49 protein-coding genes and 1 other annotated feature (2 of these 50 cut by a window edge) are annotated in these 57,671 nt (G+C 36.5%); of the genes, 36 read left to right on the plus strand and 13 right to left on the minus strand.

Annotated elements, in window-relative coordinates:
• The 4 genes from AAFN87_RS00350 to AAFN87_RS00365 all read left to right on the plus strand — a co-directional run.
• Nucleotides 1-931: the 3' portion of a DHHW family protein gene (locus AAFN87_RS00350; protein WP_347789004.1), read on the plus strand. Its footprint begins 239 nt before the window's first position; the window shows 931 of its 1,170 coding nt (coding positions 240-1,170); its start codon lies beyond the left edge, outside the window; its stop codon occupies nucleotides 929-931.
• Between the two features lie 223 nt (nucleotides 932-1,154).
• Nucleotides 1,155-1,580 carry an SRPBCC family protein gene (locus AAFN87_RS00355; RefSeq protein ID WP_347789005.1) on the plus strand — a complete coding sequence of 142 codons (426 nt, stop codon included), beginning with the start codon at nucleotides 1,155-1,157 and terminating at the stop codon, nucleotides 1,578-1,580.
• A complete protein-coding gene (locus AAFN87_RS00360; protein ID WP_347789006.1) occupies nucleotides 1,577-1,900 on the plus strand; it encodes an ArsR/SmtB family transcription factor in 324 nt (107 codons plus the stop codon). Before AAFN87_RS00355 ends, AAFN87_RS00360 begins: the two co-directional genes overlap by 4 nt.
• A gap of 331 nt (nucleotides 1,901-2,231) precedes the next feature.
• Nucleotides 2,232-3,047, plus strand: coding sequence for an SDR family NAD(P)-dependent oxidoreductase (locus AAFN87_RS00365; protein ID WP_347789007.1), 816 nt, complete (start codon nucleotides 2,232-2,234; stop codon nucleotides 3,045-3,047).
• 814 nt (nucleotides 3,048-3,861) lie between these two features.
• Here the strand turns inward: AAFN87_RS00365 and AAFN87_RS00370 are convergent.
• The gene (locus tag AAFN87_RS00370) at nucleotides 3,862-5,127 is read right to left on the minus strand and encodes a BaiN/RdsA family NAD(P)/FAD-dependent oxidoreductase (RefSeq protein ID WP_347789008.1); all 1,266 of its coding nucleotides are present in this window, start codon (nucleotides 5,125-5,127) and stop codon (nucleotides 3,862-3,864) included.
• A gap of 266 nt (nucleotides 5,128-5,393) precedes the next feature.
• Between AAFN87_RS00370 and AAFN87_RS00375 the strand changes: the two genes are divergently transcribed.
• The 4 genes from AAFN87_RS00375 (at nucleotide 5,394) to AAFN87_RS00390 (ending at nucleotide 10,093) form a co-directional block, all read left to right on the plus strand.
• Nucleotides 5,394-7,004, plus strand: a complete 1,611-nt coding sequence (locus AAFN87_RS00375; protein WP_347789009.1) for a putative polysaccharide biosynthesis protein — start codon at nucleotides 5,394-5,396, stop codon at nucleotides 7,002-7,004.
• Nucleotides 7,005-7,013: 9 nt separating this feature from the next.
• A complete protein-coding gene (locus AAFN87_RS00380) occupies nucleotides 7,014-7,721 on the plus strand; it encodes a pseudouridine synthase (protein WP_347789010.1) in 708 nt (235 codons plus the stop codon).
• 148 nt (nucleotides 7,722-7,869) lie between these two features.
• A complete protein-coding gene (locus tag AAFN87_RS00385; protein ID WP_347789929.1) occupies nucleotides 7,870-9,396 on the plus strand; it encodes a GGDEF domain-containing protein in 1,527 nt (508 codons plus the stop codon).
• Nucleotides 9,397-9,664: 268 nt separating this feature from the next.
• Nucleotides 9,665-10,093 carry a membrane lipoprotein lipid attachment site-containing protein gene (locus AAFN87_RS00390; protein WP_347789011.1) on the plus strand — a complete coding sequence of 143 codons (429 nt, stop codon included), beginning with the start codon at nucleotides 9,665-9,667 and terminating at the stop codon, nucleotides 10,091-10,093.
• Nucleotides 10,094-10,381: 288 nt separating this feature from the next.
• On the opposite strand, the gene AAFN87_RS00395 is transcribed toward AAFN87_RS00390, so the two are convergent.
• Nucleotides 10,382-10,603: a DeoR family transcriptional regulator gene (locus AAFN87_RS00395; protein WP_347789012.1), complete on the minus strand. Its 222-nt coding sequence runs from the start codon at nucleotides 10,601-10,603 to the stop codon at nucleotides 10,382-10,384.
• Nucleotides 10,604-10,931: 328 nt separating this feature from the next.
• On the opposite strand from AAFN87_RS00395, the gene pepV reads away from it, so the two are divergent.
• The 6 genes from pepV to AAFN87_RS00425 all read left to right on the plus strand — a co-directional run bounded on the left by pepV (nucleotide 10,932) and on the right by AAFN87_RS00425 (nucleotide 16,791).
• Entirely contained in the window at nucleotides 10,932-12,317 is a 1,386-nt protein-coding gene (gene pepV / locus AAFN87_RS00400; RefSeq protein ID WP_347789013.1) for a dipeptidase PepV, read from the plus strand.
• Nucleotides 12,318-12,338: 21 nt separating this feature from the next.
• Complete coding sequence (gene dat, locus AAFN87_RS00405; RefSeq protein WP_347789014.1) at nucleotides 12,339-13,190, plus strand: D-amino-acid transaminase; 852 nt, start codon at nucleotides 12,339-12,341, stop codon at nucleotides 13,188-13,190.
• A gap of 99 nt (nucleotides 13,191-13,289) precedes the next feature.
• Nucleotides 13,290-14,279 carry an NERD domain-containing protein gene (locus AAFN87_RS00410; RefSeq protein WP_347789015.1) on the plus strand — a complete coding sequence of 330 codons (990 nt, stop codon included), beginning with the start codon at nucleotides 13,290-13,292 and terminating at the stop codon, nucleotides 14,277-14,279.
• On the plus strand, nucleotides 14,279-15,193 hold the full coding sequence (locus AAFN87_RS00415; RefSeq protein ID WP_347789016.1) for a diacylglycerol/lipid kinase family protein: 915 nt from the start codon (nucleotides 14,279-14,281) through the stop codon (nucleotides 15,191-15,193). The genes AAFN87_RS00410 and AAFN87_RS00415 overlap by 1 nt, the downstream gene beginning before the upstream one ends.
• 69 nt (nucleotides 15,194-15,262) lie before the next feature.
• Nucleotides 15,263-15,910: a tRNA (guanosine(46)-N7)-methyltransferase TrmB gene (gene trmB / locus AAFN87_RS00420; protein WP_347789017.1), complete on the plus strand. Its 648-nt coding sequence runs from the start codon at nucleotides 15,263-15,265 to the stop codon at nucleotides 15,908-15,910.
• Between the two features lie 17 nt (nucleotides 15,911-15,927).
• The gene (locus AAFN87_RS00425; RefSeq protein ID WP_347789018.1) at nucleotides 15,928-16,791 is read left to right on the plus strand and encodes a YtnP family quorum-quenching lactonase; all 864 of its coding nucleotides are present in this window, start codon (nucleotides 15,928-15,930) and stop codon (nucleotides 16,789-16,791) included.
• Nucleotides 16,792-17,888: 1,097 nt separating this feature from the next.
• Here the strand turns inward: AAFN87_RS00425 and AAFN87_RS00430 are convergent.
• Entirely contained in the window at nucleotides 17,889-18,203 is a 315-nt protein-coding gene (locus AAFN87_RS00430) for a hypothetical protein (protein ID WP_347789019.1), read from the minus strand.
• A 133-nt stretch (nucleotides 18,204-18,336) separates the two neighbouring features.
• On the opposite strand from AAFN87_RS00430, the gene AAFN87_RS00435 reads away from it, so the two are divergent.
• The 9 genes from AAFN87_RS00435 to AAFN87_RS00475 all read left to right on the plus strand — a co-directional run bounded on the left by AAFN87_RS00435 (nucleotide 18,337) and on the right by AAFN87_RS00475 (nucleotide 28,251).
• Nucleotides 18,337-19,413, plus strand: coding sequence for a M42 family metallopeptidase (locus AAFN87_RS00435; protein WP_347789020.1), 1,077 nt, complete (start codon nucleotides 18,337-18,339; stop codon nucleotides 19,411-19,413).
• Between the two features lie 267 nt (nucleotides 19,414-19,680).
• Nucleotides 19,681-20,202 (plus strand): DUF84 family protein, encoded by a 522-nt coding sequence (locus AAFN87_RS00440; RefSeq protein ID WP_347789021.1) that lies wholly within the window; start codon nucleotides 19,681-19,683, stop codon nucleotides 20,200-20,202.
• A gap of 106 nt (nucleotides 20,203-20,308) precedes the next feature.
• Nucleotides 20,309-20,830 carry a hypothetical protein gene (locus tag AAFN87_RS00445; protein WP_347789022.1) on the plus strand — a complete coding sequence of 174 codons (522 nt, stop codon included), beginning with the start codon at nucleotides 20,309-20,311 and terminating at the stop codon, nucleotides 20,828-20,830.
• A gap of 127 nt (nucleotides 20,831-20,957) precedes the next feature.
• Nucleotides 20,958-21,773: a DUF1444 domain-containing protein gene (locus tag AAFN87_RS00450; protein WP_347789930.1), complete on the plus strand. Its 816-nt coding sequence runs from the start codon at nucleotides 20,958-20,960 to the stop codon at nucleotides 21,771-21,773.
• Nucleotides 21,770-22,384 (plus strand): YtpR family tRNA-binding protein, encoded by a 615-nt coding sequence (gene ytpR / locus AAFN87_RS00455; protein WP_347789023.1) that lies wholly within the window; start codon nucleotides 21,770-21,772, stop codon nucleotides 22,382-22,384. The genes AAFN87_RS00450 and ytpR overlap by 4 nt, the downstream gene beginning before the upstream one ends.
• Before the next feature lie 268 nt (nucleotides 22,385-22,652).
• The gene (locus AAFN87_RS00460; RefSeq protein WP_347789024.1) at nucleotides 22,653-25,598 is read left to right on the plus strand and encodes a DNA translocase FtsK; all 2,946 of its coding nucleotides are present in this window, start codon (nucleotides 22,653-22,655) and stop codon (nucleotides 25,596-25,598) included.
• A gap of 245 nt (nucleotides 25,599-25,843) precedes the next feature.
• Nucleotides 25,844-27,148, plus strand: a complete 1,305-nt coding sequence (gene murC, locus AAFN87_RS00465; protein WP_347789025.1) for a UDP-N-acetylmuramate--L-alanine ligase — start codon at nucleotides 25,844-25,846, stop codon at nucleotides 27,146-27,148.
• 161 nt (nucleotides 27,149-27,309) lie between these two features.
• The gene (locus tag AAFN87_RS00470; protein WP_347789026.1) at nucleotides 27,310-27,783 is read left to right on the plus strand and encodes a DUF948 domain-containing protein; all 474 of its coding nucleotides are present in this window, start codon (nucleotides 27,310-27,312) and stop codon (nucleotides 27,781-27,783) included.
• Between the two features lie 21 nt (nucleotides 27,784-27,804).
• The gene (locus AAFN87_RS00475) at nucleotides 27,805-28,251 is read left to right on the plus strand and encodes a YtxH domain-containing protein (RefSeq protein WP_347789027.1); all 447 of its coding nucleotides are present in this window, start codon (nucleotides 27,805-27,807) and stop codon (nucleotides 28,249-28,251) included.
• A 201-nt stretch (nucleotides 28,252-28,452) separates the two neighbouring features.
• Here the strand turns inward: AAFN87_RS00475 and pilM are convergent, their stop codons facing one another.
• Entirely contained in the window at nucleotides 28,453-30,609 is a 2,157-nt protein-coding gene (gene pilM / locus AAFN87_RS00480) for a pilus assembly protein PilM (protein WP_347789028.1), read from the minus strand.
• A gap of 174 nt (nucleotides 30,610-30,783) precedes the next feature.
• On the opposite strand from pilM, the gene AAFN87_RS00485 reads away from it, so the two are divergent.
• From AAFN87_RS00485 to AAFN87_RS00495, 3 genes are all read left to right on the plus strand, one after another.
• Nucleotides 30,784-31,869: a bifunctional 3-deoxy-7-phosphoheptulonate synthase/chorismate mutase gene (locus AAFN87_RS00485; protein WP_347789029.1), complete on the plus strand. Its 1,086-nt coding sequence runs from the start codon at nucleotides 30,784-30,786 to the stop codon at nucleotides 31,867-31,869.
• Nucleotides 31,870-32,012: 143 nt separating this feature from the next.
• Complete coding sequence (gene ccpA, locus AAFN87_RS00490) at nucleotides 32,013-33,014, plus strand: catabolite control protein A (protein WP_347789030.1); 1,002 nt, start codon at nucleotides 32,013-32,015, stop codon at nucleotides 33,012-33,014.
• A gap of 547 nt (nucleotides 33,015-33,561) precedes the next feature.
• Complete coding sequence (locus AAFN87_RS00495; protein ID WP_347789031.1) at nucleotides 33,562-34,335, plus strand: GNAT family N-acetyltransferase; 774 nt, start codon at nucleotides 33,562-33,564, stop codon at nucleotides 34,333-34,335.
• A gap of 190 nt (nucleotides 34,336-34,525) precedes the next feature.
• Here the strand turns inward: AAFN87_RS00495 and AAFN87_RS00500 are convergent, their stop codons facing one another.
• Genes AAFN87_RS00500 through AAFN87_RS00510 form a run of 3 tightly spaced genes read right to left on the minus strand, consistent with a single transcriptional unit; the run spans nucleotide 34,526 to nucleotide 36,991 of the window.
• Nucleotides 34,526-35,686, minus strand: coding sequence for an acetoin utilization protein AcuC (locus tag AAFN87_RS00500; RefSeq protein ID WP_347789032.1), 1,161 nt, complete (start codon nucleotides 35,684-35,686; stop codon nucleotides 34,526-34,528).
• On the minus strand, nucleotides 35,683-36,330 hold the full coding sequence (locus AAFN87_RS00505; RefSeq protein WP_347789033.1) for an acetoin utilization AcuB family protein: 648 nt from the start codon (nucleotides 36,328-36,330) through the stop codon (nucleotides 35,683-35,685). Before AAFN87_RS00505 ends, AAFN87_RS00500 begins: the two co-directional genes overlap by 4 nt.
• 28 nt (nucleotides 36,331-36,358) lie before the next feature.
• On the minus strand, nucleotides 36,359-36,991 hold the full coding sequence (locus AAFN87_RS00510) for a GNAT family N-acetyltransferase (protein ID WP_347789034.1): 633 nt from the start codon (nucleotides 36,989-36,991) through the stop codon (nucleotides 36,359-36,361).
• 163 nt (nucleotides 36,992-37,154) lie between these two features.
• Here AAFN87_RS00510 and acsA point away from each other — a divergent pair, with 163 nt between their 5' ends.
• The 5 genes from acsA to AAFN87_RS00535 all read left to right on the plus strand — a co-directional run bounded on the left by acsA (nucleotide 37,155) and on the right by AAFN87_RS00535 (nucleotide 43,268).
• The gene (acsA, locus tag AAFN87_RS00515; protein ID WP_481886425.1) at nucleotides 37,155-38,882 is read left to right on the plus strand and encodes an acetate--CoA ligase; all 1,728 of its coding nucleotides are present in this window, start codon (nucleotides 37,155-37,157) and stop codon (nucleotides 38,880-38,882) included.
• A 243-nt stretch (nucleotides 38,883-39,125) separates the two neighbouring features.
• Nucleotides 39,126-40,160, plus strand: coding sequence for an N-acetyl-gamma-glutamyl-phosphate reductase (gene argC, locus AAFN87_RS00520; RefSeq protein WP_347789035.1), 1,035 nt, complete (start codon nucleotides 39,126-39,128; stop codon nucleotides 40,158-40,160).
• 12 nt (nucleotides 40,161-40,172) lie between these two features.
• Entirely contained in the window at nucleotides 40,173-41,396 is a 1,224-nt protein-coding gene (gene argJ / locus AAFN87_RS00525) for a bifunctional ornithine acetyltransferase/N-acetylglutamate synthase (RefSeq protein ID WP_347789036.1), read from the plus strand.
• Complete coding sequence (gene argB / locus AAFN87_RS00530; RefSeq protein WP_347789037.1) at nucleotides 41,359-42,135, plus strand: acetylglutamate kinase; 777 nt, start codon at nucleotides 41,359-41,361, stop codon at nucleotides 42,133-42,135. The genes argJ and argB overlap by 38 nt, the downstream gene beginning before the upstream one ends.
• The gene (locus AAFN87_RS00535; RefSeq protein ID WP_347789038.1) at nucleotides 42,132-43,268 is read left to right on the plus strand and encodes an acetylornithine transaminase; all 1,137 of its coding nucleotides are present in this window, start codon (nucleotides 42,132-42,134) and stop codon (nucleotides 43,266-43,268) included. The genes argB and AAFN87_RS00535 overlap by 4 nt, the downstream gene beginning before the upstream one ends.
• Before the next feature lie 49 nt (nucleotides 43,269-43,317).
• Here AAFN87_RS00535 and AAFN87_RS00540 read toward each other — a convergent pair whose 3' ends face one another.
• A complete protein-coding gene (locus AAFN87_RS00540) occupies nucleotides 43,318-46,146 on the minus strand; it encodes a transglycosylase domain-containing protein (RefSeq protein WP_347789039.1) in 2,829 nt (942 codons plus the stop codon).
• A 102-nt stretch (nucleotides 46,147-46,248) separates the two neighbouring features.
• Nucleotides 46,249-46,450: a binding site (T-box leader), on the plus strand.
• A gap of 99 nt (nucleotides 46,451-46,549) precedes the next feature.
• On the opposite strand from AAFN87_RS00540, the gene tyrS reads away from it, so the two are divergent.
• The 3 genes from tyrS (at nucleotide 46,550) to AAFN87_RS00555 (ending at nucleotide 49,815) form a co-directional block, all read left to right on the plus strand.
• Complete coding sequence (gene tyrS, locus AAFN87_RS00545) at nucleotides 46,550-47,821, plus strand: tyrosine--tRNA ligase (RefSeq protein WP_347789040.1); 1,272 nt, start codon at nucleotides 46,550-46,552, stop codon at nucleotides 47,819-47,821.
• 140 nt (nucleotides 47,822-47,961) lie between these two features.
• Nucleotides 47,962-49,119 carry a PstS family phosphate ABC transporter substrate-binding protein gene (locus AAFN87_RS00550; protein ID WP_347789041.1) on the plus strand — a complete coding sequence of 386 codons (1,158 nt, stop codon included), beginning with the start codon at nucleotides 47,962-47,964 and terminating at the stop codon, nucleotides 49,117-49,119.
• 78 nt (nucleotides 49,120-49,197) lie between these two features.
• Complete coding sequence (locus AAFN87_RS00555) at nucleotides 49,198-49,815, plus strand: YIP1 family protein (protein ID WP_347789042.1); 618 nt, start codon at nucleotides 49,198-49,200, stop codon at nucleotides 49,813-49,815.
• Nucleotides 49,816-49,953: 138 nt separating this feature from the next.
• On the opposite strand, the gene AAFN87_RS00560 is transcribed toward AAFN87_RS00555, so the two are convergent.
• The 3 genes from AAFN87_RS00560 to rpsD all read right to left on the minus strand — a co-directional run bounded on the left by AAFN87_RS00560 (nucleotide 49,954) and on the right by rpsD (nucleotide 52,422).
• Nucleotides 49,954-50,646: a DUF421 domain-containing protein gene (locus tag AAFN87_RS00560; protein ID WP_347789043.1), complete on the minus strand. Its 693-nt coding sequence runs from the start codon at nucleotides 50,644-50,646 to the stop codon at nucleotides 49,954-49,956.
• A 308-nt stretch (nucleotides 50,647-50,954) separates the two neighbouring features.
• Complete coding sequence (locus tag AAFN87_RS00565) at nucleotides 50,955-51,293, minus strand: ATPase (RefSeq protein WP_347789044.1); 339 nt, start codon at nucleotides 51,291-51,293, stop codon at nucleotides 50,955-50,957.
• Between the two features lie 526 nt (nucleotides 51,294-51,819).
• Nucleotides 51,820-52,422: a 30S ribosomal protein S4 gene (rpsD, locus tag AAFN87_RS00570; protein WP_347789045.1), complete on the minus strand. Its 603-nt coding sequence runs from the start codon at nucleotides 52,420-52,422 to the stop codon at nucleotides 51,820-51,822.
• A 474-nt stretch (nucleotides 52,423-52,896) separates the two neighbouring features.
• On the opposite strand from rpsD, the gene AAFN87_RS00575 reads away from it, so the two are divergent.
• Nucleotides 52,897-54,774: a sensor domain-containing diguanylate cyclase gene (locus AAFN87_RS00575; protein WP_347789046.1), complete on the plus strand. Its 1,878-nt coding sequence runs from the start codon at nucleotides 52,897-52,899 to the stop codon at nucleotides 54,772-54,774.
• A 60-nt stretch (nucleotides 54,775-54,834) separates the two neighbouring features.
• Here AAFN87_RS00575 and AAFN87_RS00580 read toward each other — a convergent pair whose 3' ends face one another.
• Nucleotides 54,835-55,314 (minus strand): GAF domain-containing protein, encoded by a 480-nt coding sequence (locus tag AAFN87_RS00580; RefSeq protein ID WP_347789047.1) that lies wholly within the window; start codon nucleotides 55,312-55,314, stop codon nucleotides 54,835-54,837.
• A 27-nt stretch (nucleotides 55,315-55,341) separates the two neighbouring features.
• Nucleotides 55,342-56,133: a histidinol-phosphatase HisJ gene (gene hisJ / locus AAFN87_RS00585; RefSeq protein ID WP_347789048.1), complete on the minus strand. Its 792-nt coding sequence runs from the start codon at nucleotides 56,131-56,133 to the stop codon at nucleotides 55,342-55,344.
• A gap of 136 nt (nucleotides 56,134-56,269) precedes the next feature.
• On the opposite strand from hisJ, the gene ezrA reads away from it, so the two are divergent.
• Nucleotides 56,270-57,671, plus strand: partial view of a septation ring formation regulator EzrA gene (ezrA, locus tag AAFN87_RS00590; RefSeq protein ID WP_347789049.1) — the 5' portion only. It continues 302 nt past the right edge of the window; 1,402 of the gene's 1,704 nt are visible here — the first part of the coding sequence; the start codon lies at nucleotides 56,270-56,272; its stop codon lies beyond the right edge, outside the window.

Consider the following 57,671-nt stretch of genomic DNA (forward strand, 5'->3'; position numbering starts at 1 on the left):
TTCTGAAAAATACCGCTTGCAACAAGAAAATAACGGCATTTATTACGGCAAAGATGGCTATTTATTTGAAAAATTTTTGGAGCCGGATTATACAAAGGTTCAGCAATATATAGATTCTGTAAATCGATTCGCAAGTAATCATCCAGAAGTAAATATGACTTTCATGCTGGCACCCACATCGATCGGACTTTATCCGGAGCGGTTACCATGGTTAGCGCCGTCGTATCCTCAAAAGAAGGTAAATCAATTTATCGGGGATCATATGCACAATGATATAAACTTTATGAATGGCTTTGATTTCTTAGAGCCTCATGCAACTGAACCCATTTATTATCGGACGGATCATCATTGGACAACATATGGAGCTTATTTGGCGTATGTTGCTTTTGCAGAGCAGCAGGGATGGAAACCATATTCACAGGAAGATTTTCTAATTGAAACAGTAAGTAATTCATTTTTAGGGAGCTATCATACAAGAAGTCAGTTTACTAATTTAACACCGGATACAATCAAAGCTTACATACCGAGTGATGCTGTGTTTACTGAGATGTATATCTCGGATGTAGATCAAACAATGACAAGTATGTATGATGAGAGCTATCTTACTAAGAAGGATCAATATTCCTATTTCCTAGGTGGGGTCCATGCGTTGATGAAGCTTACTACTAAGCTTGACACTAAGCAGATTGAACAAGATAAGATTCTTGTCATTAAAGACTCGTACGCTCATAATTTTATTCCATTCCTTACAAGACATGTGTCAGAAATTCATGTCATTGACCTTCGCTATTACAACGGTAGCATTACTAGTTATTTAACCGAGAATAATATTAAAGACGTGTTGTTTTTATTTAACACAGCTACTTTAGTTGACGATACCTCGCTGTTGAAACTAAATACTCAAACTTCACACAGTGAAATTGGCAAATAAATTTTAAAATAACTAAAAGCAGATAGTCCGTTAATGAACACTTCGATGTCGCATGCATCTCATAAATTAGAGTGTGCAATCTGTGCTGAATAACGCTATCCAAAGTTACTCATTGTTCTTACTGTGATATTTTGTTAGTAAAAATTCACAGTGACATATAACCATAAGGTGTTATATATTTATAACACCTTATGGTTATACTTTTATTAAAAGGAGTTTTTTTATGACTGAGCAATTACAAGATATCGTAAAGACAATTACATTAAATGCATCGATTGAAAAGGTGTGGGAAAGAGTAACGGATGCAGAGCAACTTGCTGGGTGGTTTATGCCGAATAATTTTAAGCCTATAGTAGGGCATGAATTTACAGTGCAATCACCATTTGGACCATCACCTTGTAAAGTTGAACAAATTGATGCTCCTTATTTTGTGCGATTTGCTTGGGACACAGATGGTTGGTTTGTGACATTTGAGCTAAAAGAGATAGGTGAGCAAACCGAGTTTACATTAACACATGGTGGCTGGAAGGAAGCTTCACATATTGTACCGAAAGCAAAAATAGCCTCTGAAGCTGTTCATAAAAATATGGACGGTGGATGGACTATGATTGTCGGGCGAAAACTAAAAGAGGCTGTGGAGGCAGAGTGAGTCAATCGGCTGAAAAGTACGATATTTTCCTAGCAATAGCTGATCCGACAAGACGACATGTGCTACAGCTTCTTACTGTGAGCAATAAATCAATCGCAGCAATTTCGCAGCATTTTCCCATTAGCCGAACAGCTATCGTAAAGCATCTGAAAGTTTTAGAACAAGTTGAACTCATATCCGCACAAAAAAGTGGTCGCGAGAAAATTTACACATTGCACGCAGAGAGACTAAAAGAACTCGAAGACTGGTTACAATACTTTGACTTGTTTTGGCATAATAAATTAGGGCAGCTACAAAAGATGGGCGAGAAGGTCCTATAAATGACTATACATGCATAAAAAGCTGTCAATATGGCTTGTATTAAAGCTTTATCTCTACAAAGGCATGTATAACGCATATACTAATTCACCTGTTGATGAAAATACTGAAAGTGAAATTTCACCCATAAAATGTCAATAATTGTTTTCTTGAAAATTGCGGGAACCTATAATTATGATAAAAATAACTTTTTTTAGTGCTTTATAGTTTTAAAATTGATAGATTAGTGATAATCTATAACTGCAAAGAAAATAAGGTAATAATGAATTCTGTATGATAAATTTTGTCATTACATAATCCATGTTACTCGTATTAATATTGGAGGCATTTTTTATGAAACGTGTAGAAAATAAAGTAGCTTTAGTTACAGGTGGCGCATCAGGTATTGGTTTATCTGCTGCTACGTTATTAGCAAAAGAAGGCGCAAAAGTTGTAATTGCCGACTATAATTTAGAAGGTGCAAAAGAAGTTGCAGAATCTTTAGTAAAAGAAGGTTACGAAGCTTCAGCAGTATTCCTTGATGCAACCGATGCAAAGACAATCGAGGCAGCTGTTGATTTTACTGTTGAACAATATGGCACTATAACAGTTCTATATAATAACGTTGGTGGAACAAATATTCATAAAGATTTAGATGTTGTAAATATGGATTTAGATGAATGGGATAAACTGGTGAATATGAACTTAAAATCAGTATTACTTGGTAGCCGTTATGCTATTCCACATATGCAAAAAGCTGGCGGTGGTTCAATTATTAACACTGCTTCAATGGCTGCATTTGCAAGTGACCAAATCCGTACTGCTTATGGTACAACAAAAGCAGGTGTTGTTCAATTAACGAAATATATTGCAACTCAATACGGTAAAGATAATATCCGTTGTAATGCAATTGCACCAGGTCTTATTTTAACACCAGCTGCAAAAAATAATATTCCACAAACAATGATTGATATCTTTACAAAATTTAACGCTCTTCGTTACCACGGTGAAGCGGACGATATCGGTTATGCGGTAGTTTATTTAGCTTCTGATGAATCTAAATTCATGACTGGTCAAACACTTCAAATTGAAGGCGGCCATTACCTAGCTAACCCAACAATTGCTGATACAAATATTTGGGCAGAATCTCAAAAAAATAAAGAAGCTTAATTTTTTGTTTCAACATAAAAAGAGTCATAAAGGCTATAGTGCCTTTACGACTCTTTTTTATATACTCGAATTGACTAGAAGTAAATAATGAAAAGGTGAATTGTCGAGGGCATTAAAAAATCCATATAGTTTCACATTTGGAGCTATTCTAGAATTAATCTCCGAATAACTCATTTTAAAAATGTAGTTCTCCAGTTGTTTTCCGAAGCTTACCGCTCGCTTTCCGCGGGCGTAGGATTTAGCCTCCTCGCCGCAAGCTCCTGCGGGGTCTAAATTTCTCCGCTATCCCGCAGGAGTCGAGCGGACGCTTCTCCAAACAAGACAAAGTGTCGCAAAATCCCTCTCCTCTCCGCTAAAATAATATGCAGATGGTGCTCATGGTGATTTCAAATCAAGAAACACTCAAATTAAGCCAGTTAATGGATATAAAAAAGTCAACTTGAATACTTCTAAAGTCATCAAAAGAAATGCCTATGGTTTTTGAAAGTATGAACATTTTAAAGAGAAGATATTAATGAATTATGTATATAAAAATGTAGGAGCGCATCTTGGTTATAAAGATTACGTTGATTGGAGCTCCGGGTAGCCGACTTCTGCGGGAACAGCACGGGCGGAAAATCCATTTTTTCGGGATTCATTCCGAAAAAATTAGTTGGAGCCGTGCCCGCGAAAAGCGCGCTGCCCGGAGCGGAAATCAACATCTTTCGCAAGAAAGAATGCAGTGAAATTATTCACTACACCCCAACATTTGAATTTGAACCGTTTTTTTATATTGGAGTTTAGCTGATTAGTCTATTGTAGTCGCCGATAACTACTAAAACTCGGCAGAAAAACTCCCAGCACTCATCCCAGCAATTCGACCTGTTACTAATGCGGATGTAATATTATAACCACCTGTATAACCATGAATGTCTAGTATTTCACCGCAGAAATAAAGACCTTGTTTTTTCTTAGAAGCCATAGTCTTTGGTTCAATTTCTTTGACCGACACGCCGCCACCTGTGACAAATGCTTTTTCGAGTGACTGTGTACCGTGAACATCCATTGTGAAGCTTACTAATTCACGCGCAAAGCTACGAATTTTCTCTTGTGACAATTCAATTCCTGTAAGTGAAGCATCAATGTCAGCACGTTGTAGTAAAAATAATAGCCAGCGTTCTGGGACTAATGACTTCCATAAGTTTTTCACTGCTTTTTTCGGCTCAGCTTTAATTGTTTTATTTAACATTTGTAAGCAAGTTTCTTCATTGTAATCCGTCAGTGATTGGATTCGAACTTGTACAGGTGCACCGCCGTTTTTCTTACGCTCCTTCACAATAAACTGGCTGCAGCGTAGTATAGCAGGACCACTTAAGCCGAAATGCGTAAAGAGCATATCCATTTGATGTGTTACGAGCGGCTTCCCTTTTTTATTGAGTACTGAAACTGCTACGTTACGTAATGCCAGTCCTTGTAGCTCGCGTGATTGGATAAAAGGCTCCTTTGAAGTGACGGGTACTTCAGTTGGATATAGCTCTGTCACGGTATGCCCTGCACGTTCAGCCCATGGATAGCCATCACCTGTTGAACCTGTTTGTGGCACAGCTTTTCCTCCTACAGCAACAACAACTGCTTTTGCGCGGATTTCAGTCCCGTCTTGTAGGCGTACGCCGTAAATTTTTTCATCATCTATTAATAGTTTGTTAACAGCTGTGTGAAGTCTTACTTCTACATGCAATTTTTTTAGTTGTTTTTCGAGTGCATCTACTACGTCTTGTGCGCGGTTCGATACAGGGAACATACGCCCGTGATCCTCTTCTTTTAAAGCAACACCTAAGCCTTCAAAAAAGGAGATAATATCCTCATTGTTGTAAACTGTAAACGGACTAAATAAAAAACGACCATTACCAGGGATATGCTTGACTATTTCTTCTACAGGTAGACGATTTGTTACGTTACAACGACCACCACCGGAAATGGCAAGTTTTTTTCCTAGCTTTCCGCCTTTTTCAATTAATAATACTTTTTTATGTTGTTCTGCAGCGGCAATTGCGGCCATTAAACCTGAAGGCCCACCACCAATTACGATAACATCGATCATATATCTTTACTCACTTTCTCTTACTTAAAATTAGCGTACTATATTTTTTTCATAAGTTCTATTATACACAAATAGAAGAAACTATTTGAGTTAATGGACTTACACATGTAAACTAACAATTAGAATTAATTTATTGAAACGCTCTTGATGCAAAAACGTCGACTATTAAGGTCGGCTTATTTGTTGTGAGGCTGTGTTAAGCATATATTTCAGTTATATTGCTATAACTGTTTGCATGTTATTTTCTTATAGATTGGAATGTTTTTATGTCTTCATTAATGAAAGGGACTGCGATTTTAACAATCGGGTTATTTTTATCAAAGTTATTAGGTCTAATTTATATTTTCCCGTTCTATGCTATTGTTGGTGAGGAAAATATTGGTCTTTATCAGTATGCCTATATACCATATTCAATCATGTTATCGATTGCACTTTCAGGATTACCACTAGCTGTTTCAAAATTTGTATCGAAGTATAATGCAATAGGGGATTATGAGGCTGGTCGAAAATTAGTCAGAACAGGTACATTAGTGATGATAGCTACAGGGCTTTTATCGTTTATAGCGCTGAATTTACTAGCAGAACCTATTGCACATACTGTGATTAAAGATGATGAACAAATGTATAGTGTGGAACAAATTGCATCTGTTATCCACTGGGTAAGTTATGCATTACTAGTTGTGCCTTTTATGAGCTTAATACGTGGGTTTTTCCAAGGATACGGTCACTATATGCCGACTTCAGTATCACAATTAGTCGAACAAATAGCACGTATTGTTGTCTTGCTTGGTGGATCGTTTGTCGTTGTTGTTTTACTTGACGGCCTTCCTGAAACTGCTATTAAGTTTTCGGTGTTTGCTGCATTTATTGGGGCACTTGGTGGTTTAGTTGTTCTTTATTATTACTGGAAAAAACTCAAACCAGAGTTTAATGAGTTGCGAATGCAATCAACAACTACACAAAATTTATCGTATTCGGCGATTTATAAAGAGATTATTACGTATTCGATTCCTATCGTCTTTGTAGGTGTTGCGAATCCATTATTCCAGCTTGTCGATATGCTCACATTTAATGGTGCGATGAGCTCAATAGGATTAGCGAGTGTAACAGATACTTATTTTTCGATGCTCAACTTTTTAACGCATAAAGTTGTTATTATTCCGGTAATGCTAGCGACAGGTTTTTCTATGGCGCTTATTCCGACGATTACAAAATACTATACTCTTGGAGAGTTTAATGCGCTGCGCGGTGCGATGGATAAAACATATCAAGTATTATTATTTATCACGATTCCTGCCGTTGTAGGGATTATGATATTAGCTCCAGATATTTACCACGTGCTATATTCAGAAAGTGAAATGGGCGCAACAGTACTTGCACATTATGCTCCAGTAGCGATCTTGTTTGCGATGTTCTCCATTACCGCTTCTTTATTACAAGGGATCAACTATCAAAAATGGATTGTTTTTAGCTTATTAACAGGTTTATTAGTAAAGCTAGTATTAAACATTCCACTTATTAAACTAATGGAAGTAGACGGAGCTATTTTAGCGACTGCACTTGGTTATATTGTGACATGTACGATTAATATCGTTGTTATTCATAAAACATTGAACTACAATGCAAAAGTGGCAATGCGTAGAATAATATTAATTTGTATTTTGTCTATTTTTATGGCAATTGCTGTACTTTTAGTTTATTTCTTATTAACTAAAATAGCGCCAGCAGAATCTAAAGTATTAGCACTTGTGTACGTAATCATTTGTTCTGGGGTAGGAGCGAGTGTTTATGGTTACTTATCACTTCGATTAGGGCTAGCGCAAAAATTACTCGGTGCGCGCATAACAAAAATCGCGAAAAAATTAGGATTTGAATAGGAGAAACAAATGCGTTTAGATAAATTACTAGCTAATATGGGCTATGGATCGAGAAAAGAGGTAAAGCAGCTACTGAAGCAAAAAGCTGTTACAATAGATGGGGTTGAAGTAAAGGATCCAGCAATGAAGGTTGACCCAGAAAAACAAAATGTCTCGGTTTTCGGTGAGCGAGTTGAATATGTAGAATTTATTTATTTAATGATGAATAAACCTCAAGGCGTTATTTCTGCTACAGAGGATAAGTACGATAAAACGGTTATTGACTTATTAGACCCACTAGCGCAGCATTTTAAACCGTTCCCTGTAGGCCGTTTAGATAAGGATACAGAAGGACTGCTCCTTATTACGAATGATGGCAACTTAGCACATAATTTATTATCACCAAAAAAACATGTACCTAAAGTGTATTATGCACTTATTGACGGTGTTGTGACGCAATCAGATATTGATGCCTTTGCACAAGGTGTTGAGCTAGAAGATGGCTACATGACAATGCCAGGACACTTAGTTATTTTGAAATCTGCTGAACAATCTGAAATTGAATTAACTATTCAAGAAGGTAAATTCCATCAAGTGAAACGTATGTTTGAAGCGGTAGACAAAAAGGTGACATATTTAAAAAGGCTATCAATGGGGAGCTTAAAGCTTGATAAGGTGCTAGAACTAGGCGATTATCGAGAATTAACAGAACAAGAACTCGCTTTATTATTTAATTAAAAATAACTAAAAAGCCGTTACAAAGTATTGTATAATACTATGTAACGGCTTTTTTGTAATAATTAGTAAAATTTTCGATACAAGTTTATTTTAAAGTATTCATAGCATTGTAATATCTAATAAACTCATAGGGGAAAAAGTGTTGCAAATGAAAAATTTACGCTTTAAATTATTAGTATCTTTGACTGTGTTTGCAGTTGTTTTAGTTACAGTAGTGGCTTTTACAAATCGAGGATTATTACGTAAAGATATTCAAACACAAGCTCAAAATACATGGGGGCTTATAGAAAATCATATATTGGCAGATATGCAAACTGTCGATTATGCACATTATTATTTAGAATCTGAACTATCGAAGCAATTAGAGGCTGAGCTTCAGAAAATGTATGATTTGTATGAAGAAAATCCAAATGTTCTGTCATGGGATTTAGAAGCATTTAAGCAAAATCAAAATATGGAATACTACATATTAGATGATGAAAACACAGTAATACATACGACCTTTACTAAGGATTTAGGCTTGAATTTTAATGATTGCTGTAAGAAATTCGCCAACTTACTAGATGAAAGAAGAATGAGTGGAGAATTTTTTAATGATGGTATTGATATTTCGACTCAGACAGGGCAACTGTGGAAGTATAGCTATTTAGCTACACCCGATAAGAAATATTTAATGGAAATTGGAGTTAACGCTACAGACATACTCTTGTTTGAAAAATTTAATTTCTTTGATACAGCAATAAATTTAGTTAGTAAGTATGATGATTTACTCGAAGTGAAAATTATTAATAGTGGCGGTTTCTTTTTAGATGATCAGTGGGATGTGAATGATAATATAAAAGAAAAATCACCTGAATTCCAAGCTGCATTTAAACAGGCACGTCAAACATCTAAAGCAGTGGAATATAAAATTAAGCTAGAAGATGGCTATGTTGAAACATATCGTTTTATTCCTTATAACTCAATGCAAGAGCGCGGATTCTCAACAAAGCGTGTAATTTTCGCGAAATATGGTAATGGTACAGAATTAGCGCTTTTAAAGAAAAATACACAACAGTTTTGGATTATTTTATTTGTATCAGTCATAACATCGTTTATTTTATTAGTTGTTATTAGTCGACTTTTAACAGGTACAATAAAGCTCGCTACATTTGATCCGCTTACAGGTGTAAATAATCGAACATCATATTTATCGTATATTGAAGGGTTGTTGAAACGTAAGAAGAATGGCTATGTCGGGTTACTAGTATTAGATTTAGATAATTTTAAACAAGTAAATGATCAGTATGGCCATATAAAAGGTGATGAAATTCTCGTTGAAATGGCGAATATTTTAATGGATACGGTAAAAAAAGAAGGCTTTGTCGTTCGATTTGGTGGCGATGAATTTGCAATAGTTGTTGAAAATGCAACAGTTGAAAAGATGAAAGAAATATCGAATGAAGTAATTGCAAGTGTTCATCATAAAAAGAATAGTGAAAATGTTATTTGGGGTTTTTTAACTGTTAGTATTGGTTGTGCTATTCAAGAGGAAGAAAGAGAAACAGAAGTTAGCCTATTCATGAGGGCGGATAAAGCGTTATATAAATCGAAAAATTCAGGTAAAGATCGTTACTCGTTTTTTAAGTGTGAGGAGCAACTAGGGAAAGTATCGGCAGTAACTATTCAACAATAAATAGTTCTCTGTAAAATGTGGGGGTGTGCTAATTTTGAGTATTCAAAATTTAGTGCATCCTTTTTGCATGGAAGGCGTTGATTTCCATTCCGGGGCGGAGGATGGATGTTTGTGTATTTGTAATTCTGTTAGGGTTAGAATAGAGATTGTGAAAAAAATGTTCTTAAGCTAAAATAGTCAACGATATTTCTTTGGCTGTACTTATTATTCATATGGTAGGTTAAGTGAAAGAAGAAGCGGATTACATATAATTTAGAGGGAGTGTAAAATGAAAAGAATATTAGTATACTTAAGTCTTATGTTTATTCTTGTTGGTTGTTCAAATGAGAATGGAGACAACTCAACAAAAGAAGTGGATATTACAAAAGCGTTTGTAGAAGAAAATGCAGAGGTTGGGTTAACGTATAGTGAAGTAAGAGAGAGATTTGGAACAGAGTTACTTGCTGATGTAGTTGATAATACGGAAACGTGGCTATACGATTCAACTCAATATAGCGGTTTCGAGTACGATAAAAGTTTGGAAGTTGTATCTTTTGATGAAATTAAATCTGGAAATCTTGAATATCAATTATACATAAACTTTATTGAAGAAGAAGCTTTTATGTACTCTTACTTTTATTTAGGGGAAGACGGAAAAGTATGGCAATATCAAATAATACCTAATAGTGATCCGCTAAATATTCCTGTAAGTCTTTAGTTGAAGATTAGCAATCTAGAATAAGTGATTTTTTTCAATAGTACATATTTCTCAACAAAAATTATAGAACCAATAATAAAAGAATGCCCTCTATGAAAGAGGGCATTCTCATTCTTTCTTTTGAACTTGCAAATGGAACAAACATCGACGAGCGTGAAATACTTTTACAATCTAGCAATCACGTTATACTCTCGAGTTCGCTTCAGAAATGCTCTTCGTGTGAGATTACACTACCCAGTATTTCTTCCAGCGCATAATAGGAATAAACGAGAGTGATTTACTTTATATCTAAGAAGTCATTTTTACTTTTTTCTTCGTCGTTGTCCATTTACCACGACTTGGACTTACGACCAAATCGTTGAAGGCTAACACATTCAAATCTCTTTGAATGGTGCGAGGAGTGATGTTGAACTCTTCGACTAAATCCTGTGTAGACACTACCCCTTTATCAAGAATAAACATGTACACGTCTTTAATACGATTAAGCATTCTATCAGTAGTTGGTTTCATAAATGAACCACTCCTTCGATCTTAATTCTCATGGCAAAGACTAGCGGACGACAATATGTGCAGAGTGCTACATTAGGCTTTGAATTTCTGCCTTAGACAGCCCCTTTTCAATTTTTTTTGTCAGAACAAATATTCTGATAATGAAATTATAGCGCAAAATCAATGAAATTACTATAATAGACAACTATTTATTAAAAATTTACAATATATTTATGCATAATAAGCAAAATCTTTAATAAGCATTTTAAAAATTGACATTGTATATATTTTTGTTGTTATTTAATAAAGAGGCGTACAATATACGATATTAGAGAACGAGGTGTAGCAAATGGAATGGTTAAAAATTGCGAAAGATAGACAAAATGAGCTGTTAACAGAACTACAGCAGCTGATTCAAATTGAAAGTATTTTAGATGAAGAAAATGGAACGGCTGAAGCACCATTCGGGCAAGGCCCATTACAAGCGTTAAACTTTATGTTAGATAAAGGTTTGGCCGCTAATATGAACGTGAAAAATGTAGATAATGTAGCAGGTCATATCGAATTGGGCGAAGGAGAAGATTTACTAGGTATATTATGTCATGTGGATGTTGTACCTGTTGGTGATGGATGGACGTACCCACCATTTGAAGGGCGTATTGTTGATGGTAAATTATTTGGCCGTGGCGCGATTGATGATAAAGGACCAACGATGGCAGCATGGCTTGCAATGAAAATGGTGAAAGATAGCGGAATTAAGCTTAATAAACGTGTACGTATGATTATTGGTACAGATGAAGAAAGTGGCTTCAGATGTGTTGATCATTATTTTAAAAAAGAACAAATGCCGACAATTGGCTTTGCACCAGACGCGGATTTTCCTTTAATTAACGCAGAAAAAGGGATTGCACATATTGTTTTCTCGCAAAAAAATAAACGTACAGCAAATGATGAGCTACTATCCTTTACAGCAGGAAAACGTACGAATATGGTTCCGGATACTGCTACAGCTGTATTAGCTAAGGTGTCCGATCATTCCAACTCGAATTTTCAGAAATTTTTGTCGGAAAATGAGGTAGAAGGGTCTTTCACAAAAGAGGGTGACCGCTATATAATAACTGTTAAAGGAAAATCCGCTCATGCAATGGAACCCGAAAAAGGACGTAATGCGGCTGTATTATTGGCGAAGTTTTTAACGACTGAGTTAACAGGTGCAGGTGCGGAATTCGTACAGTTTATTGTATGCGTGTTTGATGGGAATCATTTTGGTACGGCATTGAATTTAAATTACCGTGATGATATGTCAGGGGAAACAACGTTAAATCCAGGAATCGTATCATTTGGTGAGAATGGTGGCGTGATTGAAGTAAGTATGCGTTATTCTGTCACATACTCTTTTGAAGAAAAAATTACAGCAGCGCAAAAAATACTTGAAAACAAGCCGTTTGTTTTAGATGTTGTGGGCAATTCAGCTCCGCACTATGTACCGGAAGATGATGAATTAGTAAAAACATTAGTAAGTGTATATCAAAAGTACACAAATGATTTTTCTAAAGTTTTATCAACTGGTGGTGGCACATACGCACGCGTTATGAAAAAAGGGGTAGCGTTTGGGATGTTATTTCCGGGTGAGCCAGATGTTGCGCACCAAAAGGATGAATTTGTAATAGTAGAAAATTTAATTACTGCAGCTGCAATATATGCAGAGGCTATTGTAAAGTTAGCTAGTAAATAAAAAGAGAAGAGGTTTAAGGAAATGGGTTATAGTTTATGGAATGACCGCATCGTAGCGGACAATGAGGTAGTAATAGATAAAGAAGACCGTGGTTACCAATTTGGTGATGGGATTTATGAAGTAGTAAAAGTATATAACGGACAATTATTTACAGCAGAGGAGCACGTAGATCGTTTTTATTCAAGTGCTGAAAAAATTCGTCTAACAATTCCATATACAAAAGATAAGTTACATCAATTATTACACCAATTAGTAGAAGCAAATGAAATTAATACAGGCCATATTTACTTCCAAATAACACGCGGTGCTACACCACGTAATCACATTTTCCCTGGAGATGACGTACTTCCAGTATTAACAGGTAATGCAAAGGAAAATCCTCGCCCAGTAGCAAACTTTGAAAATGGTGTAAAAGCAACATTTGTTGAAGATGTTCGTTGGTTACGTTGTGATATTAAATCATTAAATTTACTAGGTGCAGTACTAGCAAAACAGGAAGCACACGAAAAAGGCTGCTATGAAGCAATTTTACATCGCGGGGACATCATTACTGAAGGCTCTTCTTCAAATATTTATGGTGTAAAAGATGGAGTGTTGTATACACATCCAGCAAATAACTTAATTTTAAACGGAATTACACGCCAAGTAATTTTAAAATGTGCGGCTGAAATCGGCATGCCTGTTAAAGAAGAAGCGATGACGAAAGAACAATTACTTGCTATGGACGAAATTATCGTATCATCAACAACTTCAGAAATAACACCAATCATCGATGTTGACGGTCAAGCGATTAATGGTGGACAAGTTGGTGAATGGACTCGTAAATTACAAGCGCAATTTGAAACAAAAATCCCAGCACCGATAAATGCATAATTTTCTATGGATAAAGTTGAATTTCACTTTATCCATATTTTTTTTGCAATCACTCATGTAAAATATTAAACAGTGAAAGAAAAATGGGGTGAAGTTCAAATGGCACAATTAGTAAAAGTACAAGATTATATTTCACGCTATCAAATTGATTTAGCTCGCTATCCAACCCAATTTGTTCGTCTAAAAAAAGGGCAATGGGAGCGCGTAAAGCATCAATGGGAGACAGGTGAAGATTTTAATAAAAACTGGGAACACATTGACGCAGAAGAAGAACAGCAAGTTGAAAAAACAAAGTTTTCTTTTTTGAAAAAATTTTTCCCGTCAAAAAAAGCAGCAGAAGATATTGAGGAAATAGTTGTTTCTACTGAAATAATCGATGAGGATGCAATTCCAGAAGAAGAAACGACTTTATTTTTTGAGCCAAACATCGTGTATAATCCGCAAACTTTAGATGAATTAAAACGCATGTTTATGGATCAATTTTTCCACTTCCAAATGAAATGGGCTAGCTCAACATTGCGTGAAAAATCATATGTAGACCCAAAATATATGCGCGATACATTACTACGTACATTACTTCAAACATTACCAGATAATTATTTAGTATTTTACTATCCAATTTTGCGAGTCAAAAAAGCACCAATTGAATTAGAAATTATTATAATAACACCGGTTGAATGTTTATGTATTTCCGTTTTGGAAGAAGAAGATCAAGCTGTTTATATAGGAAGTAGCGAACGTTTCTGGGTGAAGAAGATTAGTAAATACGAAAAGAAAACATTAAATCCATTAATTCGCTTGAATCGTATGGAAACACTAGTTAAGCAATTATTTGAACAAGAAGGAATTGAAATGCCAATCCGCAAAGTGCTATTGTCTCGTAATGGATATATTGATTACCCAACTTCTGTGTATGGTTGTCAAATTGTTGATAAGCGTAAGTATACTGAATGGATACAGCAATTAAAACGTACTGCCTCACCACTAAAGCATATGCAAATACGTGCCGCACAATCCTTGTTGAAAACAGTCCAAACAACATCATTTAATCGCGATATTTGGAATGTGGAGAAAAAGGAAGAAAATTAATGCAGCTACATATTATTTTAAATACACGTGCTGGTAGAGGGAAAAGTGAGGAGTTATGGCAGGATTGGCAACAGCAACTTTCGGTAGTGCACATATTACATCTCACACAATACGAGGGACATGCGATTGAAATAGCGAAAAAGATTGCACAAGATGCACAAAAGCAGCAGCAACCAACTTGTATAGTAGCAATTGGTGGAGACGGAACAATTCATGAAGTAATTAACGGTGTTATTGGATTTGATTTTGTAACAGTAGGTGCGATTAAAGCGGGTTCTGGTAATGATTTTGCACGTGCATATCGTGTGTTTGGTAGTCCAGGCGAGTTAGAATTATTTTTGCTCAATCCAGGAAGAGAGCCGCATGATTGTGGTATTGTACACCTTCAACAGCCGCGTGCATTTATGAATAGCTGTGGTATAGGTTTTGATGCTTTCGTCACAGTGCTAACGAATGGATCGAAGGTGAAAAAGAGACTAAACCAAATGGGGCTTGGTAAGCTAAGTTACTTGTATTATGTTGTACGCGGGCTAATTACGTTCAAACCATTTGAATTAGTTGTAATACATAACGGAGAAGAACGAATTATTAAAGACGTTTGGTTTGCGACGATTTGCAATCAACCTTATTTTGGAGGGGGAATGAAAATTTCACCGTATTCCAAAACTGATGATGGAGAACTAGAGCTAACAGTCGTTCATAAGCTCTCTCGTATTAAGCTTCTCTTTATATTTAGTACTGTTTATTTCGGCAAACATCTTTTATTTAAAGAAGTGACTCAAATGAGTGGGGAGGATTTCCAGCTTCACTATAATGCTGAATTATTTTGTCATACAGATGGAGAAATAGTAGAAGTAGCAAATCATTCGTTATCATTCTATGTGAAAAAACATAGTTGGTATTTGACAAAATAATAGGTATTACAAAGCGCAATAAGTTATAATAAATGTGAAATCATGTATTAAGAAATGAGGAACTAGCAAGTGAGATTAAGAAATAAACCTTGGGCGGAAGAATATATTAACTCACATCCAGATGTTATTATTCAAAATCCAGAGCAATATAAAGGTAATTGGTCAGCCGTTTTTGGCAATAACAACCCGATCCATATTGAAGTTGGGACAGGGAAAGGGCAATTCGTATTAGGAATGGCTCGTCAAAATCCACACATCAATTATATCGGTATTGAACTATTTGATAGCGTCATTGTTTGTGCGTTAGAGCGTATAGTTGAAGCTGAAAAGCCAACAAACCTACGTCTGTTAAAAGTAAACGGGGCTAAATTAGAAGAGTATTTTGCAAAAGGCGATGTTAGTCGCGTGTACTTAAATTTCTCGGATCCTTGGCCAAAAACACGTCATGCAAAGCGACGTTTAACGCATGAAGGTTTCCTGAAATTATATGAAAATGTGCTAATCGATAATGGCGAAATCCACTTTAAAACGGATAACCGCGGATTATTTGAATATTCATTAATGAGCATGAACGCTTATGGCATGAGCTTGAATTTTGTTTCGTTAGATTTACATGCAAATATGCCAGAAGATAATATTATGACAGAATATGAAGAGAAGTTTTCTGCAAAGGGGCAGCCAATTTATCGTTTAGAGTGTCAATTTAAAACTAAATAATATTGGGGGAAAAAGGGATGGATCAATTTATATTTCACAACATGAAATTATCGTGGTTAAACGGTGGTGTAACGGCATTAGATGGGGGAGCAATGTTTGGTGTAGTGCCGAAAGCATTATGGTCTCGTAAATATCCAGTTAATGATTTAAATCAAATCGAACTAGCGTGTGAGCCGATTTTAATCCAGTATGAAGGCAAAAATTATTTAATCGACACAGGTGTAGGTGCCGGGAAGTTAAATGAAAAACAGCTTAGAAATTACGGGGTATCTGAGGAATCCACTATTGCGAATAGTTTGGCGGAACTCGACATGAAGCCAGAAGATATAGATGTTATTTTAATGACACATTTACATTTCGATCATGCAGGTGGCTTAACACGTTGGGAAGGCGATACGCTTGTACCAGTATTCCCGAATGCAAGCATTTATGTGACGCAAATTGAATGGGATGAAATGCGTAACCCGAATATTCGTTCACGCAACACATATTGGAAGGAAAATTGGGAGCCTGTACAACATTTAGTGAAGCCATATGAAGGTGAATTAGAAGTGGTACCAGGTATTAAAATGATTCATACGGGCGGTCATAGTAATGGACATGCGATTATTCGTCTAGAGCAAAATGGTGAAGTGGCATTACATATGGCAGATATTATGCCAACACATGCACATCAAAATCCACTATGGGTCCTAGCGTATGACGACTACCCAATGACTAGTGTCTTTGCCAAAGATAAAATTATGAAAGAGGCTTTAGCGAATGGCTACAAGTTTATTTTCTACCATGATGCTTATTATCGTATGATTCAGTGGGACGCGACTGGAAAAGAAATTGTAGATAGCTTAAGACGTAGCAATGAAGCGGTAATTCAGTTTTAAATATTTTTAGTGGCGACATTTCTATTTATATCGAAGGGCTAGAGCCGGTCTTGCTATTGCTCTAAAATTGAATGGGAATTTAAAAGCAGGTGCTAAAAAAATAAGAGCACTGAAAAAGTTCATAAATCATTAGCGAGTACGTGGACGAAAATTGTCCACGTATTCGCTTTTTCTTTGAAGCCGTTGATTTTCATTCCAGCGGGCGTTTTGTGGGGGCACGGCTCCATCTAATATGTTCGCTGCGGGCAGTAAAAAAATTGACCTTCTTCTCGTTCTGTTCCCGCAGAAGTCGCCGCCCCCATTCCAATCAACTCGTTTTATTCGTTGACGAAATCACAAAAAGACAATATGCTTCGCCAAATCAAACGAATAGCGAGTAAAAGCCTTCTGAAAGCGAGTAAATCGTATGGAAGAGCGAGTAAAATCAATGGGATAGCTAATAAAGCAACGAGTAGCGAGTAAAAGCCTTCTGAAAGCGAGTAAATCGCATGGAAGAGCAAGTAAAGCCATTGGGACAGCGAGTAAAGCAACGAGTAGCAAGTAAAAGCCTTCTGAAAGCGAGTAAATCACATGAAAGAGCGAGTAAAGCCATAGAGACAGCGAATAAACCCGTCCTGACAGCGAGTAAAGCAGCGAGTAGCGAGTAAAAGCCTTCTGAAAGCGAGTAAATACCATGGAAGAGCAAGTAAAGCCATTGGGACAGCGAGTAAACCCGTCCTGACAGCGAGTAAAGCAACGAGTAGCGAGTAAAAGCCTTCTGAAAGCGAGTAAATCGCATGGAAGAGCAAGTAAAGCCAATGGGACAGCGAGTAAACCCATCCTGGCAGCGAGTAAAGTAGCGAGTAGCGAGTAAAAGCCCTCTGACAGCGAGTAAATCCCATGGAAGAGGCGTTCGTTGATTTTTCAATTATCCTAGGCGAAAAATAGAAAAGGAGAAAGAAATAAGGCACCTCTTGTTCAATTTTGAACAAAAAGTGCCTTACTTTTATTTTGAAAAACAGATTCGTCATATAAACGAGGGGTTTTTCAGTGCCCTCAAAAAAACAAATCGTTTTTTTTCACCTGCTTTATATAATAAGCACAACCCGTTAATAATGTTAAACTTTATTTATTTCTAGTATGAACCCTGTACGAGCGTCTGCTGCAAATTCAAATGTTTCCATTTCACCGTTCATTATTCGTGAAATGCCCCCGCGATATACTGGTGCTTGCGTGAAGCCATTGTTGTAATCCTCGGTTTTCATAAAAATCCATGAACCATCAATAGGAGATTCCTTTTTAAATTCATTTTTAATATTCGTTAATACTTCATTTGATGACATATAAGGATCGACCCGTTCACTTACTTCTTTAATAATAACAGCTGCCGCTAGCCCCGTGACAACACCCATCGCAAAATCTCGTAATTTCATTGATTTCCCCTCCTAGTCCGATATTTTTTACTTTATCATACAAATGTCATGAAGTAAAAAATAGAAAGTTCGAATGGCGAAATAATATATGGTATAATTAAGTTGTATTTCACTTAAGGGAGCGTGTGTGCAATTGAATCAAGAAACATTGCAACTATTTAAAACGTTAACAGAATTACCTGGTGCACCAGGAAACGAGCATGCAGTACGTACATTTATGCGTAGTGAGCTTGAAAAATATTCAGATGAAATTATTCAAGACAATTTAGGCGGCATTTTTGGTGTGCGCAAATCAGATGATGAAAACGCACCTAAAATATTAGTAGCCGGCCATATGGATGAAGTTGCGTTTATGGTTACTTCGATAACTGATAACGGAATGATCCGATTCCAAACACTTGGAGGCTGGTGGAATCAAGTAATGCTTGCACAGCGTGTGACAGTGTATGCAAAAGATCGTGAAATTCCAGGTGTCATCGCATCAATTCCTCCACATCTTTTAACAGATGCAGAGCGAGCAAAACCGATGGATATGAAAAACATGTTAATCGATATTGGTGCGGATTCAAAAGAAGATGCGCAGTCAATGGGAGTTCGACCAGGTCAATCAATTATTCCGATTTGTCCATTCACACCTATGGCCAACCCGAACAAAATTATGGCAAAGGCTTGGGATAACCGATACGGCTGTGGTTTAGCAATCGAATTGTTAAAAGAATTAAAAGATGAAAAACTAGTGAACCATTTATATTCTGGCGCAAACGTAATGGAAGAAGTAGGATTACGTGGCGCAGGTGTTTCTGCCAACATGATTAAGCCCGATTTATTCTTCGCATTAGATGCATCACCAGCAAATGATACTTCAGGCGATAAAAATCAATTTGGGCAGCTAGGTAAAGGACCGCTATTACGTATTTTCGATCGTACAATGGTAACGCACCGTGGTATGCGTGAATTTATTTTAGATACTGCGGAATCAAATAATATTCCGTATCAATATTTCGTTTCACCAGGTGGTACAGATGCAGGAAAAGTGCATACTCAAAATGACGGTATTCCTTCAGCTGTAATCGGTATTTGTTCACGCTATATCCACACATCTGCATCAATCATCCATATAGATGATTATGCGGCTGCAAAAGAATTACTAGTGAAATTAGTAAAATCAGCAGACCGTACAACATTAGAATCAATTCGTGCAAATGTGTAAAAATATTCTAATAAATTAATACAAAGCAAGGGACTGTCTTTTAATGAGACAGTCCTATTTTTTACAAAAAAAGTGCAAAAATCTTAGAGTATGTAGCTTGATTATAAAGTGTAAAGCTATGAGGAATCGTCAATAATCATCCTTACAGCAACTATTTTTCAACACTAGTAGAAAATGGTTACAATTTCTTGTAAAACTTTTGTTCTATTCACATACGTTACTTATGACTTATAATAGAGTGTGTAGACTATAATGGAGTTGAGTGATTTGATAGTAGCCATTGGAACGTTAAATAAAGCAAAGACTAGAGCCGTGGAGCAAGTAATTCGCAAGTATTATGAAGACGTTGAGTTTGTTCATATTGACGTACCTTCAGGGGTGTCTCAGCAGCCTTTTTCCGATATTGAAACGAGACAAGGTGCAATTAATCGAGCTATGAATACACTAAACCGTGCGAACGCTGATTTGAATTTTGGCTTAGAAGGTGGTGTACATGAAATTGATGGGCAAATGTACTGCTGCAACTGGGGTGCAGTTGCATTAAAAAATGGCACTATTATTAGTGGTGCAGGTGCACAATTTATTTTGCCTGAAGAAATCGCTCGTGAACTGCGTAGTGGTTTAGAGCTTGGTCCTGTCATGGATGCATTTACAAATACGAAGAATATTCGTCATAGTGCAGGGGCAATAGGTATTTTTACGAATAAATTAATTGACCGTACCGAAATGTTCGAGCATATTGTCAAACTACTAATTGGACAAGTAATGTATCAAAATAAGTACAATTGATGAAGTAGAATTTTGTAAAAAAAACCGCTTTTCATAAGCAGGTCATTTGCGACATAGTTTTATCTTATTTTACAATAGACAGTATTATAGAAAGCGAGGGAAGACGATGAATCGGAAATGGATTCAAAGTATTGCAATTTTAATATTAGCTTTAAGTCTTGCTGGGTGTGGTAAATCTATAGAGGAGCAAATTGAAGTAGGTGTAGCGAATGCACAATCGACTTTTAAGGAAGCTGCCCAAACGCCTAATACAACGATTGGTAATATACAATTATTTATTCCAAAAGGTTATACTGTCGAGCAAGGTGTTGATGAGATGAATTATATTTTAAAGAAAGATAAAGATTCTTTCCTATTATTTGTCAATGCTATTGAAACTGAAGACAGTAAACTGCATTACGAAAATTTATTAGCAGATAAAACAAAAGATGTTGTGAAATCTCAAGACTTTGAAACAGCTGGAGCATTTGGCTTTTCTGCTGTAGTGAAGCATAGTGAAGATGAGTATGAGCTTATCGTAGGTAGCGGTGGTATTAAGATGACAACTATTTCACAAAATAAAAAAATTGAAAATAAGCTTAGCGAAATGATGCAAATTGTGCGCTCTGTGCAAATTTCTAAAAAATAGTAGCGGAATTATATAATTTAAGCGTTCAGTAAAGCGAGTGAATGCTTTTTTTGATATACTAATAATACTTAGAACGGTTCACAAAATGTGAGCCGTTTATTTATGTGTATGAATAGGAGTGACAATGTTGAAATCACCACAACTCGTTCAAGAACTAAAAAAACGTCTCGGTGAGGAGCTTTTTGAATGGTCATTCGATAAAGAAAAAGACAAAGTACGCCTTGAACACAAAGTTTTACAGCGCGGCATGGATATTTCATTATCTGAAATACTTGCAAAATATACAACAAAAAAAGAATCGGCAATTGATGAAGTTGTGTACACAATCGAGCAAACATTTTTAGCTATGACGCAAGAACAACAACAAGGTTTTACGGATTTATCGGACATTTACCCAGTTATAAGATCTACATCATTTCCGCAGCAGTCTAATGAAGGACATGCTTTTGTAACGACAGAGCATACAGCGGAGACTCGTATTTTTTATGCGCTTGATCTTGGGACAACATATCGTTTGCTAGATGAATCATTGTTAGAACAACTAGGGGTTACTGCAGAAAAAGTTCGTGAAGTAGCACGTTTTTCAGTTAAAAAATTACCGACAACGACGACGCGAGATGAAGTAGCGGGAAATGTGTTTTATTTCTTAAATCATAATGATGGCTATGATGCCAGCCGTATTTTAAATGAAGCTTTTTTAAAGGATATGGCTGCACAAGTAGAAGGCGATATGACAGTATCTGTACCGCATCAAGATGTATTAATTATTGGTGATATTCGCAACGAAGTAGGGTATGATGTATTAGCACAGATGGCTATGCATTTCTTTACTGTCGGAGCTGTGCCAATTACGTCGCTTTCATTCGTATATGAAAATGGCGAATTAGAACCTATATTTATACTAGCAAAAAACAAAGTGAAAAGGGAGCAAAATGAACAATGAATGTAGCATACAATAAAGAGCATGTTGGTGACGTGCTATTAGTACAATTAGCATCAGAAAAAATTATTAAAACGGTTATGGAGCGTATCGGTGACGTCGCCATTTTAAAAGAAGAAGCGACAGGTGAAGTAAAAGCTTTTAATCTATTCAACGCAAGCAAATACATGGAGTTAAATGTAGCCGGCAATGTTGAAGTAACACCTGAGTTTGTTGAAAAATTAGAAGCAGCTATTACTGCAAATAATGTAGAAGTTTCTTTAGATGTTGACTTCTCTCCAAAATTTGTTGTTGGTCATGTTGAAGAGAAAGAAAAGCATCCAAATGCTGATAAATTAAGCATTTGTAAAGTAAACGTTGGCGATGAAACATTACAAATCGTTTGTGGCGCTCCGAATGTAGAAGCGGGCCAAAAAGTTGTAGTAGCAAAAATAGGTGCTGTAATGCCTTCAGGATTATTAATAAAAGAAGGTAATTTACGCGGAGTTGATTCATTCGGTATGCTCTGCTCTGCACGCGAGTTAGCAATTCCAGGAGCACCAGAAGTAAAAGGTATTTTAGTATTAGAAGCAGATGCTGAGGTAGGTACTGCATTCGCTATTCCAACTCGATAAAAATGAAGCTAGCATCGGAGAATTCCGGTGCTAGTTTTTTTAATTTTCCCCTTGTTATTACTGCATTTACAGCGGTAAATATGATATGCTTTTCATGAAATAATAAATTATAGTCGAAATCGGCTGTTATTAGAAAAAAATGTTTATTTTATATGATTATTGTTGTGCATAAATGGATAGAAATTTAAGTAGAATTTATTTTAAAGCGCTTATGTGTAGCATATTATCATATAATAGAAGGGTTATCGATGAAGAAAAGAGTGATACGATGAATTGGTTTAAAAAACAAATTAATAAATTATTATATATAGATGAAGAAGAGCAAGAAGAACAATTTGAAGCTTTTGAAACGGAAGAGGAGGAGCGAGTAGAAATACATAAGCAAACTCAACAATCATCTTTCCGTTTCCCGTTAATTAGTGACGAAGAAGTCGTGCCACAGCCACAAGCTCAGCCTAAACAATCGGCTATTGTCTCGGAAAATAGCGATAGCTTTGAATTACCGAAATATTTGCAGAAATCTAACGCGAATGTATACGATGTGGAAGTGTCGGGTATCCGTGATTTATTGGAGCGTCGAAAAAAAGGAAGGGGTTATTCGCAAGTCATTCGCAGTAGTGGTACAGAGCGCCGACCGGAAATGAAGAAAGATGAAACCGAATTATTATCAAAAAAACCTATACGGTCTCAAAAGGAAGTAAATGAAGAGTTTGTTAATCCTTTGCAAAAGCGTAAACGTTTCGTGCCAACAAATGTACCATCGCCAGTATATGGTTTTGCTAAACCGAAGCCAATTGAAGAGCTACTACCAAAGAAGGAAGAGCTAAAACAAGAAATGGAAGAAACTGCTGTTGAACCATTTGCTGAAACATCTGTTTTACTACAAGAAGTGGTTGAGATTCCAGTTATTCTTGAACAACCAATAGTTGAGGAAGAGGTACCTTTGCCACAAGTGATGAAAGAAACTGTGCAGGAAAAGGTAGCAACAATTGAACTGTTTGAGCAAGAACAAGCACCTAAACCGGTTGACGTGAATAAATCTTATTATGAGAATACTAAACAGCCGCCTACTTTTGTGGAAGACCTAAATGACAGTGGACAGTTAAGTGAAGTAACAGTAGAGCATTTAACTATTGAAAATTCAACGATCCATATCGGGCATTTAAATGTCGACCAAGCACAGCAAAATGAGATGTTTCAAATAAAAAGTGAAGAAACTGCGGCAACTCAATCAGTAATGCCAAGTGGAGAAAATTCTACAGGAAGTAGATTGCCATTTAATGTGTTAATGTTAAAATCGGATAAGCAAAAGCTAATTGCAAAACAAATGGTAAAGGACCTATTTACTAAGCAAGTAGCTGAAAAAAAGTTAGTGGATGATGAGTTACAAGTACATGCTGAAGTGACGAATGAAACGATAGAGTATCACGATGACAAACCTGATATTAATGAGCAATCTACACACACTATTGATATCCCTTCTTTAACAATCTCTCAGCAGCCACAACCCTTTACGGTAGTAGAAAAGGCTGATGCTGTAGAAGATCTAGAGCTTATAAAAGATGAAAGTGACGAACTTCCAGAAAATGAAGTAATCGAACAGCTAGCTACTTTTGCAAAAGAAAGTAACGGAGATGGAGAGCTTTTAGAAGTCCATCGGGAGCGTATTGCACAAGTAGATGACGAAACTGTACAAGAAGAAAAAGCAAATGAACAGACAAGTACGGATTCTCGACAATCATCTACGTTTTATGAGAAAAATGAAGCCGAACATGTGCAACAATTAGTACAAAAAGAAATAAAACAATATGATAAGCCATCGATGTCTTTTTTATCACCACCTGAAGAGAAAATAGCAGACCTTGACTGGATGGAAGAGCAAGCGGAAGCACTAGTTGAAGCGCTTTCGTATCATCAAGTGACAGCACAAATAGAGTCGATTATGCAAGGACCTGCTGTTACGCAATTTGAGATTACAATTGGCCATGGTACTAAGGTAAGTAAAATTCGTAATTTATCGGATGATTTAAAGCTTGCTTTAGCTGCAAAAGATATTCGAATTCAAGCGCCTATTCCAGGGAAACGTACGATTGGAATAGAAATACCAAACTTAACTTCTCGTGCAGTGCGTTTATCAGAAGTAACGGATAGCGCGGCATTTTTAGAGTCCGATTCGCCAATGGAAGCAGCATTAGGTTTAGATTTAACAGGGAAACCAGTAACAATCGATTTACGTAAAATGCCACACGGACTTATTGCGGGTGCAACGGGTTCAGGAAAGTCAGTTTGTATTAACTCGATTTTGGTAAGCTTATTATATAAAGCAGATCCACATGAATTAAAATTGATGCTAATCGACCCGAAAATGGTTGAATTAGCACCATTTAACCATATCCCGCATCTAGTAAGCCCAGTTATTACAGATGTGAAAGCTGCAGCGGCGGCATTAAAATGGGCAGTAGAAGAGATGGAAAGACGTTATCAGCTGTTTATGCATGCAGAAGTCCGTGACATTACACGCTTTAATGCAATTGCTGAAGCAAATGGTCAATATGCACAAAAGCTACCATATCTATTAATTGTTATTGATGAATTAGCTGATCTAATGATGATGGCACCAGCAGATGTGGAAGATGCTATTTGTCGTATTGCACAAAAGGCACGTGCATGCGGAATTCACTTAATTGTCGCAACACAACGACCTTCTGTAGATGTTATTACGGGTTTGATTAAAGCGAATATTCCAACACGTATTGCCTTTTCTGTGTCATCACAAATAGATTCACGTACCATTTTAGATATCCAAGGGGCAGAGCGTTTGCTAGGTCGCGGGGATATGCTGTATTTAGGAAATGGTATGTCAGCGCCTCAACGTATTCAAGGAACTTTTGTCACAGATGATGAAATCGAAAACATTATATCGTATGTACGCAGTCAAGGTGAGCCAGATTATATTTTTGAACAAGAAGAACTGTTAAAAAAAGTTGAGATGGTAGAAGAGCAGGATGAATTATTCGAGGAAGTATGTCGTTTCGTTTATGAGCAAGGTACGGCTTCTACTTCATCGATTCAACGTAAATATCATATTGGTTATAACCGTGCAGCAAGACTAGTCGATATGTTAGAAAAGCACGGTTTCGTATCAGAGCAGCGTGGGAGTAAACCTCGTGAATCTTTTATAACAGAATCTGACTTAGTATCGATGTTTGAATAAAATAGTAGGCAAGTACATTCATGACACTTTAAAAATTACATTTTATTAAAGTCTATTTTGAAATACTTAAAGAGGTAGTGGAATTTACTACCTCTTCATGTAATACAGAAAAATTTGAAAAGTCGTTCATTTATTGTTCTACATATTTAGTGCTATAATGAATTAGTCTTTTTAATAAGAATGAGCTTTTTAATATAGCTCATAAATATTCAAGCGGGATCATATGTATCCTAGGAGGTTTCAAAATGACACGTTATCATTTTACAGGCATTAAAGGTTCGGGGATGAGTCCACTTGCCCAAATCCTTTTTGATTCAGGTGAACTAGTACAAGGCTCAGACGTAGAAACGTATTACTTCACTGAACAGCCATTACGCGATAGAAATATAACAATTTTACCATTTGACGCAAATAATATAGAGCCAGGCTTAACGGTTATTGCAGGGAATGCTTTTTCTGACGATCATCCAGAATTAGTACGCGCACGTGAACTAGGTGTGGAAGTCATTCGTTATCATAAATTTTTAGGGGATTATAGCAATCGCTACACATCTATCGCCATTACAGGTGCACATGGAAAAACATCGACAACGGGCTTAATGAGTCATGTTGTAGGTGGATATATGCCGACTTCTTATTTAATTGGTGACGGTACAGGTGCAGGGACAGAAAATGCACAGTATTTCGTAATGGAGGCATGTGAATATCGTCGTCACTTTTTAGCATATCATCCAGATTATGCAATAATGACTAATATTGATTTCGACCATCCAGACTATTTTGCCAATATAGAAGATGTATATAGCGCATTCCAATCTCTTGCAATGCAAGTGAAAAAAGCGATTATCGCATGTGGTGATGATGAGCAATTACAACGTATTCAAGCGCAAGTACCAGTTGTTTATTATGGCTTCGGTGTTGAAAATGATTTTGCAGCGCGTAATATTGTAAAAACAACAGAAGGAACTGAGTTTGAAGTTTATGTACGCAACGAATTTTATGCGAAATTCTTTATTCCATTATTCGGTGATCATACGATTTTAAATTCTTTAGCGGTTATTTCTTTATGCCATTATGAAGGAATTCCAGCTGAATTAATTCAAGAACGTTTACAAACTTATTCTGGTGTAAAAAGACGTTTTACTGAAACAATATTAGGGAATAATGTATTGGTAGATGATTATGCTCATCATCCGACGGAAATAGCAGCAACACTTCAGTCGGCACGTCAAAAATATCCGAATCGACAAATTATAGCAATTTTCCAACCTCATACTTTTACTAGGACACAAGCTTTCCTGCAACAATTTGCGGATAGTTTAAGTCAAGCAGATGCAGTTTATTTATGTGATATCTTTGGATCTGCACGTGAACAGAAAGGGGCTTTATCTATTGCCGACTTAGCTACTTTAATCGAAGGAAGCAAAGTATTAGATATAGATTCGATTGCTCAATTACAGCAACATACAGACGCCGTGTTCTTATTTATGGGAGCAGGAGATGTGCATAAATTCCAAGATGCTTTTGAAAATATTTTACAAGCAAAGTAATTTGTCGCGTGAAAACTAATCAAAGTTTTGCGGGGTAACATCGATTAGTCGACAAAAACAGCTTATTCCGTTCATGGATAAGCTGTTTTTTCATAAATTAGGAAGGGTTTCCGAAATATTTGTCGAAATAAAAATATAACTAGTCACAGGAGGTAATCAAAATGGAAGTCGTACTTTACATCGCTGCACTAATTGCAGCAATTGGTTTTTTAGTACTATGTGTCAGCATCGGTATGACATTGTTCTCATTAAAAAACACATTAAATAATATTGCTGGTACAGTTGCAGGTATTGAAGGGCAAATGGAAGGAATTACGCGTGAAACAACGTCGCTACTAACAAAAACAAATACATTAGCGGACGATATTACACAAAAATCTGAACAGCTTAATTCAGTAGTGCTAGCTGTAAAAGGTATCGGCGATTCAGTTAATGGGTTAAATGAGTCCGTCCAACGTATTACTTCTTCGATTAATAATGAAGTAGGCAAGAATGAAGAAAAAATCGCACAAGTTGTACAGTGGAGTAATGTAGCGATGGGGATTGCTGATAAATGGAGACAACGTAAGGCCATTAACCCAAACGACGTAACTGTTTATACAGTTGACGACGTACAAGCTAAGAATAATAAATAAACAAGTAAAGGGGACGGGAGAATGATGGCGGAAGACAAAGTAACACATTTACCACAAATGTATATTGCAAAAAATAATGATATTTATGGTGAGGAGACGGTGAATATGAAAGATTTTGTAATAGGTGCGTTAGTTGGGGGAATTGTTGGTGCTGCCGCAGGATTATTACTTGCACCAAAAGCAGGTAGAGATTTACGAGAGGACGTAGCAATACAAGCTGTTTCATTAAAAGATAAAAGTGTAGAATTTTCTTCGACGGCGAAGGAAAAGACAGCCCAATTATCAACACAATTTGTTGATAAAGTTAAAGGGAAAACAGCAAAAGCACCTACTGTATTTGATGATGGTACAGTATCATCAGAAGGAGAAGAGCCTCTTGATGCTGTTGCTGATGTAACATCTAGCGAGGTAGCAAGCGAAACAACAAATGAAGACGTGTCTGAAATTTCGCAACCTTCTTCCATTTAAATAAAATACCGGCTAGCACAAACATAGTGCTAGTCGGTTTTTTTAGTTCTGTCATATCTATGTACACAATTTAGTTGGAGAAGTGTCCCAGGAAAGCGCCCGCCTTAGAATGGAAATCCACGCCCCCATTCAAAAAGGGTGCACTAAATTTTGATTCCTCAAAATTAGTACACCCCAACATTGGACGGAGAACATATTTTTTTAGCTCATAATAGGTTGTTCAGTGAATTTAATTTCCAATGTATCGCCACCGAATATTTCAGCGTCAAAAGCAGCAGGTGTGCCATTTCTTAAAATGGTAAATGAGCCTTTCATTTGTGTTGGGAGCTGCCATTTCGAAAAGCGGAACACATCCTGGAATATCCATGGACTGCTATCTTTTTCATTCACTTGTATCGTAGCGCCGTTTTCCACTAAAGCGGTTGGTTGCATGACTGCCCCGTTCACTTGAATTTCACGCACGACTTTTACAAGCTCTACTTGCTCCTCTTGGAAAGTGACAGTAATCCTATCCTCCAATAATAAATTCAAATGATTTGCAAGCGTTTGTACAGTTGGTAATGTACTTTCAGAAAATGTTAAAACATCACCATTATGTACGGGATATTGAATTTTACAAGGCTTACCATTAATAAATAATTCAGCAGAAAACTCCGGTAAATAGAGTGGTTTGCCATCAATTTGCACAAAATAAGAACGGAATTTATGTAGTAATGCAGTATTATTAGTATGCTTAAAAATTTCTTCAGCCGTGGCAATTGTTTCGACTGTAATAACATCACGATCATTTAACATTTGATCGAAGCTTGCTGTTTCTTTGTTGATGTAAATTTTCGGCTCGATTATATACATCGTACCTTGAATCGATACAGTTTTAACTAAAGCATCATCGACAATATCACGTACATTTACTATTGCCGCTGCACCGTCTTTTCCTTCAATCAGTTCGATTTTATCACCATTTTTAATTAGTGATTTTGTAGATGCTTCTTCACCATTTAGTAAAATACGCGCAGGCTGACCATGTTCACCTGGGATGAAAATATCTTGTCCGTTAACTGTTACAGATAAACCATGACCAGGTTTACCATACAGCTGCTTTGCACGAATATTCGCAGCTAAAAAAGCATCTGAAATCGTCATCTCTTTTAACTCAAATAAGCGAACAACTTGTTCATTCACAGTTAACGACATATACTGTACAGGCGTTCTTTTTGCAGCAATTGCAATGCCTATAGGTGTTACAAGTTCTGGTGTAACAGGAATAGAGTCTTCCTTCGTTAAGTTTTGAATAGCATCAATACCGCGAACTGCTACGCGATTTGCAGGTAACGATAATACTTTACAAAGCTCGGTAGTTAAGTTTGGTGTTAAACTACCTCCACCAACAAGCATAACCGCTTTCGGTGCTTTATTATTATTTAGGCGTAATATTTCTTTCCCTATGGCATGTGCGAGTCCTTCGATAGCAGACGAAATAGCTTGCAATACTTCATCGCGCGGGAAGTATTGATCAAAGCCTAAAATATCCTGTATTAATATTTCGTCAGCTGTATGCATTTGTCTTTTAGCCACTTCAGCAACAGGGAAATCGAGTAAGTAATGATCACTAAGTGCTTCTGTTATTTCATCACCAGCAGTTGGTACCATGCCGTATGCAACAATTGTTCCTTTATCAGTAATCGCAATATCGGAAGTACCTGCTCCAATATCTACAAGGGCGACATTTAATCGGCGCATTGTTGATGGGATTAACACATTTATCGCGGCAATTGGTTCAAGTGTTAAAGCTTCCATTTCTAAGTTTGCGCGTTTTAGTGCAGCAAGAAGCGATTCGACAACGACTCGTGGTAAAAATGTGGCGATAACTTCTATTGTCGCCTCATCACCTTGCTGGTCAAGTAAACTTCCAATTTCTTCATTATCTAAACGGTAATACAGTACAGAGTAGCCAACACAATAGTAATGGCTAGTTTTTACGTCCTCTTTATGCTGTAGTAGCTGTTGCTGTGCTTGTTGTACCGCTTGTAATTCAAGGCGGTTAATATCTTCTTCAGAGAAAATTGGACGGTTTTTTATATTCACAGTAATACTTGCTTGCTCAGTTTTTAATGCACGTCCAGCTGCAGCGACACTTACTTTTGTTAAAGGACCATGTTTAACTTCGAGTTCAGCTTTAATTTCGTTAATAAGTTCAGCAACATAAAGGACATTATGTATTTGCCCATCAACCATCGCACGTTCTTTATGTTCTTTTATTAAAATATCTGCAACGTGAAAATGATCGTTCTGTTCTTCTAGTATAATGCCAACTACAGAACGAGTTCCGATATCTAATGCGAATAGCTTTGAAGACATTTGTAATCGCTTCCTTTCAAAAAATTACAGTAGTATACTTTAACGAGTTGAATCGCTAAATTAAAAACACGTGACATTCTTAGACTTCTTGTCTATAATGATGTTATTATTTAAAAATGTATCATACATTTCAGCGTTCTGAAAGGGCAGGGTACACGGAAAGGGGAAACAGTAATGAGTCAACACGATTTAGAAAGTTTACGTAGTCAAATTGATCACTTAAACTTAGAAATTTTGCGCTTAATTAATGAGCGTGCTGAAGTAGTAAATGAAATTGGTAAAATTAAAGAGAAGCAAGGTGTTAATCGTTACGATCCTTTACGCGAGCGCCATATGCTTGATTTAATTAAAAAAAATAATAACGGTCCATTAAATCAAATGACAGTGGATTACATTTTTAAACAAATTTTCAAAACGGCATTAAAGCAATTAGAAGCAGAAAAGAAAAAAGAATTACTTGTTTCACGTAAAGAAAAGTCAGAAGATACTGTCATTAATGTGAATAACGAATTAATCGGTGCGGGTGCGCCTTCATTCGTCTTCGGTCCATGTGCAGTAGAATCTTACGAACAAGTAGCACAAGTAGCAGCTTCGATTAAAGATAAAGGTTTAAAATTAATACGTGGTGGTGCATACAAGCCGCGTACTTCACCATATGATTTCCAAGGTCTTGGTTTAGAAGGCTTACAAATTCTAAAAGAGGTTTCGAAAGAATACGGTTTAGGAGTTATTACTGAAATCGTTACACCTTCTGATTTAGATGTAGCACTTGAATATATTGATGTTATTCAAATCGGTGCACGAAATATGCAAAACTTTGAATTATTAAAAGCAGCTGGTGCAACAAATAAACCAGTCCTTTTAAAACGTGGTTTAGCAGCTACAATTGATGAGTTCATTCATGCTGCAGAGTACATTATGTCGAAAGGTAATGAAAATATTATTTTATGTGAGCGTGGTATTCGCACATATGAAAAAGCGACGCGCAATACATTAGATATTTCAGCCGTACCAATTTTAAAACAAGAAACACATTTACCTGTTATGGTTGATGTAACGCATTCTACAGGGCGTCGTGATTTATTATTACCATGTGCGAAGGCGGCAATTGCAATCGGTGCAGACGGAGTTATGGCTGAGGTTCACCCAGATCCATCTATCGCCCTATCTGACCAACAACAACAAATGGACATTCCAACATTCAACGCTTTCTACGATGAAATTTTAAAATTCATGAAGCAATACGAATTAAAAGCATAATAAGAATGCCTCAAAAGTTTGTTCTAACATCTTTTGAGGCATTTTTTTTACTTATAAGTAGAAAACATTTACTAATTATTGAAAATGGAAATGAAAGTATTATATGATTGTCTTTAAGATATAAAAAAAGGAGGCGAGTTATTGTGACGGTTACAATTTATGATGTCGCAAGAGAAGCAAATGTTTCGATGGCGACAGTATCACGTGTTGTTAATGGCAATCAAAATGTAAAGCCAGCAACACGCAAAAAAGTATTAGATGTAATAGAAAGACTTGAATATAGACCAAATGCGGTAGCACGTGGTTTAGCTAGTAAAAAAACAACAACAGTGGGCGTTATCATTCCTGATATTTCAAATAATTTGTACGCAGAGTTAGCACGTGGAATTGAGGATATTGCTACGATGTATCGGTACAATATTATTTTATCAAACTCAGACCAAAATGAAGAGAAAGAGCTCGCTCTTCTTGATACGATGCTTGGTAAACAAGTGGATGGCATTGTTATGATGAGTGACAAAGTAACATCAAAAATTCATCAAACTATTATGCAGTCACCTGTTCCGATTGTATTGGCAGGCTCTGTTGATGAAGAAGATGAAGTGCCATCTGTAAATATTGACTATTTTCAGGCTGCTTATGAAGCAGTACAGCTATTGCTGAAAAATGGTCATACACGTATCGCATTTGTTTCTGGCCCTTTACAATATACAATTAATGGCGGATATAAATTAACAGCATATAAAAAAGCTTTACAAGATGCAGGCATTACTGTTGATGAAAGTTTAATCGTAGCAGATGAAGACTCTTATGATGATGGTATATCTGCTTGTGAGGCTTTAATGATATTAGATAACCCACCAACAGCATATTTTGCTGGTAGTGATGAATTAGCGATTGGTGTAATTCACGCAGCCCAAGATGCAAATAAAAATGTTCCTGATGACCTTGAAGTGATTAGTTTTGAAAATTCAAAATTAGCACGAATGGTTCGCCCTCAATTAACGAGTGTTGTGTTGCCGCTTTATGATATTGGTGCAGTTGCTATGCGCTTACTAACGAAATTGATGAATAAAGAAAACGTGGAAGAACAAGTAGTTATTTTACCGCATCATATGGAAATACGTCAGTCAGTAAAGGCGTAAAATAAATGGCCCGTCTCAAAAATCATTTGAGACGGGTTTTTGCACGAAAGCGAAACGATAACTGTAAAAGCGTAGACAAAGCTAACATGGACTTTGTTAAGTAATTCAGTTTTGGAGTACAAAACATCAAAAAGCAAAATAATTTAAACATCATTATTGATAGCAAAAGTACATATTAAACTATACAGTAACGTGTGTGTTGATTATACAAATATTGGTAGATGAAAAGCGTGATTTCTCTAGTAGAATAATTGATAAAAAAACTTTCTAGTTGATTGGAGCGGAGGTGACTCGACTCCTGCAGAAAAAGCACGAGCTGAAAATCCATTTATTTCGGCACTTTCGAAATAAATTAGTTGAAGCCGTGCCTGCGGAAAGCGAGTCAGCCGCAGCGGAAATCAACGTATTCTATAGTGCAATATAACAATAAAAGGTAAATCAACACGCTTGATACAGTAATATATTGTTTGGGAAAATTTTTCTATTTTATGGTATTATATATAATTAATGGTTGAAAACTTTAGTATTATAAGAAAGAAGGAATTGAATGATTTTTGAAGCAGATATTAATGCAAGGAAAAAATTAGTCCCTATGTTTGAAGAAATAGATAACACTATTGTACTTTCATATCTTCAAGGGCATATGGGAACTGCTTGGGTGGACGATCTTGAAAATCCAACTGTTGCTCAAATAACTGTAGGGATTTTTGTGTTTTTTGCGGGGAATCCCAATACAAAGGAAGCCAAAGAATTACTTTATAACCTACCAGATTTTACTCTTGCAATTGTTGAGTCCGAAGAGTGGAAAAATCTTATAGAGACAGTTCATAATGGTGCAACAGAGAAGTTTCAACGACACAGATTTAAAAAGAACCCAGAGCATTTGGATAGAAAACATATACAAAACTTACTATCTTTATTACCAGAAGGCTACGAAATTAAGAGAATAGATAGAAATATAGCAAAATCGCCATCTTTCCACGAACTTTCTGAAGACTTTATAAGTCAATTTGATTCTATTGATGATTTTATCAATAGAGGGGTAGGTTATGCTATTTTAAATGAAGGACAAGTAGTTTCTGCAGCAACATCGTTTAGTATATATGATGATGGAATCGAAGTTGAAGTTGCTAGTCACCCTAGCCATAGAAGGAAAGGCTTAGCAACAGTAGTAGCCTCCGCATTAATATTAGATTGTCTGGATAGAGGAAAGTACCCTAGTTGGGATGGTGCTAACTCCGAATTTGTTGAATTAGCGCAAAAGTTAGGGTACATTTTTAAAGAATCATACGATACATATTTTATAGATTATATAAAGTGAAATATTTTATCGCAGATTGCGGGCAGTAAGACTCTCACTTCAAGAAGTTGAGGGGAAATAAATTAAAAAGAGCTTAAATTCTAAGCTCTTTTTTAGTGCAAATTTTTATAAATAAATGATAGCGCCCTAAATGAATTGTGGTTGAAAATTTACAGTGGCGTTCCCCAATATTTGATGTAAAACTATATTATTACGAACGTTTTTCGTTACGAATCATGTGCAAAGCTTTTTTTAACATTTGTGCATTTTTTTCTTCGATTTCTGCTTTACGAGGAATGGCTTCATATAAGGGATTCGGGTCTTCCCATGTTGGAATAAATGGTACTGGTGATTCACCTTGCCACCTTTCAAGCCATTGTTGTGGTAGAGGACCCGTTGGACAAGGTAAATCATTCATTTCTGTCCAAATCATTGACCATGCTCTAGGTACGACCCGCCAAATGTCATAGCCCCCTCCGCCAACCGCAATCCAGCGCCCTTCACAATATTCATGGGCGAGCTTATGTGCAAGCTTTGGTATTTCCTTATAAATATTCATCGAACCATATAAATGAGTTAAAGGATCGAAATAATGGGCATCCGCACCGTTTTGTGTTAATACAACATCAGGCTTGAAAAACTCGAAAACTTCGCGCATTGCTTGTTCGTAAATCTCTAAAAAGCTGTCATCTTCTGTAAAAGCATCTATTGGGAAATTAAACGATGTGCCGTAGCCTTGTCCATTTCCGCGTTCCGTAATATTCCCCGTACCTGGGAATAAATAGCGACCAGTTTCGTGAATCGATAATGTGCATACGTTAGGATCATCGTAAAAGGCCCATTGAACGCCGTCTCCATGATGCGCATCAGTATCGACATAAAGTACACGTAACCCGTATTTTTCTTGTATGTAACGTATCGCGACACTACTGTCATTGTAAATACAAAAACCAGATGCGCGTCCGCGGAAGCCATGATGCAAGCCCCCGCCTAAATTTAGAGCATGGCGTGATTTTCCTTGTAATACATAGTCAACTGCTTGTAGTGTTCCGCCAACGAGTAGTGCACTCGCTTCATGCATATTTTGGAACATCGGCGTATCTTCAGTTCCAATACCAAAATTTTCTCCTTGTTGCGATGTTAATTCGCCGCGACCAGCTTTTTTGACAATTTCGATATATTGATGATCATGAGCAAGTGCAATTTCCTCATCTGTTGCCGTGCGTGCTGGAACAATATCGTCATCTGATAAAGCGCCGATGTTTTTAAGTAAATCCATTGTAAGTGTCAACCGTTTATGATTAAACGGGTGTGAGTCTGAAAATTTGTATCCGAGTTGATCTGGTGAATAAATAAAGACCGCATTTTTCATGAACGAATTCCTGGAACATTTGGCCACAATACATCGAAGCCTTCTTTTCGTAAATCTTCAATAATAGCTAATGGATTAATTACTTGTAAACGGATACTTAAAATACGATTTTTGTCATTTTCAGAATCTGGATAAACGAGTACACTTAAAACATTTACTTTATATTTGCTAAATACTTTAGTTATATCATGTAAAATACCTACTTTATCAGTTACACGAATATCAATTTTTGAACCAGGCTTATGTGCACCTGTTAATTCAATATACGTATAGAGTAAATCTGTTGTTGTAACGATACCAACGAGTTCTCCACCCGAGACAATTGGCAAGCAGCTAATTTTAGAGTCGTAAAAAGTGAGTGCTACTTCTTCAACAAAGTCGAGTGGATGACCGATAATTGGGTTATTAACCATAATATTTTCGATTGGTATATCAAAATAATCTGAATTAGACTTTTCAAGTAGGGTAGAAGATGATGCATTTTTTATATCATGCTCCGTAACAATCCCTACGACTTCATTAGTGTTGTTAACAATCGGTATATGGCGAATGTTTTTTTCTCGCATTAAACGCACAGCATCACCTATCGTATTAGTTAGCTCTAATGTGTATACTTGCGTATTCATTATTTGTTCTACGATCATATATTGACTCCCCTTTGTGATATAAAAATTAATACATGAATCTACTTCTAAAGCGAAGTCGGTCGAAACGTTCTAAAGTGTCAGGCTGCACTCTTTTCCCGATACGAGCCATTAAGCAGTTAGCTGGATGCGATGTAATTTCGGGGTCATCCGTTGCGAAGTACTCAAAACCAGCTGAACTCATCATTCGCTCCATCATTTTGCGGTAATCCCATACATTGAGACCAGTCCCCTTTAAATCCCAATGCCAATAATATTCAGTTGTAATAACAAGATAGTCTTCCATTTCATCTCCCATAAATGAAACTTCAAGCAACTTTTTTCCAGAACCAGTCCCCCGGAATTGCGGAACAACTTCAATTGCACCTAGTTCAATCATATTGTCAATCCGATCCTCTGCCCAACGCTCAAGAGGGTCTGGATATAAATATGTAACATAGCCTACGACAACATTGTCATTGCGAATAATAATAATCCGACCTTCTTCTAGTTGTGCTATTTCTACTAGAGCCTTTTTTTGTTGTTGAGGAGGTCTAAATGCAACTAATCCGTCATGGAATGTATATTCATGAAGTTGCTCATGTGGAACGGGACCTTCTACAAAAACAGTACCATGTCTTGTTTCCATTTCAATACTATAAAATGTTTTTATATGTTTCATGTTCACACCACCTGAATATGATATTTCTATTATACAAGAATTTATGCAAAAATACGCTTAATTTTGCGAAAAATAACTAATTTATTATAAAATTAAAAATATTTAGCTAATTTCAATTTTAATAATGTAAAATAAATTTAGGTTTATAGAAAGGGGTAGTTTCATGGGGATGAAAACATTAGAGAAATTAGTTGCGCTACCGGGGGAACATAGACTAGCAAGCTATGATGAAACAGTTGCAACGCATGATTGGAAAGAAACAGAGAAAGTATTTTCGTGGTACGAAACGGGGAAAGTCAATATGGCGTACGAGGCAATCGATCGTCATGTTGATACGTATCGCAAAAATAAAATTGCACTCTATTACAATGATGGTGTAAGAAAGGAAGCTTACTCGTTTGCTGATATGAAGCGCCTTACAAATAGAGCTGCTAATGTGTTAAAAGATGCAACAAATATGGAAAAAGGAGATCGTCTATTTATTTTTATGCCACGCTCTCCTGAATTATATTTTGCGCTACTTGGTGCTCTAAAAATGGGTGTCATTGTTGGTCCATTATTTGAAGCGTTTATGGAAGGTGCTGTGTATGATCGTTTGTCAGATAGTGAAGCTACTGCGATAGTTACAACACCGGAATTATTGTCACGTGTACCATTAGAAAAATTACCACATTTGAAAACTGTTTTTCTTGTAGGGGATGACATTGAAGAGTCAGATCAAATTGTGGACTTTAATAAACGTATGAAAACAGCTTCTAACCATTTTGATATCGAGTGGGTAGATAAAGAAGACGGTATGGTGTTGCACTATACTTCTGGTTCAACTGGCGCACCAAAAGGCGTACTACATGTACATTACGCAATGGTACAACAATATCAAACAACGCAGTGGGTTTTAGATATGCAAGATAGCGATGTGTATTGGTGTACTGCTGACCCGGGCTGGGTAACAGGGACTGCTTACGGAATATTCGGTCCTTGGCTAAACGGAGCAACGAGCTTAATATTAGGTGGACGCTTTAGCCCGCAAGCTTGGTATAGCGCAATACAAGATTACGGAGTAACAATCTGGTATAGTGCACCGACTGCATTTCGAATGCTAATGGGAGCAGGAAATAGCTTACTTCAGCAATATGACTTATCGACTCTACGTCATGTTTTATCGGTTGGGGAACCGTTAAATCCAGAAGTAGTAAGATGGGGAATAGAAGAGCTAGGCTACCGGATTCATGACACATGGTGGATGACAGAAACAGGCGGGCATATGATTTGTAATTATCCTAGTATGGATATTAAACCAGGCTCTATGGGCAAGCCTGTGCCAGGTATTCATGCAACAATTGTTGATGATGACGGCAATGAAGTACCTCCGTTTACAATGGGTAACTTAGCAATTGAAAAAGGTTGGCCAGCGATGATGCGTCAAATCTGGGGCAATCCTACTCGCTACGAAACTTATTTCTTAAAAGGGAAATGGTATGTATCGGGAGACTCTGCTTATAAGGATGATGAAGGTTACTTCTGGTTCCAAGGGCGTGTCGATGACGTAATTATGACTGCAGGGGAACGTGTTGGCCCATTTGAAGTTGAAAGTAAATTATTAGAACATCCTGACGTTGTAGAGGCAGGGGTAATTGGTAAACCTGATCCGGTACGTGGTGAAATCATCAAAGCATTCGTCTCGTTAAGAGAAGGTGTAGAACCAAGTGAAGCAATCGAAGCCGACATTCGCGAATTCGTGAAAAAAGGTTTATCTGCCCATGCTGCACCACGTGAAATTGAGTTTAAAGATAAATTACCAAAAACGCGAAGTGGAAAAATAATGCGCCGCGTATTAAAAGCTTGGGAGTTAAATCTTCCAACAGGTGACCTATCTACAATGGAAGAATAAAAACTTTAGTAATCATTGAAAAGCGCATATATGTCAATAATAATATTTATGCATATAATTGCATGAATAAAACGATGAAATCGGCAAAATCTATTCCATTTAGGTTTTGTCGTTTTTTTTTTATTGAAGAAAATAAATAAATGAGTGTAAAATTTAGAATATTTTATTTTTATATAAAAATTCAGTTGACTAAATATTTATACAGAATTATACTATTTTTATCTTGTTTCAGGGGTGAGTGGAATGAAAGTTGGAATTATTGGTGCCACTGGTTACGGTGGATTAGAATTAATCCGTTTTTTACATAATCATAAAGAAATAGAACAGATTGAATTATTCACATCATCAGAGGAAGGTACTATCTTTTCAGCAAAATTTCCTCATTTACTTGATGTGTCAGACGAACCACTAAAAAAAATTGATTATGATACATTAGAAAAATTTGACGTCGTTTTTGCAAGTACGCCTTCTGGAGTATCGAGCAGCTTGTTCCCGCCGCTACTGCATAAGGGACCAAAACTTATTGATTTATCAGGAGATTTTCGGTTAAAGGATACTGCAAGTTATGAGCGTTGGTACAAAAAAACAGCTGCACCACAAGATGCAATTGACGCAAGTGTATACGGTTTAACAGAATGGAATGAAGCCAATATTGCGGATGCGGCATTGATTGCCAACCCAGGCTGTTATCCAACAGCCGTATTGTTATCACTATTACCGTTAATAAAAGAAAAATTAATTGATCCAAGCTTTTTAGTAATTGATGCAAAAAGTGGTGTGTCTGGTGCGGGCAATAAGCCTTCTCAAACAACGCATTTTAGTGAAACAAATGAAAATATCTCGATTTATAAAATAAATGAACATCAGCATATTCCTGAAATCGAGCAGGCGATAAAAATGTTTGCAGGCGTAGAAACAAAAATTTCGTTTAATACTCACTTAGTGCCGATGACGCGCGGCATTTTAGCGACATCTTATGCCCAAGTTGCACCAGGTGTTACGCAAGCACAACTTGTAAACTGTTTACGAGAAACATATGCAAATAATCCATTCGTCCGTGTAATTGAGCACGCTTCTTCTATAGGAACAAATCGAGTAAAAGGTTCGAACTATTGTGATGTGTATGTGCAATTAGATGAACGAACAAATCGCGCAACGATTATCGGTGTAATCGATAATTTAGTAAAAGGTGCGGCAGGGCAAGCTATTCAAAATATGAATGTTCAAATGAAGTTACCGCAGACGGCAGGTTTACAAGTCGTTCCGCTATTTATTTAAGGGGGAAATTACATGACAACAACAATTGAAATGAAAAAACTTTCAAGTAAAAATATCGTATCGCCAAAAGGATTTGCTGCGGCGGGCGTACATTGTGGTATTAAGCATAAGAAAAAAGATTTAGCGATTTTAGTAAGTGAAGTACCTGCGAGTGTTGCAGGAGTGTTTACAACAAATGCAGTTCAAGCAGCTCCGTTAAAAGTAACAAAAGAGGTTGTTTATAGCACGCAGAAAATGCAAGCCATTATTGTAAACTCAGGAAATGCTAATGCATGTACAGGCAAACAAGGTGTGGCTGATGCATACGAAATGCAAAAGCTTGCAGCGGGAAAATTAGGTATTGAATCAAATTTAGTTGGTGTTGCCTCAACGGGTGTCATCGGAGAAATTATGAAAATGGAGCCGGTGTATAAAGGGGTGGAAATGCTAAATCCAAGTGCAAACTTAGAAAGCGGCATTGATTTTTCACAAGCAATTATGACGACAGATACAGTAATGAAAAATACTACGTATGCAACTAAAATCGATGGTAAGGAAGTTCTAGTATCGGGTACAGCGAAAGGTTCAGGGATGATTGAACCAAATATGGCTACGATGCTGGGCTTTATTACGACAGATGCAAATATCGAATCTGTGGAATTGCAAAAAGCATTATCACACATTACGGATTGCACATTTAATGCTATTACTGTTGATGGAGATACATCAACAAATGATACGGTTATTGTAATGGCAAATGGATTAGCTGGCAATGAACCATTAACACCAACACATCCGGATTGGGACAATTTCTATACAGCCTTAAAAGCAGTATCGGAAGATTTAGCTAAATCAATTGCACGTGATGGAGAAGGTGCGACAAAGTTAATTGAAGTGGAAGTAGAAGGTGCGCTGAACGACGAAGAAGCACGTAAAATTGCGAAAACAGTCGTAGGTTCACCACTTGTAAAAACAGCGGTATTCGGCTGTGATGCAAACTGGGGACGTATTATTGCGGCTGTTGGCTATAGTGGGGCAACAGTTGATCCAGATAAAATTACGATTCAAATTGGTGGCACAACAATGGTAAAGCAAGGTGAGCCGATTCCGTTTTCGGAAGAGCAGTTAATTGAAATTTTAAAACAGCATGAAGTAAAAATTTATGTGTCACTGGAGCAAGGCGACGGACACGGTTATGCATGGGGGTGCGATTTAACTTATGACTACGTACAAATCAACGCATCATACCGCTCGTAAAATTGTTATTAAATTAGGTGGTAGTACGCTAGAAGGCTTGAATGAGGCCTTCTTTCTCAATTTTAAAGCGTTACAGGAACAAGGATATAGCGTCATTATTACACATGGCGGCGGTCCTGCTATTAATCGTGAACTAGCAGCTAGACGAATAGAGTCGTATACATTAAACGGTATGCGTGTAACAAGTGCGGATGCGATTGGAATCGTCAAATCAACACTTATTGGGCAAGTTAATCCAGCGCTAGTGCATGAATTAAATGCTGCTGGTATTACGGCAGTCGGTTTAAATGGCTTTGATGGCTTACTGTTAGAAAGTACTTTTTTAGACGAAGCAACATATGGTTATGTTGGAGAAGTGCAAAAAATAAATACGGGATTACTTGACTCCCTTGTAGCAGCAGGCATTGTACCGGTTATCGCATGCATCGGAGCGACGACGAATGGTCAAGCGCTAAATATTAATGGTGATATAGTAGCGAGTGAAGTAGCGTTAGCGGTGGGTGCAGAAAGTTTAGTACTTGTAACGGATGTTGCGGGTATTCGAATAGATGGCCACTACCAAAAAGAAGTATCAAAACAACAGATAGACGAGTGGATAGCAGAAGAACATATTTACGGTGGAATGATACCGAAAGTCCAAGGAGCAATTGCTTGTTTAGAGGCAGGCATTCCATCAGTACAAATTGTTAATGATTCATTAACAGGTACAACTATTTTAAAGGAGTTGTTAGTGAAATGAGCGCATTATTCCAAAATTATGCAAGAAGACCGATTAGCATTGTCGAAGGAAAAGGAACGCTTGTTTATGATAGCGAAGGGAAACGCTATATTGATTTTACGAGTGGTATTGCAGTATGTGCTTTAGGTCATGCACACCCAGCTATTGTAAAGGCAATCCAAGCACAAAGCGAAAAGCTATGGCATATTAGTAATCTTTTTGAAAGCCCCGGCCAAGAAAAACTAGCAGCAACTTTAGTAAAGGATTTACCTTTATCGTATGCCTTTTTCTGTAATAGTGGGGCTGAGGCAAATGAAGCAGCAATTAAACTAGCACGTAAGCATACTGGAAAACATCATATTATCGTTTTCGAGCAATCATTCCATGGACGTACATTCGGTGCGATGTCAGCAACAGGGCAAGATAAAGTACGTAAGGGCTTTGGACCACTAGTTGAGCATTTTACAACATTACCATTTAATGATGTAGCAGCACTTGAAGCGACAATTGATGATTCGGTGGCAGCGATTATGCTTGAAGTAGTGCAAGGTGAAGGTGGTGTCAATGCGGTAACACCTGAATTTGCGGAAGCGATTCAAGCAATTTGCGACCAACATGGTATCCTGCTCATTGTCGATGAGGTGCAAACTGGTATAGGACGTACAGGGACACGTTTTGCCTTTGAGCAAACGGCATTAAAGCCGAATATAGTGTCAATGGCAAAAGGGCTTGGTGGGGGCTTTCCAATCGGTGGTATATTAGGTACTGCTGAGTTATTTGAGACGTTCAATGCAGGTACTCACGGCACTACATTTGGGGGTAATCCACTTGCAGTATCCGTAGCACAAACAGTTATTGAACACATATTTAATGAGGAATTTTTAGCAAACGTTCAAGCAAAGTCAGTATACTTGAAGCAAAAACTTGCTGAGGCACTACCGGGAAATAAATATACAGTCCAAGGAATGGGTTTAATGCTTGGTGTTAGCTGCGGTGGGGATGATGTTGCACCGCTTGTTACGAAATTAGAGCAAGCTGGCTTACTTGTTGTGCAAGCGGGAACTAAAGTTATCCGCTTATTACCACCATTAACGGTAAGTGAAGAGGAAATAGATGAGGCAGTAAAAATATTAAAATCAGTTTTAATAGGATAAAGAAATGCCACGAAAGCGGAAAACTTTCGTGGCATTTTTCTGTAGTTATTTATTCTTCATCCATGCTGTCGTCAGGTTCTACTATATTATCATCTTCATCGTCGATCTCTTCTTCGTCAGCTATTTCTTCCGGTGGTGGAACAACGACTGTTTCGGCAATATTTGAATGTGCAGATTGTTTGCCTGTAATATCAACTGCTACGACATAATAATTCATGCCATTCGTAATAGGGATGCGACGTCCATCTTCGTTTTTGACAGATGTAACTAATGAGCCATCAGCTGAAAATACGCGGTAGCCAACGACATCGTTTGAAGCAGATTTTGCCCAAGTAAGCGTTTTGCCCTCAATGGAAGCAATGACTGCTTCAGGTGGGGCTTCATCTGCTTGGAATGTAGCTCCTGAAACGGTAGACGTGCTAAGCGATGAATTATTAGGTAATAGCTTAGTTGGATCTCCTCCTAATGAGCCTAGCATGCGATTGACAAACGCTTCGCTTAAACCAACTCCACCATTTGATACGAACTCTTCTGGTGTAGAAGGGAGTGCGCTATAGGACTTTCCTTCAATAATAACTGATGTAGCTGACACTAAACTGTCATCCGGAGCAGTTGGTAAGAAAACGTTTCTGTTAAACAAATCAGAGCGAACAAGCCCTGCGCTCGAACATGCTTCTGATGGAGCTAAACCAGAAATACCACAAAATGATTCGGATACAACATTTGCTGGTTTTTTAAATGTTTCTTTCGTTCCAACTAACTCCGGATTTGCATCATACATCGAGTTCATCAAAGTTCCCCACAATAAGTTTACACGCGTACTCGGCTGATAGTACGTATTGTTAAATGTGGAAAGCGAACGAGGTTGGTCATAACCCATCCAAACACCTAGAGAAATATTAGGATTGTAACCGACTAACCAAACGTCTTTGTAATCTTGAGTTGTCCCTGTTTTTGCAGCAAAATCTGATGAGAATTTCAATGTGCTCTTCGCTCTTGCACCTGTTCCGTAATCAAGTACATCACGGAGCATATCAGTTACAATATACGATGTTTCAGGTGTAAATACATCCACAGGCTCAACTTCATGCTGATAAATAATATTGCCATCAAGGTCTTCTATTTTTTCAATCATATAAGCATCGATGAATTTCCCGCCATTTGCAAATGTTGCATAGGCGTTCGTATTTTCTTCAACAGTAGTTCCATTTGTTAAACCGCCAATTGATGTCGCCAAGTTAGTATAGTCAACTTCTATTAATCGAGAGAAGCCCATTTTTTCAAGGAATGTTGCTGGGCGACGATTTAATATCGAATCATATAAACGTAGTGCTGTTAAGTTTTGTGAATGTGCTAACGCTTCACGCGCGGGCATAATACCACGTTCTTCGTTTTCGATATAGTTTTTGGGGCTATAATCATCGTAAGTACGAGTGAATTTCACATCGACTACTGGACTACCTGCACCGATTTCACCATACTCAATAGCAGGGCCGTAAGCTAAAAGTGGTTTCATCGTTGAGCCGTTTGAGCGATAAGCTCGTGTTGCATGATTTGTCTCTTCAACTTCGAAATCTCGACCACCTATGAAGCTAAGAATTCGCCCTGTTTTATTATCAATCATGATACTACCAACTTGAACAGGCATTTCTACATTTATTTCTTCACCTGTTTCAGAATCTATTTCAGTTGCTGTATATGTGTGACCGTAATATTTGAAGTTTTTCGCTGTCTCTTGCATCGCGTCATACATCTCTTTATCGATTGTTGAATAGATACGATATCCATTTGAGCGTACAGCACGATCTGCTAATATCATATATTTATCTGATAAATTTGTTTCTTCTTGTAAACGTGCAGGATCAATACCATCTTTTTCAGCTAACTGTTCAGCGATTATTTTTTTTGCTCGATTTTCTAGCTCATAAGTTAGCCAAGGATACTTATCCTCTGCACGAGTTTCGGGCTTACGAAAATCTTGTGTAATATCGTAGGCAATTGCTTCGTTATAGTCAGTTTCTGAAATATAACCAGCTTCTTTCATACGATAAAGAACAGTTTTCATACGATCTATTCCAGGTTTTAGTGCTTTTTCCTCTTTTATCTTACCGCGTTGTGTAAAGGGTGTATAAGCATAAGGTGCTTGAGGAATACCGGCAATAAACGCTGCTTGTGGCAATGTAAGCTCAGACGCTTTGACGCCGAAAATACCATTCGCCGCTGTTTCAATTCCCGCGATATTTCGTCCTGACGCATTTCGACCATAAGGAATAATGTTTAAGTACGCTTCTAATATTTCTTGCTTTGTCATAAATTTTTCAATGCGCAGTGCTAATAATATTTCTTTCGCTTTCCGTTCATAGGAAACTTCATTCGTTAATATTTGGTTTTTTATTAACTGTTGCGTTAATGTAGAACCACCTGTTTGTGTTGCAGAGTTTGTTACGTCTTGTAATAAACCACGCAGTACAGCTTTCGGTACAATTCCTGCATGTTCACGGAAGTATTCATCTTCCGTTGAAAGCACGGCATTAACGACTAATGGAGAAACAGCACTAAGTGATGTTTCTCGGCGATCTAAATCTGTGCGTAGCTTTCCTATGTAAATATCATTTGCAAAAAATAATTCGCTTGTTTCCTCATAATTAAGAATTTGCTCGCGCATTTCTTCTTTTGAACGAAGTGGTTCATCTTTAACGAGTGATGCGAAATAACCTGCTCCAATCGCTCCAATAAAAACAGTGAACGTAGTTAGTAATATTATAAACAAAAGTGCTAAGTTCCAAATAACGCCACCTGTAATACGAAGCACGCGCATCCATTTTAAATTTATGAGGGATTCAATTTTTGTATTTAATTTTGCGATCCATTCTTTCACTTAACCGACCTCCTAAATCTCGTCTATTATAGCATATTTCTTCCTTACTAGAACATTAATATTGACAACGAATAGAAATCGAGTAGAATAGTTTTTATAGTTTTTCAAGCAAAGAAAAGATTGCAGTAATGTTTACATTCCCTGTATAGAGAGCTAGCGGACGGTGCAAGCTAGTCATATTGTAAGCATGAATTACGTTCTTGGAGCTTGGGCGTGTCCGTCGCGATAAGACGGTTTTCGAGTGGAAGGGATATTCTCTTCAAGCTGGGTGGTACCGCGTTATTTCATACATAACGTCCCTGCATGCATATTGCGTGTAGGGGCTTTTTTATTTTTAGGCGTCTTTGCCTTAACTATAGTTAATACCCGCAGTGCAAATTTTTTAAACATAGGAGGAATTACAATGACAAACAAATTATTAGAAGATTTAAGCTGGCGTGGTCTGTTATACCAACAAACAGATGCTGAAGGAATGGAAAAACTACTGAATGAGCAATCTGTATCTTTATACTGTGGTGTTGACCCAACAGCAGATTCAATGCATATCGGTCATATCGTACCACTTTTAACATTACGTCGTTTCCAACAAGCTGGCCACTCACCAGTTCTACTAGTAGGTGGGGCAACAGGAATGGTTGGAGATCCATCAGGTCGTTCAGAAGAGCGTCAATTACAAACAACAGAGCAAATCGATAAAAACGTACAAGGTATAAAAAAACAACTTGAACGTATTTTTGATTTCAATGCTAATGTTGATAATTCAGCTAAATTAGTAAACAACCATGACTGGATTGGCAAAATGAGCACAATCGAATTCCTACGTGATTTCGGTAAGCTAGTAAACGTCAACTACATGTTAGCAAAAGATACAATCGCATCTCGTTTAGATACAGGTATATCCTTTACCGAGTTTGCTTACACGATTATTCAAGGAATTGACTTTAACCATTTATACGATCACCATAATGTGCGTATTCAAGTAGGTGGCTCAGATCAATGGGGTAATATTACAACTGGATTAGAAGTAATCCGCAAAACACATGATGAAAACGCTAAAGCATTCGGTATTACAATTCCGTTAGTGACAAAAGCTGATGGAACAAAATTTGGGAAAACGGCTGGTGGGGCAGTATGGTTAGATGCTGAAAAAACTAGTCCGTACGAGTTTTATCAGTTCTGGATTAATGCTAGTGATGCAGACGTTGTAAAATACTTAAAAATCTTTACATTCTTAACTCGTGAAGAAATTGAAGCGTTAGCAGTAAGTGTTGAAGAGGAACCGCATTTACGTAAAGCGCAAAAAGCATTAGCGGAGGAAATGACTCGTTTAATACATGGGCAGGAGGCGCTAGATGCAGCGCAACGTATTACAGCTGCATTATTCTCGGGGGATTTAAAGGCTTTATCTGCAGAAGAAATGAAAGATGCATTTAAAGACGTTCCTTCAGTAGAAATGGCAAAAGAAGACAAAAATATCGTGGATGTGTTAGTAGAAGCGGCAATCTCACCTTCAAAACGTCAAGCGCGTGAAGACGTGACAAATGGTGCGATTAGTGTGAACGGTGAAAAAGTAACGGATTTAGACTACACAGTCGATGCAAAAGATCGATTAGAAGATGCATTTGCCATTATTCGTCGTGGTAAGAAGAAATACCATATGGTGAAATTCAGCTAAAAAAAGGCAAAGTCGCTGAAACCGACCATCGCTGATAAAATGTCAGTGTCATCTATATAAATGAAATAGACAGGTGGAGATTGTTCAAGGGAACAATCTCCACCTTTTTTCGTTTACTAATGAAAAAGGGGTGGGGAAATTTGGTAGATAAAATTATGAGTACAATCTTTTTGGGGCTAGTTTTAATCTTTGGAGGATTTCATGTTCTGTTCATGCTACTACTATCCTATCACTGGGATTATGTGAGAGTTATCGGTGTATTGGTGATTGTTCTCTATGTAGCTGTAGTACTCGGTATTTTTGGCTTTTATTCAACAGTTAGGAGAAAGCAAAGTGTTGCAATAATTGGATTTATTGTAGTGCTTTTTTCGATAATCCCGGCGGCTGCCAGGTTTTATGATAGCCAAATAACTACCGTTAATGCTGAAGTGAATGTTTGGGAATATGAGCCTTTTGTAGAAAATAGTCTTGTAAAACAATTAAAAGAGGGAGCGACAGTTACAATTGACGAGCCATTGCCGATATTGGACGGTGCTACGGCGATGTATCCTTTATATGCGGCATTCGTACAAGCGACATATCCGCGAAGTCTAAACTATTTACAAGAGGAAATTGTAATGGTTAACAAAACTCCACAAGCTTATGAAAATGTGATCAATGGTAAAGCGGATATGATATTCGTAGCAGCACCATCTCAGCAGCAAATCGATGTAGCTAAAAGTAAAAATGTTGAACTTGAGATGACTGCTATTGGTAAAGAAGCTTTTGTATTTTTTGTGCATAAAAATAATCCGATTAATAGTTTAACTTTAGAACAAATTCGAGGTATCTATTCAGGAGATATTACTAATTGGTCACAAGTAGGTGGGACGAATGAGTCCATACGTGCTTTCCAACGCCCGCAGGATAGTGGTTCTCAAACTGCGCTTCAATATGTAATGGGGGATATTCCAATTATGGAAGCACCAACGGAAGATATAGTGTCAGGAATGGGCGGTATCATTCACGAAGTTGCACAATATAAAAATTATAAAAATGCGATTGGTTATACGTTCCGATATTATTCAACGGAAATGGTAGGTAATGATGAAATCAAGTTATTAATGATTGATGATGTTGCGCCAACGAAGGAAAATATTCGTAACGAAACATATCCAATTACGTCACAGTTTTATGCGGTCACAACAGATACCGATAATCCAAATGTTAGAAAACTATTAAATTGGATTTTATCTCCGCAAGGTCAACAACTCGTTGAAGAAGTAGGGTATGTTCCTGTTCTTGAAAATAACAAATAACGTGGTTAAAAATGAATTATTAAAAAAAGCCTCCATCTAAAATATTTTTGATATACTAATCGGATGGAGGTGTTGGATGTGACAACAAAAACAGTGGTTGTAGATGACCGTGAGCCTGTTTTATCAATAGCTGTGAAAATGCGTGAAACGATACGTTACACGTTGAATAAAAAATCGGTTGGATACATTTTATTCATTGGCGCAGCTGGTGGCTTTAGTAGTGCGCTTACTGCCTATATCGGTACAATATATCCATATAAATATACATTGGCTGATATCGTACATTCGGCGTTTTTAACAGGTACATTAGCTTTTTTAATAACATTACTTGTTTTAACGTTTAGTATAAATATCGTAAGTATGCTGTTTAAAGGAAAAGGGACATTTAAGGAGCTATTTTTATCGCTTTGTTTAACAATGATTCCATACATATGGGTTTTACCATTAACACTTTTCTGGATGCAACTTTCCCCTGAAACATTTTTCGAAATATCGGGAGTTGAACAAACTTTATCAGGGGTAATTTGGCAATTCGTTGCATTGTTCATTTACTTAATGATTACTATTTGGTCATTTTGTATTACGATCACGGTGATTTCAGAAGTACATAAATTTTCAAAATGGAAATCATTTTTTTCACTTTTCATTGCTAGCTGTGCTTTAGGAATCGTATTAGCCTTATTTGGATTTGTGTGAAGTAAATTAAATTAATAATAAAAGGGGTGTCAAGTAAAACTATCTTGGCACCCCCTTTGAATAGTGGTTCATTTTTAGTTTCTAAGTTAAGTATGAAGAAAATTGGTACAATTTACTACAAAGTGAATACACGGTACCTCATTTAGTTTCGAATTTTTGAATAAATAATTTACCATCAGATTGGATTTCTGCATAAAATACATCTTCTACCATATCTATATTTGCCTTTTTTAACTCATTGTACAACCAATCTCTACTTTTCCCGACCTCTAACAAATTCCTTTTTATTAATTTTCCATCAGTAATAATTTCAATGGGGATAAAATTAGGTGACGGTGGGAATATTTTCATATCCCTTTTTTCTGTACCTTGAAATTCGGGCTTTTTTAGAATGCTTAGTATACCATTAGGTTCTAAAATGGCGTAATCAATTTCTGTAATAGAAAAAATCTGATATTGTCTGAGCATCATTGTAAGATCATCTATATTAAGCTTAGTCTTTGCTAAAGCTTTTTTATCTATTTTGCCCTTTTTAATAACAATTGTCGGTTGACCATCAAGAATTACTTTTAGTTTTCCTGATTTAAGACTAATATAGCCAATAAATGTAGTGAGGCAACACCATACAACTAAGCTTGTTAATTCTTTTGTGAAATCAGTAGTATTTAGTGTAACCATATTAGCGGCAATAGAACCTATTGTTATACCAGTTACATAGTTGAAGAAAGTCAAATGACTAAGCTGTTTCATACCTAGAAGTCTTGTTAGTGCAAGTAGCACAGAAAAGGTAATAACGGTTTCAATCACTATTTGCTTATAACTTATTTCCATGTGCCCATTCCTCCTATACTTTAGAATGTCCTGGGTAATTAAAATGATACATTAAGAAAAAGTTTTCACTGTAGCTGCTTTACAGCAGTTACCTTGAGCCATCTTAGTATGTAATGGAAGGAAATTATGTCATTCTTGATAAATGAATAGTAGATGATATGAGACATTGTTCAATTCATGCATGCCCTCCTGCTGAATTTTGTAAAAATATTTACAAGATAAAAACCAAGATAGCTCAATTGCTATCTTGGTCTTTTAGTAATTTTATTAGTGTATTTCACATTAATAACCAAATACCTCTTTAAGCATTAAAGAATTTGTGTTAATTCTGAATGCACAAAACTCTGAGCAGTAATGATAACACCTGAGGATGTTCTACCATAAACGCTATATAATCCGCCAGTTTGATTAGGAACAATCTCTACTTCATATTGAGCGCCACTTACTCCGGGAGTTACAAAAGCAGACGCATTAGCCCCTGCGCTAAATGTAGTTGTTGATAGTAATTGTCTTGTACCGTTGAGTCTGAAAACTCTTACTACCCCAGTTAGTAAACCTCCAGTGAGATTGAGAACCTTGATTCGAACGCTAGTCGCATTAGCCGGTAAATTTCCTGTATTCTCAATTGGACCAGTAGTTAAAGGCATGAAATATTCACCTCCCGCAAATGAAAGATTAATAATCTGCAGATTATATTTACATAGTATTCAGTTCTCTATTAAATGGTTCTAGTCATATTCACCAATTTCCTATAAATAAAAATATTGAGTGTTAAGAAGTGAGTCTAACTAGGGATATACCATAATCTAAATCAAAATATGTTTTCCGTTAAAAGGGGACGAAGTGATTTTTATATGAACACTTAAACTATAAAAATTAGAAAATAGAAGGATATATAAACTAAATACATGTAAATTACTTAATAGTGTATAGGGGATTGTAGGGAATTTGTGTAGTCATATAACTAAATAAATTAACAACACCTAGCTTTTTAGTGTTTTAATTAAAAGTTCTTTGTCTATTGTTGGGGTGTACGATGCCCCCAATTTAAATCAAAAATAATCAATAATTGTGGTAACTGAACATTAATAAAATAAACAAAAAAACCCCGAAACATAAGGGTTTACCTTGTTTCGGGGTTTTAAAAAATCGTTGTTTATCGTTATGAAACGATTAACGAGAGTAGTACTCTACGATTAATTGTTCGCTGATTTCAGCTGATAATTCAGAGCGCTCTGGTAGACGTACAAATGTACCTACTTTAGTGTCAGCGTCGAATGAAAGGTATTCTGGTACGAAGTTGTTTACTTCGATTGCTTCAGCTACAGCAGTAAGGTTTTGAGATTTTTCACGAAGAGAAATCGTTTGACCTGGTTTTACGCTGTAAGATGGGATATCAACACGTTTACCGTCAACTAAAACGTGACCGTGGTTAACTAATTGACGAGCAGCACGACGAGTACGTGCTAAACCTAAACGGTAAACTAGGTTGTCAAGGCGAGTTTCAAGAAGGATCATGAAGTTTTCACCGTGTAGACCTTGTAATTTACCAGCTTTGTTGAATAGGTTTTTGAATTGACGTTCAGTCATACCATACATATGACGTAGTTTTTGCTTTTCAGTTAATTGTAAACCATACTCAGATTTTTTAGAGCGTTGGTTTGGGCCGTGTTGACCTGGTGCGTAAGGGCGTTTTTCGATTTCTTTACCTGTGCCGCTTAGAGAAATACCAAGACGACGAGAAAGTTTCCATGATGGACCTGTATAACGAGACATAATTGTGTCTCCTCCTTTAAATTTGGTTTTTTTGTTGTAAAACAAAAACCAGTTGTATCCAGACTTACTGGCATTTTATTTTCATGTATCTTCGCCCTTGCAGCCGTAGGGTTACACAATACACCGTTCATTATATAAATGAAGGAATAAAATACGAAATAAGGTCATACAACTGCTGCGTTTATTTTACACGAAATTAATTGTATCTTTTTTTAGAATAGACGTCAAGGTAGAAGAGATAAAGTATTAATAAAGAAAAAAATGGTAATTAATAGTCATTTATTACTTGTTTAATAGTTGTTAACAAATTGAAGTTATGTCGAAAAACGCTGTAGATAGTAAATTAATAATCGCTTTTTGATGTTTTAGAAAAATAATCCAATAAATCAATAGTCAAATAGGCATAATACGTGTATACTTAAAGATAAGTTAATAGTAATTGATTCGTTTTAAGTTGAAAGAAAAGGTGATTTAATGACTGAGCATCAGCAGATGATAAATGCTATCAAATCTGATATGTTAAGCCTTTGTGTGGATTCGGATATAGAGTTAAATAGCTTTAGCGAATATTTTCGTTTTATAAGTCAGTGCTTACAAAAACATTTTGAAATTAAATATAGTACATTTCTGAAATGCGAAGGGGATTTATTAAAGCCTATAAATAGTGAAATAGTATGTTCTCTGACATTTAGTAGCTTACCTTATGCATTAGTTGACTCTTATTTTGAACAACAAAAAGTAGTAGATATTCCTTACTTTCTTAGAGGAAAAATAGAATTTAAATCCATGACCCATATGATTTTGCTTAAAGTAGGTAAAAAGAACCCTAGTGGTGTTTTATTATTCCAGACAACATCTCAATGGGAACGTTTTAATAATTCAGAATATGCGGAAGAATTTATAAATTTAATATCTATTGTTACCGAAACAATGTCAAATAACTTAGAAATTCGTTTGAATGAAAATCAATATCGAAAACTTTATAGTATGACGGATTTATTTCACTCTACAATGGATATTGATTTAATTTTACAAAATGTACTCGTTACAATTCGAGAAAATTTCCCAAACTTTAGGACCGAGCTTATTTTGTCCAATGATCAAGACCGTCAAACTACAATTAACATTAAACCCTTTGACTATTTATCTGAACGCCCTTCTACAATTGAAGCCTTTGTATCTGGTGAAATTACGACAGAACAAGATGTAGATTTAAATTGCCTCCTGTTAAATGCACCGATTAAAGGTCGACAAGCAATATATGGTATTTTGCAAGTAACTGTACCGATAGACTATTCATTTACGGCAACTCAAAAAGAATTTATTCGAATGCTTGCACATGCATCAGGTAATGCACTTGAAAATGCTAAGTTATACCATCAATCTTATCGTCTCATTAGTGATTTGCAATTAATAAATGAAACATCGCATAAATTGAATATGCGACTAGATATTAATGACATGTTGATTTTCTTACAAAAACAATTAATGAAATCATGTCAACCAATGGAACTTTGTTTTGTATTTATTGAAAATGGTAAGTATGAAATCACCAAATCGAGCACGACGCTGTTTAAAACAGAAGAGGGTAATGTTTATATCAAGCATGCTGAAAATCATTTTAAAAATACTAAGGACCCGTTATTTATTGCTGATTTCAGTCGTTTGATTTCTGATGAAATAAAATATAAATCAATGATGGCAATACCAATGATAGTTGAAGATTGCATAAATGGTTTTAGTATCGTGCTACATCGTGATCCATATTTCTTTTCATTCGATAGCTTTAAATTAATGCAATCACTTATTCATCACTCTTCATTAGCGATTGCGAACTCGCGATTGCGTAATCAGTTACAGGAAATGGTCGACCGGGATCATTTAACAAAGCTATTTGCTCGCAGTTATTTAGACCAATTCGTAGAAAACTCTTTAGTGAAAGACGATTCGGGGATGTTTTTACTTATTGATATCGACAATTTTAAGCGTGTAAATGATACGTATGGTCACCAAGTGGGCGATGAAGTATTAATACAAATTGGTGAGCAGTTGGAGAAAACAGTTGGTACTCGTGGTATTTGTGCACGTTGGGGTGGAGAAGAAATGTCAGTCTATATACCAAATATATTAGATGATGAAGCATTGAAAGTAGCAAAACAAATAGTAGATGTTATTCCAAATTCAACAGAACCCAAAGTTACAATTTCTGCAGGGCTTATTACATGGCATAAAAGTAATCGACCGGAGTTTCAAACTGTGTTTTTACACGCGGATACCGCTCTTTATACTGCGAAAAATAACGGTAAAAACCAAGTACGTATTTTTGATAATTCGATGCAACTCCAACATTAAAAAACTCACCTCAATTTTTGAGGTGAGCTTTTTATACGCTTAATGAAATAGCAATTTTATTTATAAATGTGTTATTAATGTTTCTACAAACAACGTTAACCCTGCTTCATCTTCAGCTGTAAAACGATTTTTAATTGGACTATCGATATCTAGTACACCGATTACTACATCATTTTTGATAAGCGGAATTACAATTTCAGAATTCGATGCAGCATCACAAGCTATATGGCCAGGGAATGTATGTACATCTTCTACAACAATTGTTTCTGCTTTTGCAGCTGCAGTACCGCATACACCGCGTCCAACAGGAATACGCACGCAGGCAGGTAGTCCTTGGAATGGACCGAGAACTAGTTCGTCTTCTTTCATAATATAGAAGCCAGCCCAGTTAATATTATCTAAAAATTGATTGAGTAATGCGGACGCATTGCTTAAATTGGCGATCATATCCTTCTCCCCATCAAGTAATGCATGTAATTGTTTTGCTAGTGTCTCATATCTAGCTATTAGTGGACCTTCATAATTAATTTTAAAAAACATAATAATCCTCCATTTATTAGTTCTATATTATGGGAAAATAACATTATAGTGTTGATGTAAATCACGTGCTGTATGAGCGTCTGAACCAAAAACATATGGCAAATGAATCGACTTAGCAAAATCTATTATATGAAATGGAGGATATGGTTCTTTACAAAGAGTTTTACTTAGTCCTGCACTATTTAAATCCATTTCATATCCTTTCTCTTTCATGTACAGCAATAGCTCTTTAATCAGTAAGTCATCATCAATTTGCGTATCTAGTGCATGCTGGAATTTATGTATTAAAGTTGGATGACCGATCCTTTTTGGTTTGTAAGTGCCCAAGTCCGCATCAATAGACTGACGAACTGTTTCATAGTATAAATGATACATATCCTTAACGCTACCGATTTCTCTAGCAAATTGTAAATAAACTTCCTCTGAGAAATCAACGCATGTATAGTGATTATTGTATTGTAAAAAGTGTACAGAAAGGATTGCATCATCAAGTAACGGCCCAACTTCATCTAAAAAATTTCGCGTTTCTTTTTCATAACCGCTAATATAATCAATTTCAAGACCGATATTAATAATAATATGATTTTCATACTGTTTTTTTGTGTAGGATAATTTTTCTAAATATGGTAGAAGTGAATTAGGATCCATACCGCTATTTTGATTTGGTGTAGGGTCCATAAATGAATTTGGCAAAGGCGCATGCTCTGTAAAAGTAATTTCAGTAAAATTGTGTGCTATCGCTTTTTCGATATATTTCTCAAAAGAATCGTTTGAACCATGTGGGCAAAAAGGTGTATGGATATGACCGTCTTTTTTCATAGATAATAACCTCGCTTTTTTATCAATGATTTACTTTTGGAAAAAACCGCGAAATATTTAAACAAAACATAAGAAACATGGTATATTAATAGTTATAAATAGCCAATTCAGTGATTTTTGGAACAGGGGGCTTACAATGGAGTATATCATCATTGTTGTCGTCCTACTATTAGCTTTATTAATATTCGGCTTAGTAGTAAGGCGTAAACATAATACTGAGATAGAAAGACTAGAAAAAGAAAAAATGCAAGTGCAGCATTATCCTATATATGAAGAATTAACAAAAGTAAAAGCACTAAATATGAACGGTCAAACAGAAGAGTTATTTGAGAATTGGCGAAATATGTGGACAGAAGTTGTCGATGTACACGTGTTGAAAATCGATTCCATGCTTTTTGATGCAGAAGAATATATAGATCGTTTTAAATTTAAAAAAGCCACTGCAATTGAACGAGAAATTGAAGATTACATTGTAAAATGTGAAACGACAAAAGCTAAAATTATTTCTGAGCTTGAAGAATTAATTGGTAGCGAGGAAAAGAACCGTATTGAAGTAGAGCAACTTAAAGAGTATTACCGCTCAGCTCGTAAAACAATTTTAGCGCACCAACATTCATTTGGACCAGCTTTAGAACAGTTAGAAAAACGATTAGAGCAATTCACTCCGAAATTTGAAGAATTTGATCAACTAACAGCCGAGGGGAATTACTTACAAGCACGTGAAATTGTTTTAACATTAAATGTTGAAGCGCAAGCAATTTTCGCTTTATTAAATGAAGTGCCAACGCTTTTAACGGATATCCAAACAAAAATTCCTGCTGCAATCCACGAATTACGAAACGGTCAGCGTGAAATGGAAGAGCAAAAATATTATTTACGTCATTTAGAGTTAACAGAGTATTTAGATACACTTGAGCAGGAGCTTAATTTATTAAAGGAATCAGTTTCTGAATTGAATATTACGGTCGTGACACCACGAATACAGGAAATTAATGATGAGATCGATAATTTTTATGACCTTCTTGAAAAAGAAGTAATAGCGAAGAAATTTGTAGATCGCCATTGCGAATCTATGCATGGTACGATTATAGAAGTTGTGCGAATGACTAAAGAGGTGCATGACGAAGCAGCTTACGTACAGCATAGTTATCGCTTACCTGAAAAAGATGCTGAAATCCCGAAGCTATGTTTAAAGCAGCTTGAAGTACTACAAAAGCGATATGAGCTCTTATCGACCCGCGTACATGAGGAAAAATCTGCTTATTCAAGCTTGCAAGAAGAATTACAAGAAATCACAGAAGAAATTGAACGTATTAATGATGAGCAAGAAAGATTTTCTAATAGCTTGAAAAATTTACGTATTGATGAGAATAAGGCTCGAACAGAGCTAGATACGTTGAAAAAATTATTGCAAAATACGGATCGACTGCTACATAAAGCAAACATTCCAGGTATACCAGAAGAAATGGATGCCCGTTTAGAGGAAGCCGAGGAACAAATATTTATCGTTATTCAAAGTCTTCAAGAAGTGCCGCTTA

Source organism: Solibacillus sp. CAU 1738, assembly GCF_039888725.1.
Lineage (GTDB): Bacteria > Bacillota > Bacilli > Bacillales_A > Planococcaceae > Metasolibacillus.

Bases quoted from the DNA above. Each gene is read 5' to 3' on its own strand.
- AAFN87_RS00355 (WP_347789005.1), top strand. From the start codon at position 1,155: ATGACTGAGCAATTACAAGATATCGTAAAGACAATTACATTAAATGCA.
- AAFN87_RS00365 (WP_347789007.1), top strand. From the start codon at position 2,232: ATGAAACGTGTAGAAAATAAAGTAGCTTTAGTTACAGGTGGCGCATCA.
- AAFN87_RS00370 (WP_347789008.1), bottom strand. From the start codon at position 5,127: ATGATCGATGTTATCGTAATTGGTGGTGGGCCTTCAGGTTTAATGGCC.
- AAFN87_RS00375 (WP_347789009.1), top strand. From the start codon at position 5,394: ATGTCTTCATTAATGAAAGGGACTGCGATTTTAACAATCGGGTTATTT.
- AAFN87_RS00380 (WP_347789010.1), top strand. From the start codon at position 7,014: ATGCGTTTAGATAAATTACTAGCTAATATGGGCTATGGATCGAGAAAA.
- AAFN87_RS00385 (WP_347789929.1), top strand. From the start codon at position 7,870: ATGAAAAATTTACGCTTTAAATTATTAGTATCTTTGACTGTGTTTGCA.
- AAFN87_RS00390 (WP_347789011.1), top strand. From the start codon at position 9,665: ATGAAAAGAATATTAGTATACTTAAGTCTTATGTTTATTCTTGTTGGT.
- AAFN87_RS00395 (WP_347789012.1), bottom strand. From the start codon at position 10,603: ATGAAACCAACTACTGATAGAATGCTTAATCGTATTAAAGACGTGTAC.
- pepV (WP_347789013.1), top strand. From the start codon at position 10,932: ATGGAATGGTTAAAAATTGCGAAAGATAGACAAAATGAGCTGTTAACA.
- dat (WP_347789014.1), top strand. From the start codon at position 12,339: ATGGGTTATAGTTTATGGAATGACCGCATCGTAGCGGACAATGAGGTA.
- AAFN87_RS00410 (WP_347789015.1), top strand. From the start codon at position 13,290: ATGGCACAATTAGTAAAAGTACAAGATTATATTTCACGCTATCAAATT.
- AAFN87_RS00415 (WP_347789016.1), top strand. From the start codon at position 14,279: ATGCAGCTACATATTATTTTAAATACACGTGCTGGTAGAGGGAAAAGT.
- AAFN87_RS00425 (WP_347789018.1), top strand. From the start codon at position 15,928: ATGGATCAATTTATATTTCACAACATGAAATTATCGTGGTTAAACGGT.
- AAFN87_RS00430 (WP_347789019.1), bottom strand. From the start codon at position 18,203: ATGAAATTACGAGATTTTGCGATGGGTGTTGTCACGGGGCTAGCGGCA.
- AAFN87_RS00445 (WP_347789022.1), top strand. From the start codon at position 20,309: ATGAATCGGAAATGGATTCAAAGTATTGCAATTTTAATATTAGCTTTA.
- ytpR (WP_347789023.1), top strand. From the start codon at position 21,770: ATGAATGTAGCATACAATAAAGAGCATGTTGGTGACGTGCTATTAGTA.
- AAFN87_RS00460 (WP_347789024.1), top strand. From the start codon at position 22,653: ATGAATTGGTTTAAAAAACAAATTAATAAATTATTATATATAGATGAA.
- murC (WP_347789025.1), top strand. From the start codon at position 25,844: ATGACACGTTATCATTTTACAGGCATTAAAGGTTCGGGGATGAGTCCA.
- AAFN87_RS00470 (WP_347789026.1), top strand. From the start codon at position 27,310: ATGGAAGTCGTACTTTACATCGCTGCACTAATTGCAGCAATTGGTTTT.
- AAFN87_RS00475 (WP_347789027.1), top strand. From the start codon at position 27,805: ATGATGGCGGAAGACAAAGTAACACATTTACCACAAATGTATATTGCA.
- pilM (WP_347789028.1), bottom strand. From the start codon at position 30,609: ATGTCTTCAAAGCTATTCGCATTAGATATCGGAACTCGTTCTGTAGTT.
- AAFN87_RS00485 (WP_347789029.1), top strand. From the start codon at position 30,784: ATGAGTCAACACGATTTAGAAAGTTTACGTAGTCAAATTGATCACTTA.
- AAFN87_RS00495 (WP_347789031.1), top strand. From the start codon at position 33,562: ATGATTTTTGAAGCAGATATTAATGCAAGGAAAAAATTAGTCCCTATG.
- AAFN87_RS00500 (WP_347789032.1), bottom strand. From the start codon at position 35,686: ATGAAAAATGCGGTCTTTATTTATTCACCAGATCAACTCGGATACAAA.
- AAFN87_RS00505 (WP_347789033.1), bottom strand. From the start codon at position 36,330: ATGATCGTAGAACAAATAATGAATACGCAAGTATACACATTAGAGCTA.
- AAFN87_RS00510 (WP_347789034.1), bottom strand. From the start codon at position 36,991: ATGAAACATATAAAAACATTTTATAGTATTGAAATGGAAACAAGACAT.
- acsA (WP_481886425.1), top strand. From the start codon at position 37,155: ATGGGGATGAAAACATTAGAGAAATTAGTTGCGCTACCGGGGGAACAT.
- argC (WP_347789035.1), top strand. From the start codon at position 39,126: ATGAAAGTTGGAATTATTGGTGCCACTGGTTACGGTGGATTAGAATTA.
- argJ (WP_347789036.1), top strand. From the start codon at position 40,173: ATGACAACAACAATTGAAATGAAAAAACTTTCAAGTAAAAATATCGTA.
- argB (WP_347789037.1), top strand. From the start codon at position 41,359: ATGACTACGTACAAATCAACGCATCATACCGCTCGTAAAATTGTTATT.
- AAFN87_RS00535 (WP_347789038.1), top strand. From the start codon at position 42,132: ATGAGCGCATTATTCCAAAATTATGCAAGAAGACCGATTAGCATTGTC.
- tyrS (WP_347789040.1), top strand. From the start codon at position 46,550: ATGACAAACAAATTATTAGAAGATTTAAGCTGGCGTGGTCTGTTATAC.
- AAFN87_RS00560 (WP_347789043.1), bottom strand. From the start codon at position 50,646: ATGGAAATAAGTTATAAGCAAATAGTGATTGAAACCGTTATTACCTTT.
- AAFN87_RS00565 (WP_347789044.1), bottom strand. From the start codon at position 51,293: ATGCCTTTAACTACTGGTCCAATTGAGAATACAGGAAATTTACCGGCT.
- rpsD (WP_347789045.1), bottom strand. From the start codon at position 52,422: ATGTCTCGTTATACAGGTCCATCATGGAAACTTTCTCGTCGTCTTGGT.
- AAFN87_RS00575 (WP_347789046.1), top strand. From the start codon at position 52,897: ATGACTGAGCATCAGCAGATGATAAATGCTATCAAATCTGATATGTTA.
- AAFN87_RS00580 (WP_347789047.1), bottom strand. From the start codon at position 55,314: ATGTTTTTTAAAATTAATTATGAAGGTCCACTAATAGCTAGATATGAG.
- hisJ (WP_347789048.1), bottom strand. From the start codon at position 56,133: ATGAAAAAAGACGGTCATATCCATACACCTTTTTGCCCACATGGTTCA.